Annotated in this window: 55 protein-coding genes and 1 tRNA gene (1 of these 56 running past the window's edge); 31 read left to right on the forward strand and 25 right to left on the reverse strand. The window is 67.3% G+C overall.

Annotated elements, in window-relative coordinates:
* A partial coding sequence (locus CEK29_RS20605; protein WP_141218371.1) for an isochorismatase family protein occupies positions 1-314 on the forward strand: 314 nt, incomplete at its 5' end.
* Positions 315-425: 111 nt separating this feature from the next.
* Positions 426-680: a hypothetical protein gene (locus tag CEK29_RS20610; RefSeq protein WP_094859201.1), complete on the forward strand. Its 255-nt coding sequence runs from the start codon at positions 426-428 to the stop codon at positions 678-680.
* Here the strand turns inward: CEK29_RS20610 and CEK29_RS20615 are convergent, their stop codons facing one another.
* On the reverse strand, positions 681-1,487 hold the full coding sequence (locus CEK29_RS20615) for a putative hydro-lyase (RefSeq protein ID WP_094804303.1): 807 nt from the start codon (positions 1,485-1,487) through the stop codon (positions 681-683).
* 391 nt (positions 1,488-1,878) lie between these two features.
* The gene (gene htpG / locus CEK29_RS20620; RefSeq protein WP_094859202.1) at positions 1,879-3,786 is read right to left on the reverse strand and encodes a molecular chaperone HtpG; all 1,908 of its coding nucleotides are present in this window, start codon (positions 3,784-3,786) and stop codon (positions 1,879-1,881) included.
* Between the two features lie 212 nt (positions 3,787-3,998).
* Here htpG and CEK29_RS20625 point away from each other — a divergent pair, with 212 nt between their 5' ends.
* Both CEK29_RS20625 and CEK29_RS20630 read left to right on the forward strand, forming a co-directional pair.
* The gene (locus tag CEK29_RS20625) at positions 3,999-5,387 is read left to right on the forward strand and encodes a uracil-xanthine permease family protein (protein ID WP_094859203.1); all 1,389 of its coding nucleotides are present in this window, start codon (positions 3,999-4,001) and stop codon (positions 5,385-5,387) included.
* 222 nt (positions 5,388-5,609) lie between these two features.
* Positions 5,610-5,694, forward strand: a tRNA-Leu gene (locus CEK29_RS20630).
* A 190-nt stretch (positions 5,695-5,884) separates the two neighbouring features.
* Here CEK29_RS20630 and CEK29_RS20635 read toward each other — a convergent pair.
* Entirely contained in the window at positions 5,885-6,673 is a 789-nt protein-coding gene (locus CEK29_RS20635) for a FadR/GntR family transcriptional regulator (RefSeq protein ID WP_094804308.1), read from the reverse strand.
* Positions 6,674-6,840: 167 nt separating this feature from the next.
* Between CEK29_RS20635 and CEK29_RS20640 the strand changes: the two genes are divergently transcribed.
* From CEK29_RS20640 to CEK29_RS20670, 7 genes are all read left to right on the forward strand, one after another.
* A complete protein-coding gene (locus CEK29_RS20640; protein ID WP_094859204.1) occupies positions 6,841-7,629 on the forward strand; it encodes an SDR family oxidoreductase in 789 nt (262 codons plus the stop codon).
* Positions 7,630-7,768: 139 nt separating this feature from the next.
* A complete protein-coding gene (locus CEK29_RS20645) occupies positions 7,769-8,731 on the forward strand; it encodes a Bug family tripartite tricarboxylate transporter substrate binding protein (RefSeq protein WP_094859205.1) in 963 nt (320 codons plus the stop codon).
* A gap of 119 nt (positions 8,732-8,850) precedes the next feature.
* A complete protein-coding gene (locus CEK29_RS20650; protein ID WP_176456949.1) occupies positions 8,851-9,477 on the forward strand; it encodes a glutathione S-transferase family protein in 627 nt (208 codons plus the stop codon).
* Between the two features lie 11 nt (positions 9,478-9,488).
* On the forward strand, positions 9,489-11,027 hold the full coding sequence (locus CEK29_RS20655; protein WP_094859236.1) for an acetolactate synthase large subunit: 1,539 nt from the start codon (positions 9,489-9,491) through the stop codon (positions 11,025-11,027).
* 33 nt (positions 11,028-11,060) lie between these two features.
* Positions 11,061-12,167 (forward strand): enolase C-terminal domain-like protein, encoded by a 1,107-nt coding sequence (locus CEK29_RS20660; RefSeq protein WP_094804316.1) that lies wholly within the window; start codon positions 11,061-11,063, stop codon positions 12,165-12,167.
* A gap of 206 nt (positions 12,168-12,373) precedes the next feature.
* Positions 12,374-12,547 carry a type II toxin-antitoxin system HicA family toxin gene (locus tag CEK29_RS20665; protein WP_094859237.1) on the forward strand — a complete coding sequence of 58 codons (174 nt, stop codon included), beginning with the start codon at positions 12,374-12,376 and terminating at the stop codon, positions 12,545-12,547.
* Between the two features lie 58 nt (positions 12,548-12,605).
* Entirely contained in the window at positions 12,606-13,022 is a 417-nt protein-coding gene (locus tag CEK29_RS20670; RefSeq protein ID WP_094859207.1) for a type II toxin-antitoxin system HicB family antitoxin, read from the forward strand.
* 299 nt (positions 13,023-13,321) lie between these two features.
* Here CEK29_RS20670 and CEK29_RS20675 read toward each other — a convergent pair whose 3' ends face one another.
* From CEK29_RS20675 to CEK29_RS20725, 11 genes are all read right to left on the reverse strand, one after another.
* Positions 13,322-14,314, reverse strand: coding sequence for a Bug family tripartite tricarboxylate transporter substrate binding protein (locus tag CEK29_RS20675; RefSeq protein WP_170948582.1), 993 nt, complete (start codon positions 14,312-14,314; stop codon positions 13,322-13,324).
* A gap of 84 nt (positions 14,315-14,398) precedes the next feature.
* Positions 14,399-15,196 (reverse strand): 4-hydroxy-2-oxoheptanedioate aldolase, encoded by a 798-nt coding sequence (hpaI, locus tag CEK29_RS20680; protein WP_094859238.1) that lies wholly within the window; start codon positions 15,194-15,196, stop codon positions 14,399-14,401.
* A gap of 5 nt (positions 15,197-15,201) precedes the next feature.
* Entirely contained in the window at positions 15,202-16,008 is an 807-nt protein-coding gene (hpaH, locus tag CEK29_RS20685) for a 2-oxo-hept-4-ene-1,7-dioate hydratase (protein ID WP_094859208.1), read from the reverse strand.
* Between the two features lie 26 nt (positions 16,009-16,034).
* Positions 16,035-16,463: a nuclear transport factor 2 family protein gene (locus tag CEK29_RS20690; protein ID WP_094859209.1), complete on the reverse strand. Its 429-nt coding sequence runs from the start codon at positions 16,461-16,463 to the stop codon at positions 16,035-16,037.
* The gene (locus CEK29_RS20695) at positions 16,460-17,710 is read right to left on the reverse strand and encodes an FAD-dependent oxidoreductase (RefSeq protein WP_094859210.1); all 1,251 of its coding nucleotides are present in this window, start codon (positions 17,708-17,710) and stop codon (positions 16,460-16,462) included. Before CEK29_RS20695 ends, CEK29_RS20690 begins: the two co-directional genes overlap by 4 nt.
* Complete coding sequence (locus CEK29_RS20700) at positions 17,707-18,033, reverse strand: non-heme iron oxygenase ferredoxin subunit (RefSeq protein WP_094804433.1); 327 nt, start codon at positions 18,031-18,033, stop codon at positions 17,707-17,709. Before CEK29_RS20700 ends, CEK29_RS20695 begins: the two co-directional genes overlap by 4 nt.
* A 5-nt stretch (positions 18,034-18,038) precedes the next feature.
* Positions 18,039-19,328, reverse strand: coding sequence for an aromatic ring-hydroxylating dioxygenase subunit alpha (locus CEK29_RS20705; protein WP_249279210.1), 1,290 nt, complete (start codon positions 19,326-19,328; stop codon positions 18,039-18,041).
* A gap of 13 nt (positions 19,329-19,341) precedes the next feature.
* Positions 19,342-19,833 carry an aromatic-ring-hydroxylating dioxygenase subunit beta gene (locus CEK29_RS20710; protein ID WP_094804326.1) on the reverse strand — a complete coding sequence of 164 codons (492 nt, stop codon included), beginning with the start codon at positions 19,831-19,833 and terminating at the stop codon, positions 19,342-19,344.
* Positions 19,834-19,858: 25 nt separating this feature from the next.
* On the reverse strand, positions 19,859-20,959 hold the full coding sequence (locus tag CEK29_RS20715) for a cupin domain-containing protein (RefSeq protein WP_094804328.1): 1,101 nt from the start codon (positions 20,957-20,959) through the stop codon (positions 19,859-19,861).
* Between the two features lie 53 nt (positions 20,960-21,012).
* Positions 21,013-22,014: an ornithine cyclodeaminase family protein gene (locus tag CEK29_RS20720; RefSeq protein ID WP_094859211.1), complete on the reverse strand. Its 1,002-nt coding sequence runs from the start codon at positions 22,012-22,014 to the stop codon at positions 21,013-21,015.
* Complete coding sequence (locus CEK29_RS20725; RefSeq protein WP_094859212.1) at positions 22,014-22,868, reverse strand: fumarylacetoacetate hydrolase family protein; 855 nt, start codon at positions 22,866-22,868, stop codon at positions 22,014-22,016. The genes CEK29_RS20720 and CEK29_RS20725 overlap by 1 nt, the downstream gene beginning before the upstream one ends.
* A gap of 215 nt (positions 22,869-23,083) precedes the next feature.
* Between CEK29_RS20725 and CEK29_RS20730 the strand changes: the two genes are divergently transcribed.
* Positions 23,084-23,842, forward strand: coding sequence for a GntR family transcriptional regulator (locus tag CEK29_RS20730; RefSeq protein WP_094859213.1), 759 nt, complete (start codon positions 23,084-23,086; stop codon positions 23,840-23,842).
* Between the two features lie 48 nt (positions 23,843-23,890).
* Here the strand turns inward: CEK29_RS20730 and CEK29_RS20735 are convergent, their stop codons facing one another.
* Positions 23,891-24,775, reverse strand: a complete 885-nt coding sequence (locus CEK29_RS20735; protein ID WP_094804336.1) for a LysR substrate-binding domain-containing protein — start codon at positions 24,773-24,775, stop codon at positions 23,891-23,893.
* A gap of 121 nt (positions 24,776-24,896) precedes the next feature.
* On the opposite strand from CEK29_RS20735, the gene CEK29_RS20740 reads away from it, so the two are divergent.
* Together CEK29_RS20740 and CEK29_RS20745 are read left to right on the forward strand one after the other, a co-directional pair.
* Entirely contained in the window at positions 24,897-25,901 is a 1,005-nt protein-coding gene (locus CEK29_RS20740; protein WP_094804338.1) for a tripartite tricarboxylate transporter substrate binding protein, read from the forward strand.
* A 20-nt stretch (positions 25,902-25,921) separates the two neighbouring features.
* Complete coding sequence (locus CEK29_RS20745) at positions 25,922-27,292, forward strand: amidase (protein WP_094859214.1); 1,371 nt, start codon at positions 25,922-25,924, stop codon at positions 27,290-27,292.
* 76 nt (positions 27,293-27,368) lie between these two features.
* On the opposite strand, the gene CEK29_RS20750 is transcribed toward CEK29_RS20745, so the two are convergent.
* Positions 27,369-28,391 (reverse strand): LacI family DNA-binding transcriptional regulator, encoded by a 1,023-nt coding sequence (locus CEK29_RS20750; RefSeq protein WP_094859215.1) that lies wholly within the window; start codon positions 28,389-28,391, stop codon positions 27,369-27,371.
* Between the two features lie 224 nt (positions 28,392-28,615).
* On the opposite strand from CEK29_RS20750, the gene CEK29_RS20755 reads away from it, so the two are divergent.
* The 10 genes from CEK29_RS20755 to CEK29_RS20800 all read left to right on the forward strand — a co-directional run bounded on the left by CEK29_RS20755 (position 28,616) and on the right by CEK29_RS20800 (position 39,621).
* On the forward strand, positions 28,616-29,707 hold the full coding sequence (locus CEK29_RS20755) for a Gfo/Idh/MocA family protein (RefSeq protein ID WP_094859216.1): 1,092 nt from the start codon (positions 28,616-28,618) through the stop codon (positions 29,705-29,707).
* A gap of 30 nt (positions 29,708-29,737) precedes the next feature.
* Positions 29,738-30,652, forward strand: coding sequence for a sugar phosphate isomerase/epimerase family protein (locus CEK29_RS20760; protein WP_094804346.1), 915 nt, complete (start codon positions 29,738-29,740; stop codon positions 30,650-30,652).
* A 122-nt stretch (positions 30,653-30,774) separates the two neighbouring features.
* On the forward strand, positions 30,775-31,953 hold the full coding sequence (locus tag CEK29_RS20765) for an aldose 1-epimerase family protein (RefSeq protein ID WP_094859217.1): 1,179 nt from the start codon (positions 30,775-30,777) through the stop codon (positions 31,951-31,953).
* A complete protein-coding gene (locus CEK29_RS20770; RefSeq protein WP_094804350.1) occupies positions 31,950-32,711 on the forward strand; it encodes an SDR family NAD(P)-dependent oxidoreductase in 762 nt (253 codons plus the stop codon). Before CEK29_RS20765 ends, CEK29_RS20770 begins: the two co-directional genes overlap by 4 nt.
* Before the next feature lie 30 nt (positions 32,712-32,741).
* A complete protein-coding gene (locus CEK29_RS20775; protein WP_094859218.1) occupies positions 32,742-33,938 on the forward strand; it encodes a CaiB/BaiF CoA transferase family protein in 1,197 nt (398 codons plus the stop codon).
* The gene (locus CEK29_RS20780) at positions 33,935-35,083 is read left to right on the forward strand and encodes an extracellular solute-binding protein (protein ID WP_217903897.1); all 1,149 of its coding nucleotides are present in this window, start codon (positions 33,935-33,937) and stop codon (positions 35,081-35,083) included. The genes CEK29_RS20775 and CEK29_RS20780 overlap by 4 nt, the downstream gene beginning before the upstream one ends.
* A 9-nt stretch (positions 35,084-35,092) precedes the next feature.
* On the forward strand, positions 35,093-35,863 hold the full coding sequence (locus tag CEK29_RS20785) for an enoyl-CoA hydratase/isomerase family protein (protein WP_094804354.1): 771 nt from the start codon (positions 35,093-35,095) through the stop codon (positions 35,861-35,863).
* A 206-nt stretch (positions 35,864-36,069) separates the two neighbouring features.
* Entirely contained in the window at positions 36,070-38,139 is a 2,070-nt protein-coding gene (locus tag CEK29_RS20790) for a PIG-L family deacetylase (RefSeq protein ID WP_094859240.1), read from the forward strand.
* A gap of 113 nt (positions 38,140-38,252) precedes the next feature.
* Positions 38,253-38,495, forward strand: a complete 243-nt coding sequence (locus tag CEK29_RS20795; protein ID WP_249279211.1) for a hypothetical protein — start codon at positions 38,253-38,255, stop codon at positions 38,493-38,495.
* Between the two features lie 109 nt (positions 38,496-38,604).
* On the forward strand, positions 38,605-39,621 hold the full coding sequence (locus CEK29_RS20800; RefSeq protein ID WP_094804358.1) for an amino acid ABC transporter substrate-binding protein: 1,017 nt from the start codon (positions 38,605-38,607) through the stop codon (positions 39,619-39,621).
* A gap of 108 nt (positions 39,622-39,729) precedes the next feature.
* Here CEK29_RS20800 and CEK29_RS20805 read toward each other — a convergent pair whose 3' ends face one another.
* The 4 genes from CEK29_RS20805 to CEK29_RS20820 all read right to left on the reverse strand — a co-directional run bounded on the left by CEK29_RS20805 (position 39,730) and on the right by CEK29_RS20820 (position 41,147).
* The gene (locus CEK29_RS20805; RefSeq protein ID WP_094804360.1) at positions 39,730-40,017 is read right to left on the reverse strand and encodes a helix-turn-helix domain-containing protein; all 288 of its coding nucleotides are present in this window, start codon (positions 40,015-40,017) and stop codon (positions 39,730-39,732) included.
* Positions 40,014-40,439 carry a type II toxin-antitoxin system RelE/ParE family toxin gene (locus CEK29_RS20810; protein WP_369597745.1) on the reverse strand — a complete coding sequence of 142 codons (426 nt, stop codon included), beginning with the start codon at positions 40,437-40,439 and terminating at the stop codon, positions 40,014-40,016. Before CEK29_RS20810 ends, CEK29_RS20805 begins: the two co-directional genes overlap by 4 nt.
* 190 nt (positions 40,440-40,629) lie before the next feature.
* Positions 40,630-40,866 (reverse strand): hypothetical protein, encoded by a 237-nt coding sequence (locus CEK29_RS20815; protein WP_094859219.1) that lies wholly within the window; start codon positions 40,864-40,866, stop codon positions 40,630-40,632.
* Positions 40,867-40,868: 2 nt separating this feature from the next.
* Positions 40,869-41,147 (reverse strand): hypothetical protein, encoded by a 279-nt coding sequence (locus tag CEK29_RS20820; RefSeq protein ID WP_094859220.1) that lies wholly within the window; start codon positions 41,145-41,147, stop codon positions 40,869-40,871.
* Between the two features lie 377 nt (positions 41,148-41,524).
* Here CEK29_RS20820 and CEK29_RS20825 point away from each other — a divergent pair, with 377 nt between their 5' ends.
* Complete coding sequence (locus CEK29_RS20825; RefSeq protein WP_094859221.1) at positions 41,525-41,755, forward strand: Arm DNA-binding domain-containing protein; 231 nt, start codon at positions 41,525-41,527, stop codon at positions 41,753-41,755.
* A 281-nt stretch (positions 41,756-42,036) separates the two neighbouring features.
* Here the strand turns inward: CEK29_RS20825 and CEK29_RS20830 are convergent, their stop codons facing one another.
* From CEK29_RS20830 to CEK29_RS20850, 5 genes are all read right to left on the reverse strand, one after another.
* Entirely contained in the window at positions 42,037-42,516 is a 480-nt protein-coding gene (locus tag CEK29_RS20830; RefSeq protein WP_094859222.1) for a YbjN domain-containing protein, read from the reverse strand.
* A 231-nt stretch (positions 42,517-42,747) separates the two neighbouring features.
* A complete protein-coding gene (gene kch / locus CEK29_RS20835; RefSeq protein WP_094859223.1) occupies positions 42,748-44,031 on the reverse strand; it encodes a voltage-gated potassium channel protein in 1,284 nt (427 codons plus the stop codon).
* A 63-nt stretch (positions 44,032-44,094) separates the two neighbouring features.
* Positions 44,095-44,862: a phytanoyl-CoA dioxygenase family protein gene (locus tag CEK29_RS20840; protein ID WP_094859224.1), complete on the reverse strand. Its 768-nt coding sequence runs from the start codon at positions 44,860-44,862 to the stop codon at positions 44,095-44,097.
* A 137-nt stretch (positions 44,863-44,999) separates the two neighbouring features.
* On the reverse strand, positions 45,000-46,124 hold the full coding sequence (locus CEK29_RS20845) for an AI-2E family transporter (protein ID WP_094859225.1): 1,125 nt from the start codon (positions 46,122-46,124) through the stop codon (positions 45,000-45,002).
* Between the two features lie 113 nt (positions 46,125-46,237).
* On the reverse strand, positions 46,238-47,266 hold the full coding sequence (locus tag CEK29_RS20850) for a LysR family transcriptional regulator (RefSeq protein WP_094804375.1): 1,029 nt from the start codon (positions 47,264-47,266) through the stop codon (positions 46,238-46,240).
* 236 nt (positions 47,267-47,502) lie between these two features.
* On the opposite strand from CEK29_RS20850, the gene CEK29_RS20855 reads away from it, so the two are divergent.
* From CEK29_RS20855 to CEK29_RS20880, 6 genes are all read left to right on the forward strand, one after another.
* A complete protein-coding gene (locus CEK29_RS20855; RefSeq protein ID WP_094804377.1) occupies positions 47,503-48,696 on the forward strand; it encodes an efflux RND transporter periplasmic adaptor subunit in 1,194 nt (397 codons plus the stop codon).
* A gap of 33 nt (positions 48,697-48,729) precedes the next feature.
* Positions 48,730-51,924 carry an efflux RND transporter permease subunit gene (locus CEK29_RS20860; RefSeq protein ID WP_094804379.1) on the forward strand — a complete coding sequence of 1,065 codons (3,195 nt, stop codon included), beginning with the start codon at positions 48,730-48,732 and terminating at the stop codon, positions 51,922-51,924.
* Positions 51,925-51,940: 16 nt separating this feature from the next.
* The gene (locus CEK29_RS20865) at positions 51,941-53,530 is read left to right on the forward strand and encodes an efflux transporter outer membrane subunit (RefSeq protein ID WP_094859226.1); all 1,590 of its coding nucleotides are present in this window, start codon (positions 51,941-51,943) and stop codon (positions 53,528-53,530) included.
* A gap of 120 nt (positions 53,531-53,650) precedes the next feature.
* A complete protein-coding gene (gene thpR / locus CEK29_RS20870; RefSeq protein WP_094859227.1) occupies positions 53,651-54,184 on the forward strand; it encodes an RNA 2',3'-cyclic phosphodiesterase in 534 nt (177 codons plus the stop codon).
* A gap of 64 nt (positions 54,185-54,248) precedes the next feature.
* Complete coding sequence (locus tag CEK29_RS20875) at positions 54,249-54,809, forward strand: 5'-3'-deoxyribonucleotidase (RefSeq protein ID WP_094804385.1); 561 nt, start codon at positions 54,249-54,251, stop codon at positions 54,807-54,809.
* An 85-nt stretch (positions 54,810-54,894) separates the two neighbouring features.
* Positions 54,895-55,526: the start of an NAD(P)H-dependent oxidoreductase gene (locus CEK29_RS20880; RefSeq protein ID WP_094804387.1), read on the forward strand. 706 nt of this gene lie beyond the right edge of the window; the window shows 632 of its 1,338 coding nt (coding positions 1-632); the start codon lies at positions 54,895-54,897; its stop codon lies beyond the right edge, outside the window.

Consider the following 55,526-nt stretch of genomic DNA (forward strand, 5'->3'; position numbering starts at 1 on the left):
AGCTGATCATCGCCGGCGTCGTGACCGAAGTGTGCGTGGCCTTCCCGGCGCTGTCGGCCCTGGCCGAAGACTTCGAAGTGTTCGTCGTGACCGATGCCTCGGGCACCTTCAACGAAATCAGCCGCGATGCCGCCTGGGACCGCATGAGCAGCGCCGGCGCCCAGCTGATGACCTGGTTCGGCGTGGCCTGCGAGCTGCACCGCGACTGGCGCAACGACATCGAGGGTCTGGGCACGCTGTTCGCCAACCACATCCCCGACTACCGCAACCTGATGGCCAGCTACTCCGCGATCCAGGCCGCCAGCAAGAAGTAAACGATGACGAGCATGGCCCGCGCGACGCGCCAGGCCATGACGATGCAGTTTTTAATCGGGCGGCGTTGTGCCTCGCGCCACCGCCGTCCGCCAGACACCCCGGACCCCGCCATGAGCACGCATTCGATCACCGCCGACGCCCTGGACCTGCCCAGCCATCCCTGGCTGGCGCGCGCGGTCCGTTACCTCGAAACGACGGGGCCGCTTCTGATCGCCGCGATGCTGTTGCTCGGGCTGATGTACACCCCGTTACCGACGCCGTCCAGCGACACGCCGCAGCCGGCCGTCGCCAAGCGCGCCCCGGCCATCGAGGCGGCGCTGGCGCCCGAACTCATGATGGTGGTTTCGTTGCGCGCGCAACCCTGACTACAGGATCGCCATGCGGCTGTTCTGCAGATCCGTGACCAGCATGTGGCCGGGCGCGTGCGTGATGCAGAACTCCGGCCGTACCGCGGCGACCACCGACTGCGGCGTGACGCCGCAGGCCCAGAACACCGGCATCTCGCCGGGCCGGATCTCGACGGCATCGCCGTAGTCGGGCTGGTTGATATCCGCGATGCCGATCAAGGACGGATCGCCCAGGTGCACCGGCGCGCCGTGCACCGACGGAAAGCGCGACGTCACCTGCACCGCGCGGATCGCGTCTGCCGCCTTGAGCGGCCGCATCGACACCACCAACGGACCGCCGAACACGCCGGCACGGGCCGTCTGAATATTGGTGCGATACATCGGCACGTTACTGCCCTGCTCGATATGCCGCACCGGCAAACCGTTGTCGAGCATGGCTTCTTCGAACGAAAACGAGCAGCCGATCAGAAACGACACCAGGTCGTCGCGCCAGTACTCGCTCACGTCGGTGGGCTCGGCCACCAGCTCACCATCCTTCCAGACCCGATAACGCGGAATGTCCTTGCGGATATCGATGTCGTGGCCCAGCGTGGGAAGCGCGGGATCGCCCGGCTCCGACATGGCCAGCAGCGGACACGGCTTCGGGTTGAGCTGGCAGAAGTGCAGAAAATCCGCGGCCAGCGCGCGCGGCAGGATGGCGAGGTTGGCCTGCACCTGGCCCGGCGCGAGATTGGCCGTGGGGCCGGTGAGCTTGCCCGACCGGGCATCGAGCCGTGCCTGGTACGCCAGGGCGGCTCCGTTTCGTGCATGCGCTTGCGTGGACATCGAATTCCCTTGTGAATGCCTGGCCGGCAGTCCGACCGCGATATCAGGCATTGCACCGCAGCCGCGCGCGCGGCGTCCAATCACAAGTTCCGATAGACCCCGATCAAAATTTCTTATTGCGGGTTTGCCCTAGGTCGCGGGGGCCGCCCGTCGCGGGGGCCGCCCATCGCGGCGACTCGCCTGCTCCGAAGCGCTCACCGGCAGGAGGTAGAAGGGTCGCGCGAAGCGTGAACTCGACACGGCGATGAACGGCTGCCCGAGAGGCCTCGCGCCGACCGCAATGGCGCGCCCCCAATGCAAAACGCCTGCCCCGCTCCGCCCGGCATCAGGGCCGGGCGGGCGGAACAGGCGTTTTCCGGACGCGCCCGCTCGCGCGGGCGCAGTCAGTGCATTACACCTTCAGCAGCAGCGCGTTCAGGCGCTTCACGAAGGCGGCCGGATCGGCGATCTGCGCGCCTTCGGCGAGCAGGGCCTGATCGAGCAGCAGCTGGGCCCAGGCGCCGAAGTCTTCGTCGCTGGTGTCGCGGATACGCGCGATCAGCGCATGCTCGGGATTGATCTCGAGCACGGGCTTCAGATCGGGCGCTTCCTGGCCGGCCGCCTTGAGCATGCGCAGGAGGTGCGGGCTGAGTTCGTTCTGGCCCACCACCACGCATGCGGGCGAGTCCACCAGACGCAGCGTGACGCGCACTTCCTTGACCTGACCTTCGAGCGTCTGCTGCAGACGTTCGACCAGCGGCTTGAACTGCTCGGTCACTTCGGCCTGGTGCTTCTTTTCTTCGTCGTCGGCCAGCGCTTCGAGGTCGAGGCCGCCCTTGGCCACCGACACCAGCGACTTGCCGTCGAACTCGCGCAGGTGCGAGAGCATCCACTCGTCGACACGATCCCACAGCAGCAGCACTTCGATGCCCTTCTTGCGGAAGATCTCGAGATGCGGGCTGTTGGCCGCGGCGGAGTGGCTGTCGGCGGTGACGTAGTAGATCTTGTCCTGGCCTTCTTTCATGCGGCCGAGGTAGTCGGCGAACGACACGGTCTGCGCCGCGCCCTCGCCCTGCGTGGACGCAAAACGCAGCAGCTTGGCGATGCGCTCGCGGTTGGCCGGGTCTTCGCCCGCACCTTCCTTGAGCACCTGACCGAACTCGGTCCAGAACGCGGCGTAGTCATCCTGGCGGTTTTCGGCCAGATCCTCGAGCAGCGACAGCACACGCTTGGCCGAGCCCTCGCGGATTGCGCGCACGTCGCGGCTTTCCTGGAGGATCTCGCGCGAGACGTTGAGCGGCAGGTCGGCCGAGTCGATCACCCCGCGCACGAAGCGCAGGTACGACGGCAGCAGCTGCTCGGCATCGTCCATGATGAAAACGCGGCGCACATATAGCTTGACGCCACGGCGCGCATCGCGATCCCACATATCGAAGGGCGCGTGCTTGGGCACATACAGCAGCTGCGTGTATTCGCTGCGGCCTTCGACGCGGTTGTGGGTCCAGGCGAGCGGATCGTCGTAATCGTGCGAGACGGTCTTGTAGAACTCGCGGTACTGCTCTTCGGTCACGTCGCTCTTGGCGCGCGTCCAGAGCGCATTGGCCTGATTGACGGTTTCGTATTCGTCGCGCGCGACCTGCTCGCCCTTCTCGGCATCCCATTCTTCCTTGACCATGCGGATCGGCAGCGAGATGTGGTCGGAGTAGCGGCGCAGGATCTCGCGCAGCTTCCAGCCATTGAGCAGCTCGTCTTCGTCGGCACGCAGATGCAGCGTGACCGAGGTGCCGCGGGTGGTCTTGCCGGAGGCGCCGATCGAGAACTCGCCCTGGCCGTCGGACTCCCAGCGGATGGCCGCATCGGCTGGCGCGCCCGCGCGCAGGCTCTCGACCGTGACCTTGTCGGCCACGATGAACGAGGAATAGAAGCCCACGCCGAACTGACCGATCAGCTGCGCGTCTTTTTGCTTGTCGCCGGTGAGCTGCGAGAAGAACTCTTTGGTGCCCGAGCGCGCGATCGTACCGAGGTTGGCGATCGCTTCGTCACGCGACAGGCCGATGCCGTTGTCGGTGATGGTGATCGTGCGGGCGGCCTTGTCGTAATCGACGCGGATGGCGAGCTCGCTGTCGCCGGCCAGCAGCGCCGGCTCGTCGATCGCCTCGAAGCGCAGCTTGTCGCAGGCGTCGGACGCGTTGGACACCAGCTCCCGCAAGAAGATCTCCTTGTTGCTGTAGAGCGAGTGGATCATCAGGTGCAGCAGCTGCTTCACCTCGGCCTGAAAGCCCAGGGTTTCGGATGCGGAAGGCGTGGCGGTTTGGCTCATGGTTCGAAGTGGCTAGGTAAATGAATGGGAGCCCCGAGGGCGACCCCGTCATCGGCCGGCGAGGCGTTCTGCCCCGCACAGCCGCCGGTAAACCCTAGGCATGTGGGGGTCTTGCCACGGTTTTCAAGGCCGGTGAGCGGCTTTATGACTGACTCCCGGCTGACACCGCTAAAATGCCGCACTTTTCCCGTACCCCTGCCGGCCCTCCGCCCATGCAACCCTCCTCCCTGACCCAACCCCTGCCCTCCGGCACGCCCGAGGCCGACGCCAGCCACGACCTGGTCTACGGCCACGACGATCGCCCGGCGCCCCCGGTGGCCTTCATTGCCGCCCTGCAACACCTGCTGGCCATCCTGGTGCCCATCGTCACCCCCGGCCTGCTGATCTGCCAGGCCCTCGGCGTGAGCAGCCGCGACACCACCCTGATCGTGTCCATGTCGCTGGTCATCTCTGGCATCGCCACCTACGTGCAGTGCAAGCGCTTCGGCCCGCTGGGCGCGGGGCTGCTGATCGTGCAGGGCACGAGCTTCAACTTCGTGGGTCCGCTGATCGCCGGCGGCTCGGTCATGGTGAAGCAGGGCACGCCGGTCGAGGCCGTCATGGCCGCGATCTTCGGCGTCGTCATCGCGGGCTCGTTCATCGAGATGGGCGTGAGCCGCATCCTGCCGTTCGTGAAGCGCCTGATTTCGCCGCTCGTGACCGGCATCGTCGTGCTGCTGATCGGCCTCACCCTGATCAAGGTCGGCCTCATCAGCATGGGCGGCGGCTACTCGGCCATGGGCAACGGCACCTTCGCCAGCGCGGAGAACCTGACCCTGTCCGGCCTGGTGCTCGGCACCATCATCCTGCTGAACCGCGTGCCGGTCGTGTGGGTGCGCAGCACCGCGCTCGTGCTGGCGCTGGCCGTGGGCTACATCGCCGCCGCCTTCATGGGCCGCCTGGACTTCACCGGCGCCCGCGAAGCCGCCCTGTTCCAGATCCCCACCCCGCTGCACTTCGGCCTGGGCTTCTCGTGGGCGCTGTTCGTGCCGATGCTGATCATCTATCTGGTCACCTCGCTCGAGGCCATCGGCGACGTCACCGCCACCAGCAAGGTCTCGAAGCAGCCCGTCGACGGGCCGCTGTGGATGCAGCGCATCAAGGGCGGCGTACTGGTCAACGGCGCGAACTCGCTGCTGGCCGGCATCTTCAACACCTTCCCGAGCTCGGTCTTCGCCCAGAACAATGGCGTGATCCAGCTCACCGGCATCGCCAGCCGCCACGTCGGCGTCTGGATCGCCGGCATGCTGATCCTGCTGGGCCTGTTCCCGGCCGTGGCCGGCCTGCTGCAGGCCGTGCCCGAGCCCGTGCTGGGCGGCGCAGCCATGGTGATGTTCGGCGCGGTCGCCGCATCCGGCATCAACATCCTGGCCGGCGTCCAGCTCGACCGCCGCGCGCTGCTCATCATCGCCGTGTCCCTGGCCCTGGGCCTGGGCGTCTCGCAAGTGCCGCAGATCCTGTCGCACCTGCCCGACGCGGTGAAGAACGTGTTCGAATCCGGCGTCGCCACCGGCGGCATCGCCGCTTTGGTGATGAACTGGTTCCTGCCCGAGAAGAAGTGAGGGCGGACGGCGCCAATCATCTCCGTGGACGGCGCGGCGCCTATGCCTGAGGAACAGTAGAAGTTGAGCGGCGCCGCAGCGGCGCGCCGCTCGACGCCTCGGGGCGCGGACCCTCCTCCGGCCTGCGCCCCGCACCTCGCCTGACAATCTTGTCCAGGCCGCATATAATCGCGGTCTTCTCTTCTACCGCGATACGTCATCCGGACGCATCCGCGACCCTCGGCCCGAGTGGTGAAATTGGTAGACGCAGGGGACTCAAAATCCCCCGCCGCAAGGCGTGCCGGTTCGATTCCGGCCTCGGGCACCACCCTCCGCTTTCCCTGATTCTGCTTCCCTGCGCCGTCTCGTCGGCACGGCTGGCTTCCTGCGCGCGCGTCTGTTGCGTACGCAAGAACGGTTCGGAGGACTGCGCGTGCGCCTCTCCCCCTCCCTGTCACCACGCGGCGGCCATTGGCTATCTCGACCTACGAAGCCTGGATCCGCGAATCAAACGCCCCTCACTTGCGCGGTGGCTTGCTGGCCGGCAGGAAGCTCTCGTCCAACGTGCGCATGCGCGAGTTGTAGATGTGGTCGCGCATCGCCTCGCGGGCCTCTTCGGGGTCCTGGTCTTTGATGGCCTGAAAAATGCGCGCGTGCTCTTGCTGCACGCGCTCGCCGCGGGTCACGGCGCTGGCCAGGGCCAGGCTGCGCATGACGCGCATGTAGTCGAAGATCTGCTGCGATAACGACTGCAGCATGGTGACGAACAGGTCGTTGCCACAGGCTGCCGCGATCGCCTGATGGAAGCGGAAGTCGGCTTCGTTGCCCACCTGGCGTGCCTCGAAGGCGGCCTGCATGTCGTGAAGGGCTGCGGCCATGCTTTGCAAATCTTCGTCGGTACGGCGCTGGGCCGCCATATAAGCCGCGTCGCCTTCCAGCGCACTGCGCAACTCCATGCATCGCACGAGCTCCGCCAGCCCGCCGATCGGCGCGAGGCGAACCAGTTCCGGGCTCGGACGCTTGCGGACATAGGAGCCCGCGCCCCGCTGCGACACGATGATGCCGTCGGCCTGCAGTCGAAACAGCGCTTCGCGCACCACGGGTCGCGATACACCGAAGGCCGCACAGAGGTCGTGCTCGGACGGCAACCGGCTTTCCTCCGGGTACTTGCCGTAGGTGATCTGCTGCAGCAGGCGGTCGTAGAGCTGGTCGGCAAGTCGCGGCGGACGCTGCGCGCGCAGGTCTTCCGTGTCGGAAGCCAGCGGCGCGGCGACGGGCGCGGTACGTTTCGCTTGGGTTCTGGGCATAGAAAATTCCGGAAACAGGTGCCAGTGTAAGTCCTCATACCGCCCCGGCCGCACGGCGGGGACGGCTGAGCGGGGTCCGTTAAAACACTAGTTGCCTTACAACTTAACAATCGTGTAATTTTAGCCAAACCACGCGCATACGCGCCGACGAAGATGAAGGAGACAGCATGGACTTGGGTATCGCTGGCAAATGGGCCCTGGTATGCGGGGGAAGCAAGGGCCTGGGCTGGGGATGCGCCCAGGCGCTCGCGAGCGAAGGCGTGAATGTCGTGCTCACGGCACGCGATGGCGTGCGGCTCGAGCAGGCGGCGAACGCGTTGCGCGCCGTCGCACCCCGCGCCGAGGTGCGGACAGCGGTCGGCGACATCACGACGCCGGAAGGCCGCCGAGCCGCCCTGGATGCCGCGCCGCGCGTGGACATTCTGATCAACAACGCGGGGGGACCGCCGGCCGGCGACATGCGCGACTGGGCGCGCGACGACTGGATCCGCGCGCTCGACGCGAACATGCTCGCGCCCATCGCACTCATCCGCGAGACGGTCGACGCCATGGCCGAGCGCAATTACGGACGGGTGATCAACATCACATCGTCGGCGGTCAAAGCCCCCATCGCCGCGCTCGGCCTGTCCAACGGCGCGCGCACCGGGCTCACCGGTTTCGTGGCGGGACTGGCACGCCAGCCCGCGCTGGCCGGCCGCAATGTCACGCTCAACAACCTCCTGCCGGGCACCTTCGACACCGATCGTCTGCGCGCCAATCTCGCCGTCATGGCGGAGCGCGCCCAGCAGCCGCTGGACGATTACACCGGCATGCGTCGTCGCGCCATCCCGACGCAGCGCTTCGGCACGCCCGACGAGTTCGGCGCCCTGTGCGCGTTTCTGTGCAGCGTCCACGCCGGCTACATCACGGGGCAGAACCTGCTGCTCGATGGCGGCGCCTACCCCGGCACGTTCTAGACCTGGACACGCAAGGCGTGCAGTCCGACGTCTTCCGGCATGCCGCGCGCGCACTCACATGCCATCGCGAATGTGAGTACGGCGACGGGATGCAGTTCATCGCTGTGAGTCGTACCTATAAAAACCATGGAGACAAACAATGTTGAAGATTCGGATACGGACGGCCTGCCTCGCGCTCGGCCTCTCCCTCGCCGTGCTCCCGAGCACGCACGCCTCGGCACCCGTGCGGATTGTCGTGCCCTACAACCCCGGCGGCGGTTCCGACCTGTTCGGCCGGCTCTTCGCCCCGGGCCTGGGCAAGGCGCTCAAGGAAACGGTCATCGTGGAAAACCGCTCGGGCGCGGGCGGCATCATCGGCACCGAGACCGTGGCGCGCTCCACGCCCGACCAGAAGATGCTGCTGGTGTCCGACTCGGCCGTCTACACGATCGTGCCGTCGCTCTACCAATCCCTTAACTACGGCGTCAAGGATCTGACGCCGGTCGCCAATCTCGCGACCTTCGGCAATGTGCTCGTGGTGCCCGCCAACTCGCGCTTCAAGACGTTTTCCGACGTGCTGGATGCCGCGAGGAAATCTCCCGGCTCGCTGACCATCGGGTCGTCGGGCACCGGCGGCATCACCCATCTTGCCGCCGAGAAACTCATGAAGGAAGCCGGCATAAAGCTGATGCACGTGCCCTACAAGGGTAGCGGGCCGGCCATCACCGATACGGGCGGGGGCCACCTCGACATGGTGTTCACCGGGCTGCCATCGGTGCTCGAGTTGCTGCGCAGCGGCAAGCTGCGCGCGCTGGCCATCGCCACGCCACAGCGCTCTCCCTACGCGCCGGACATCCCGACGATCAGCGAGTCCGGCGTGCCGGGCTTCACGGCAATGATCTCGCAGGGCTTGTTCGCACCGGCCAACGCAACGCCCCAAACCATCAAGCAGCTCAACCAGGCGGTGCAGGACTTCATGCGTCAGCCCACCACGCAGGAAACGCTGCGCAAGATGATGGTCGAGCCGGTCTACCAAAGCGCCGACGAATACAAGCAATGGCTCGACAAGGAGGCGGGCGACTGGTCCGCCCTCATCAAGCAGTCGAACGTGAAAGTGGAATGACCACGGCGCGGCGCGCCTGGCCAGCAGTGCCTGAGCCGGTCGCACCTAGCCGGCCGCACCTGGCCGGCCGCACCTGGCCGGCGGTGAACTTCCCAGTCTCAACACGAGAGGTAATTGCAGTGATAGATCTGTATGCATGGCGCACCACGAACGGGCTGCGCGCCACGATCGCCCTGGCTGAATCCGGCCTGCCCCACCGTGTGATTCCCATCGACGTGGGCGCGGGGGCCCACAAGACGGACGAGTACCGGCGCATCAACCCGGCAAGCCAGATCCCCGCGCTGGTCGACCCCGCCGGACCCGGTGGCAAGCCGCTGGTGCTGGCGCAATCAGGCGCCATCGTTCTCTATGCCTGCCAGAAAGCCGGCCGCTTCGTCCCTGGCGACGACGCCGGCCGTGCGCTCGCGATGCAGTGGGCGTGGCAAGCGGGCACCGACGTCGGCGGCACGAGCGCCGCCATGAACCAGGTGGAAGTCGTGTCGCCTGAAAAGGTCCCCGCGCACATCGACCTGTTCCGCAAGCGCTTTCTACGCTATTTCGGCGTGGTCGAGCAGCATCTGGCCGGACGCGATTACCTTGCCGGCGAGCTGAGCTACGCAGACTTCGTGCTCTACCCCAACTACGCGCTGCGCGCCGACGCGCTCGACCCCGTGGCGTTTCCGGCGTTGACGGCATGGGCTGGTCGGCTGGCGGCGCGCCCCGGCGTGATCGACGGGATGCGCCTGTACACGGAGAAGCGGGGATGAGCCAGGCTTCGATGAACGGCGCCCAGGCGCTGGTGCAGACGCTCGTGGACGCGGGCGTGACGACCTGCTTCGCCAATCCCGGCACCTCGGAGATGCACTTTGTCTCCGCGCTGGATCGCGTGCCCGGCATGCGGTGCGTGCTGGGCCTGGCCGAAACGGTGGTGACCGGTTGCGCCGACGGCTATGGCCGCATGATGGGCACGCCCGCTGCTACCCTGCTGCATTGCGGGCCAGGCCTGACGAATGGCCTGGCGAATCTGCACAACGCCAAGCGTGCCTACACGCCGGTGGTGAACATCGTGGGTGACCACGCGACCTACCATGCGCGCTACGACACGCCGCTCACCTCGGACGTGGCGACGCTGGCCGCGCCGATGTCCTGCTGGGTTCACGTGTCGCGCCATGCCCGCGAAGTGTCCGACGATGCCGTCGAGGCCGTGCGGCAATCGATGACGGCCCCCGGCGGCGTGGCGACGCTGGTCCTGCCCGCCGACACGGCCTGGACCCAATCGGATGGTCCCCGGCCGCCGTTGCCCGCGCCGACACCGGTGCGCGCCGACATGGCCCGCATCGACGACGCCGCCCGCGCGCTGCGCGGCGGCGCGCCGGCACTGATCCTGCTCGGGACGAGCGCGCTGAGCGAGGCCGGTTTGCACGCCGCCTGGCGAGTCGCCGGCGCAACCGGGGCCGCGCTCCGAACGACCACTTTCGTCGCGCGCATGCCCCGCGGGCGCGGCCGTCCGCCGATCGACCGCCTGCCTTATGCCGTCGACCAGGCGCTCACCACGCTCGCCCCATTTCCGGTGGTGATTCTGGCCGGCGCGACGCCTCCGGCCGCCTTCTTTGCCTACCCCGACAAGCCGAGCGACCTGTGCGCCCCAGGCACACGGATCATCTCGCTGGCCGGCGTCGGAGAGGACGCCGAGCGCGCGCTGCAAGATCTCGCCGATGCCCTGCAGGCACCGCAGCGCGAGACCCCTCCCTCATCGGTCGAAACGTCTCTGCCCACCGGCGCCTTCACGCCGCAGGGCTTCGGGCAGGTCCTCGCCCGCCTGATGCCCGAACACGCCATCGTCATGGAAGACGCCGTGACGTCGGGCCGCGGGCTGTTCGTGCCGACGTTCGATGCAGCGCCCCACGACTGGCTGCAGAACACTGGCGGCGCCATCGGCGGCGGCATGCCGACGGCGACCGGGGCAGCGATCGCGTGCCCCACACGCCGCGTGATCTGCCTGCAGGCCGATGGCGCGGGCATGTATTCGCTGCAGGCCCTCTGGACCCAGGCGCGCGAGCGACTCAACGTCGTGACCATCGTGTTCTCGAATCGCGCGTACCGGATCCTGCAAGGTGAACTGAAGGCGGTGGGGGCCACGCCAGGGCCCGCGTCGCAAGCGCTTTTCAGCCTGGACGATCCGCCGCTCGATTGGGTCCGCCTGGCCGAAGGCATGGGCGTGCCGGCCACGCGCACCGACACGATGGAAGGCCTGGCGCAGGCACTCGCACGCGGCGTGCGCGCGGATGGCCCGTTTCTCATCGAATTGCAATGTTGAACAGGCGGCCCGCCGCCTACACGTGGAGTGCTCATGAAGATCGATAACGTTACCGTCACCCTGTTTGCCTGGGACGACATTCCGCCCACCAGCTACGCGGCGCACACGGGAAAGTTCGCGGGCGCGAGCAAACTGGGCCTGCTTTCCATCCAGACCGATACCGGCGTAACGGGACACGCCTTCCTCGGCTCCGCCTACTATCCGGCGGACCTCGACGCCCCGAATCTAATCAAGTACCTGAAGCCCATTCTGATGGGGCAGGACCCACTGGATCGCGAGCGGCTGTTCCAGGCGATGTGGCGGCGCTCACGCACCACGACCGTCCGCACGATCGGCGCGTGCGACGTGGCGCTGTGGGACATCGCCGGCAAGGTCGCGGGCTTGCCCATTCATCGCCTGATCGGCAGCTACCGCGACAAGATCAAGGCCTACGCGAGCTCGATGATCCTCGACTCGCCGGAAGAGTATGCGGACGAGGCGCTGCATTATCAGTCTCGCAACTGGGCCGCCTACAAAATCCATCCGCCCCATCCCTGGCAGGAGGACATCCGCGTCTGCGAGGCCGTGCGCAAGGCGGTGGGCGACGACTACCTGCTGATGCTCGACGCAGCCTGGGCCTACCAGTACCCCGAGGCGGTCCGTGTGGGGCGCGCCATCCAGGACCTCGACTACTACTGGTACGAAGACCCGTTGCAGGACTCCGATCTCTACAACTACGTGAAGCTGAAGCAGCAACTGCATATTCCGATCATGGCGACGGAGGCCCCGGCCGCGGTCCTCGATGCGTACGTGCCCTGGATCCAGCAAAGCGCCACCGACTTCCTGCGCGGGGATGTGCCACTCAAGGGCGGCATCACGAACATGCTGAAGACCGCGCACCTGGCCGAGGCGTTCCGCATGAACTATGAGATCCACCACGGCGGCAACTCGCTGAACAACGTGGCACAACTGCATGTCGCCATGGCGCTCAAGAACACCGAATTCTTCGAGGTGCTGCTGCCCGGTGGCGCGCAGAAGTACGGTCTGATCGAAGACATCGAGCCCGACGCCGACGGCTACGTGCATGCACCCACCGAACCGGGCTTGGGCGCACGGATCGATTTCGAGCTGATCGAACGCAAGCGCGTGGCCGTGCTGTAGCAAGGCCGGCCACGCTGGTCCCTGTTGGGGGCAGCGTGGCCGGGGCAACAATGCCACACTCCGTGTCCAACGCCGCTGGCCAGACGCTAAGGTGGCGATCCGACCTGATCGATCGTCCTGGGGTGTCCACGGAATGTCATCATTTTTGTTGACTAACAGCGTTCCGCTTGGCTACGCTATTTCTGCTCGTCACTGCCAAGTTCGTGATGAAGCAGAGTGAGTTCGTGAGGTGGCTGCGCGCTCCAGGAGCGGAGTTCAGGCATGGCTCGCGCCACCTGAAGGTGTACCTCAATGGCAGACAGACCACCCTGCCGAGGCACCCCAGCCACGAAATCGGGGAATCCCTCCGACTGCGAATTCTTAAGCAAGTCGGTCTGTGAAGACTGACAGGCGTCTCTCTTTCGCCGACTGCGTCGACCCGAGCCAGGAGCCACCTTCATGCTGCAATTCCCCGCCCTGATCGAAACCGATGGCACCGGGTTCACAGTGTCGTTTCGTGATATTCCTGAAGCTCTCACCGGCGCCGCGACGCACGAAGAAGCGTTGGAGATGGCAGCGGACGCCTTGCTGACGGCGATGGATTTCTACTTCGAGGATGAGCGTGCGGTGCCAGCGCCGTCCAAGGCTCGGGGGGACGAAGTGCTGATCAGCTTGCCGGCGAGTGTGCAGGCGAAGATTCTTGTGCTCAATGAGTTGGTCGCGCAGGGGGTCACGCAGGCAGAGCTGGCGCGCCGGATGGGCCTGCCTCGGCAAGAGGTGAGCCGTCTCGTGGATCTGCATCACACGACCAAAATCGATACGCTGGATCGCGCGCTGGAAGTGTTGGGCAAGCAGATGGATATCACGCTCGCCTGAGTGCGCGTCTTCGTCCTGGGCGTCCAGGGCTTCGATCTTGTCGAGCAGGATTTGGCGCGGGTCCATCTTGTGTCCTTGCAGGGCGTGGTGCGGACGACGGTCAGGACGAGCGGCTGAGCGTCCGGCCGAGGCAGGATGCGCACCGTACGTTCCGGACGATGGCGTCCGACCTCGTTCGCATGGGCCGCCATGATAACTGTCGTGCCGCGCCCGCGACGTGCGCGTGGCGCGCCGCGGACTTCCTCGCAAAGCTAAAGCGGCACAGCCCCCCGCAGGCGCTGTGCCGCTCCTCACCCCACTCAATCGATCACCGCACCCGCCGTGCGCACGACCTTGCCCAGGCGCTCGTATTCCTGGTTGGAGAATGCGCGCAGTTCTTCCCGGGTGGTGGGCGCGGGCTGTGCGCCGCGGGCTTCGAGCTGGGCGCGCATCTCGGGCTCGGCCATCGCCTTGTGGACCGCGGCGTTCAGGCGGTCCAGCACTTTGGCGGGCGTGCCCTTGGGTGCGTAGAGCGCGTCCCAGGCGAAGAAGGCGTAGCCCGGCACGCCGGCTTCGGCCACGGTGGGCACGTCGGGCAGCGACGCCACGCGCTCGGCCGTCGTGACGGCGAGCGCGCGCAGGCGCTGCGCCTTGATCTGCGGCGCCACGTTGGGCATCACGTCGATCAGCAGCGACAGGCGTCCGCCCATCAAATCGGTCATGGCCGCCGCGCCGCCCTTGTAGGGTACGTGCACGATGTTCACGCCGGCCATCTGCTTGAGCTGCTCGCAGGCCAGATGCGAGGTCGTGCCGTTGCCGGCGGAACCACAGGTGAGCATGCCGGGCTTGTCGCGCGCGGCGTCCAGCAGATCCTTCAGCGAACGATAGGGATCGGCGGGGTTGACCACCACGGCCGCCGCGATCGTGGTCAGGCGCGAGATCGGCTCGAAGTCATCGCGGGAGAAGCCGGTGGTCTTGTAGAGCCAGTGGTTGATGGCTTGCGTGCCGTTGGTGGCGTAGGCCAGCGTGTAGCCATTGGGCTCGGCACGTGACGCGGTGGCGCTGCCGATGTTGCCGCCCGCGCCGGGGCGGTTCTCGACGATGATAGTCTGGCCCAGGTCGCGCATGAGCGGTTCGCTCACCAGCCGCGCCAGGGTGTCCGCGCCGCCGCCCGCCGGGAACGGCACGATCAGATTGATCGGGCGGCTGGGCCAGGTCTCGGTGCCCGCGGCGCTTACCGCGGGGCCGCTCATGCCGATACAGGCGGCGATACCCGCGACCCAGAGCGCCGCGGGTGAATTGACGATACGCATGATGTTGTCTCCTCGAGTGAACCATTGGCCTTGTCCCGGCCTTCCGGTAAGTAAAGCGCCGGCGGGCTCCCGCCGGCACGAATGTCAGTAGACGCCCGCCGCGCCACTGGTGGCCGCACGTCCATGACGTGCCGCCAGATCGGTTGCCGCGCGCGCCAGCAACGTCGCGTCCACGCCCACGGCCGTGAACACGCTGCCGCGTGCGATGTAGTGTTCTGCCAGGACCGGATCGCTCACCAGGATTCCGGCCGCCTTGCCGTGGCTGCGGATACGCGCCAGCGCCGCATCGATCACGGTCTGCATCGCGGGATCGGCCGGCCGGCCGCGATAGCCGTAATCCGCGGCCAGGTCGGCCGGGCCGATGAAGACGCCGTCCACGCCGTCGACGGCGCAGATCGCGTCGAGAGCCTCGATGCCGCGGCGCGTCTCGACCTGCACGAGGGTGCACATGGTGTCGTTGGCCTCGTCCAGATAGGCAGGCAGGCGATTCCAGCGCGAGGCTCGCGCCAGCGCGCTGCCCACGCCACGAATGCCTTCGGGCGGATAACGCATGGCGGCCACTGCCGCCGCGGCCTCCTCGGCACTCTGGATCATCGGCACGAGCAGCGTGCGCGCGCCGACGTCCAGCAAACGCTTGATCTCGACGGGATCGTTCCAGGCGGGCCGCACGACGGGCTCGACCGGGTAGGCCGCCAACACCTGCAACTGCGCGAGGATCGAATCGAGCGTGTTGGGTGCATGTTCGCCATCGATCAGCAGCCAGTCGAAGCCGGCGCCGGCCACGACCTCGGTGGCATACCCACTGGCCAGGCCCAGCCACAGGCCCACTTGAGAGTCGCCGCGCGCCAGCGCCGCCTTGAACGCATTCGGAGGGGTTTTCATGGTCATCACTCGAAGCGGCAGCTCACGGCGCCCAGGGTGCCGTAGTCGACGTGGAACACATCGCCGCGCTCCGCATACACGGGTCGCGTGAACGAGCCGCTCAGCACGATCTGATCGCGTTCGAGGGCAACGTCGTGCTCGGCCAGGCGATTCGCGAGCCACACCACACCGTTCGCGGGATGGTTCAGCACGCCCGCCGCCAGGCCGGTTTCTTCGATGACGGCATTGCGCGACAGGATCGCGCCGACCCAGCGCAGATCGAGTTCGTTGACGCGCACCGGGCGCCCGCCCATCACCACGCCGGCATTCGCGGCGTTGTCGGCGATCGTGTCGAACACCTTGCGCGGGCGACGCGAGTCGGGATCGATCTGGTGCGATCGGGCATCGATGATTTCCAGTGCCGGAATCACATAGCGCACCGCGTCCAGCACGTCGAAGAGCGTGACGCCGGGACCGCGCAGCGGCTTGTCGATAATGAACGCGAGCTCCACCTCGAGGCGCGGCACGATGAAACGATCACGCGCGATGGACGCGCCATCGGCGAACAGCATGTCGTCGAGCAGCGCGCCGAAGTCGGGCTCGTCGATCTGCGACGACAGCTGCATGGCGCGCGAGGTCAGGCCGATCTTGTGGCCGACCAGACGCCGGCCCTCCGCCAGCTTGAGGTCGACCCAGCGGCGCTGAACGGCATAGCCATCGGCGATGTCCATGTCGGGATGGTCGAGCGAAACCTGACGGATCTGGGTGCGCGTGCGCTCTGCCTCATGCAGGCGGCGTGCGATGTCTTCGATGATAGGAGCGGCTAGAGCCATGAAAGACCTCGAGAGTTTGGTAGGTGTCAGTGCGTGGCGGGTTCGGGCGGCAGATGGCGCCGGCTGGTCTTCTGCGCCAGCCGCCACCCCGCCAGCGTCTCGATCCACTCGTCGGTGCAGGACCGGATCGACACGAGACGCGGCGTGGCGTCCGCGCCGGGCGCCGTACGGCTTTCGTAGGCGAGCAGGTAGAACTGCACGCGCACCCGCCCCTCCTGCGCCGGCTCTGCTTGCAGGTTGGTCACGATGTGTGCGGTTTCGCGCGCCGGATCGCGTTCGGCCAATGCGGCGGCCACGGCCTGGGGGCCGACCAGTGCCTGCCCCTGCCGGTGCCAGACACCGTCGGCGGCCATCAGCGCGGCAACCTCGTCGTGGCGGCGCTGGTCCAGCGCGCTGAAGAACGCCAACACATGGCGGCAGGCGGCGTCGCGGTGCGAGAGAGAAGAATCGTTCATGCGGCAAGCTCCGGGTTGCGCGGCGCGAGTGGCGCCACCGCGTCAGGCGCGTCAATGCAGTCTTCATAATCCGCGGGGGCCGCGGCACCTTGCTCCACGAGCTTGCGCGCAACGCGGAAGTCACGGCCGGCATCGATGCCGACGGCGGCCACCACCGCGCCGGCCGCGTCCAGGCCGAGGTAGAGACGACCGGTGGCTCCCGCAGGACGCATGACGGTCCGGCGCGCCAGCGCAGGAAAGCCCGCGATCTGGATCATGTGCTCGTATTGCTCGGACCACACCAGCGGCACGGGTGCATAGCTGACCGGCTCGCCCAGCATGGCGCGTGCGGCGGCGGCGCCCTGGTCCTGGGCGTTCTGCCACGACTCGAGCCGCAGCCCTTCGGGCACACGGGGATGGGCCAGCACGGCGACGTCGCCCGCCGCATAGATATGCGGATCGGAGCTGCGACAGGTGGCGTCGACGAGCACCCCGCGCGCGCACGCGAGCCCGGCCTCGCGCGCCAGGTCATCGTTGGGTTGCATGCCCACGCCCAGCAACACGAGATCGGCGGGCACCTGCGTGCCGTCGGCCAGCCGGACCCGCCCGCCCTGTGCATCTTCTTCGAGCGCCGTGACGCCCTGGCCGATGCGCACGGTCACCCCGGCCGCCTCGTGGCGGTCGAGCAGAAACGCCGACACGGGGGCCATGACGCTGCGCGCGCAGAAGCGCGGCGCGGCCTCGATCACCGTCACGGTGCACCCCAGCGTGCGTGCGGTGGCGGCGAGCTCCAGCCCGATCCAGCCGCCACCGATGATGACGAGGCGGGGCTGGCTGGCCAGCGCCGCGCGCAGCGCCAGCGCATCGTCGAGCGTGCGCAGGGTCCGCACCCGCGCGCTGTCGAACCCCGGCAACGGCGGGCGGCATGGGCTGCCGCCGGTGGCCAGCAGCAGCTTGTCATAGCCGATCGCGGCGCCATCGGCGAACCGCAATTCGCGCGCCGCTGCGTCCAGCGCGACGGCGGCGCGCCCGGCCAGAAATTCGACGTCGAGGGCCTGCATGTCCGCCATGCTGAGCAGCGTGGTCCCGGCGGCCTCGGTCGCGCCCGTGATCAGGCCCTTGGACAGGGGCGGTCGTTCGTAAGGCGCATGCGCCTCGGCGCCGCACAACACGATGCGGCCGGCATGACCGCCATCGCGCAAGGTGCGCGCGGCCCAGGCGCCGGCCTGCCCCGCGCCCACGATCACGAAAGTACCGGCGGCTTTCATGCCTCGTCGGCCCGCAGATACACCGTGCCCTCTTCCACGCGGATTTCGTAGCAGCGCAGATCGGTGGTGACGGGAGGGCACTGCGGCTTGCCGGTGGCGATGTCGAACACCCCCTGATGCAGCGGGCACTCGATCGTGCCGTCTTCGACCCAACCTTCGGCGAGGCTGGCATTGCCGTGCGGACACTTGTCCTGCGTGGCACAGACCTGCCCATCGAGCTCATACAGGCACACGGCCTCGCCCTCGTGCATCACGCGCAGCGTGTGCGTGTCGGGCGAAATGTCCTTGACCAGTGCCACCGGTTTCCAGATAGCGGTATCCATCATGATCAGAACCCCATCGCCTCGCGGTAATACTGATAGAACGAACGGATCAGCACCTCGGTCACCATGTAGTCGGCCGGCTCGGTGTCGCGTCCGCCCATCTCGACGATGCCGCGCGCGCCGGGGTAGCCGGTCACGCCGATCTGGCACTGCGTGAGCATCTCGCTGTCGTCCATCGAGACAAAGCCCGCCGGGCCCAACAGGTTGGCGTGCTTCAGGCGCAGCCGCGTCATCTCTTCGTCATCGTCTTCGTAGCCGTAGTACGTGAAGACGAGCTCGTGCTCGGTGGGGCTGCGCGGAATCACGTGGCGGGTCTTGAGCGAGTTCGCCTGGATGCCGAACTGCGCGGCGGGAAAAACCCATGCGCCGCCGACGCGGCCGCGGTTGAACTCGGCCCGCGGCGTAACCGTTTCCAGGTCCAGCAGCTCGAGGTCGTTACGGAACCGGCTCATCTCCGAGGTGGCTTCGGTGACCTTCTTGCCTTCGTTGTGCGACACCATCACGCTGTGCGCGCCGCCGCCGGTCGGAATGCACTCCGACTTGGAGTCGGCACGCCACAGGCCAAAGGTGATGTAGAAGGTGTGCAGCAGCGTGGCGTGGTACGGATCCTTCAGGTTCTCGAGGTACATCTTCCAGTTGCTGGGAATCAGCTGACGGCTATAGCCCAGCAGCTTGAGCTTCTTGCCCGGCAACATGTGATCGATTTCCGCCAGCACCTCGGGGCCGCAGAAATCCTCGAAGCTCGGCGCCTCGTCGGAGAACGTGGCCCAGATCGAGCCGCCGCGATTCACGCTGCGCAGCTTGCGGATGCCGTTCTGCTTAGGGTCGAAATCGCGCGGCATGCCGCCCTTGCCCATCGCGCCGCGGCGAAACGGCACGCCTTGCAGATTGCCGTTGAGGTCATAGTTCCACTGGTGATAGGGGCAGGTGAAGTCCGCGACCTTGCCGGTGTTCTGCCAGCAGATCTGCGCGCCGCGGTGGGCACAGCGGTTTTCGAGCACGGCGATCTCGCCGCTCTCGGTGCGCACCATGATCACCGGACTGGTGCCGATCCAGTTGCGCTTGTAGCAGCCCACCTCGGGCACTTCGCATTCCAGACCCACGTAGTTCCAGGTCTTGCCATTGAAGAAGATATCCATCTCCTTCTGGAACACGGCGGGATCGGTATAGACCCAATTCGGAATCCGGGTATGGCCCTCCTGGGGCCAGCGCCGTTCGATGTGGATGGGCTGTTCCGCGCGCGCCTCGGCGTGATCGGTACAGGCGTGCTGGGCGTCGTTGTGTGTGCAGGTCATGGCGATTCCGGAATCAAACGGGCACGATGAGCGAAGTGCGCACCCGGTAGTTGTCATAGACGCAGTCGCGGTGCGCGAGGCGCCAGCCGGCGTCGGTTTCGCGCCAGGTGTCGAGATAGCGGCCGACCATGTTCAGGCTCGGCTCGCGATCGGACAGCGATTCCATGATGGCGAAGTTGGCCTGCGCCCGGACCTCGTTGCCCGCGCGTTCGCGCACCATCACGCCACTGATGAAGTGGCGCAGCGAGCGCGGCTCGAACATCGTGGTTTCGCGCAACGCGGTGACACGGTCCTTGAGCATGTTCTTGTTCATGCAATAGATGAGGCCGAGCGGCAGGCCGGCATCATGGTTTTCGCGCGATAAGACGCGGTAGTGGCAGTCTTCGGTAAAGAAGGCAGGCCAGGCTTCGAGGTCGCCCTCGTCCAGGCAGTGCCCGTAGTCTTCGTACAGATCGCGCAGTTCGGCGCGCAGCGCGCGGGCGCGGAGATCGTCGGCGTTCGGCATGTCGGTCGGAATCCTTGGTGTCAGGTCAGCGCGCCGCGGCGAGTTGGGCGCGGTTGCTCTCGAAGCCGCTCTGGCTGCCCAGCGCGAGGATCGGCTCTTGCATCCGCTCCTGCCAGATCAGCGACTCCATCGCGATCTGCAGCGGGTGATCCTGCACGGTCAGCGACGACGTCGTGCTGTTCTTGGTGTGGTGCGAGTGCATGGCCCAGCCCGGCGCCGACAGCAGCAGATCGCCCGCCTTCCAGTCGAGCCGCACGCCATTGACCTTGCTGTAGCCCTCGCCGCGCAGGTAGTAATTGATGGCCGAAGAACTGTGCCGGTGCGGGACGTGGTGGTTGTCCGGCGGCGAGCTCGAGATCGTGGCAAAGAAGCTGTGCGTGGTGCCGATGCGGCGCTCTGTCGCCGGGTTGTAGAGCACGAACAGGCGGCGTCCGTTGTAGCCCTTGGCGATGTCTTCCACCGACGGCAGATGCTCGGCCACGCTGGCATAGGGCCAGTGCAGCGCGCGCGAGGCCAGCACGTCGATGTCGATCAGCCACTCGTAGCCCAGCAGGCGCGCGCCATCGGCGCCCACCGGCACGTCGAGCGCCAGGTCGCGCGCGCGGGCCGCGCCCGGCGCCGGCCCTTCGCGCCGCGTGGTGTTCGCGTCGGAGGGCGGCACGGCGCCTTCGAACTCTTCCACGAAGTGGACCTCGAGCTTCTCGAGCAGCGGGGCGTTGGAATACGACAGGCGCACCCACGGCGTCTTGCCCTCGTTGCGGTACTGATGGATCTGCATCGAGGGCGTGTTCCACACGTCCCATTTGCCAATCGAGAAAGACCGGCCATCGACCGTGGCCACGCCCTCCCCGCTGATACAGATCTCCAGCATGTTGGAGTTCTTGCGCAGGTTGAGCGTGCTCTCGCCGGGATTGAGCACATTGATGGTCACGTCGGTGCCCGGGGCGAGGCCCAGGCCGGGCGCGGTGGCCTCGGGGTGCACGATCAGGCTCGCGCGCCGGCCGTTGTCGGGCCGCGGCGCGTCGATCAGGCGCTCGATCTCGCTATCGATCTCTTCCTTGGTGATCACCACCGAAGGCCACATATTCTGTTGGCGAGGCGCGGCCCCGCTCACGTTCACGAACATCTCGTTCTCCTCGTCTTCGGCGGCGCACCGCCGGCTATTTCCACGCCGCCGCCTCAATGCGCCAGCAACAGGTTTTCCCGGGTTTGCGGGGCGAGCTTCACGCCCAGGTCGCGCTCGCGGGCGGCCTCGTAGACCACGCGCGCCAGCGCGAGGTCGGACAGTCCCATGCCCATGCCCTTGAAGAGCGTCATGCGAGCCCCCTCGGGGCGGTGATGGACGCCGCCTTGCGCAAGCAGGTCCGACAGCACGGTGACGCCGGTCCAGGGCTCGGGGCCGGTGCCGAAGCGCTCGCGCAATTCGCGCGAGCCGCGCCGGGCGTTCTCGATGTCGTCGACCGCCACGAGATCCGCGCGCTCGAACACATCTGGCATGAACTCCGCGCGTGCCGGCAGGATGGCGCCGACGGCGTTGAGGTGCAGGCAGTCGCGCAGTTGCGACGCGCCCACGAAAGGAGACTCCGCACGGGTGATCAGGGTCACGATGTCGGCCCCCTCCAGCGCGGCGTCCAGGCTGCCGGCGGCGTCGACCTCGAAGTCGTATCGCTCACGCGCCTGGCGCACGAATGCCTCGCGCTTCTCGGGCGTGGGGCTGAACACACGCACCGTCTGGGGCGAGCGAACGGCGGCGAGTGCGGCCAGTTGCGTGACCGCCTGCGGCCCCGTGCCGATGAGCGCCGCATGACGCGAAGTCGCGGGTGCCAGCAGGCGCGTGGCCAGACCGGTGATGGCAGCCGTGCGCAACATGCCCAGTGCGCGCGCTTCGATCACGGCGAGCAGCGTGCCGCGGGTCGCATCGAACAGAGTGAACACAGACCCGCCGCCCTGCTTGGTATGTACCCAGGTCTTGAAGCCGCAGAGCCCGCCCTCGCCCGTCATCACGGAGCCGAGCGCATGCATCGAACTGCCTTCGCCCCACGTGGCGAGCGCCTTGGGCACGTTGTGGGCCTGCCCCAGGCCTTGCTGCGTCAGGGTGTCGGCCAGGGCGTCGATCGCGCGCGGCATGTCCAGCACGCCCACCACGTCGGCCTCGGAGAGATATCGCATCGCCGGGTTCATCATTGCTCCTCCCGCCGCGGCGGTTCATCCATGACGGCGTGGCTGAGTCGGCCCACGCCGGTGATATCGACCTCGAACACATCGCCGTCGCGCAGGAACCGCGGCGGCTGGCGCGTGGCGCCCACGCCTTCGGGCGTGCCCGTGGCGATCACGTCGCCGGGTGCCAGGGCGGTAAAGCTGCTGATGTAGGCGATCAGCGCCGGGATCGAGAAGATCAGGTCGGAGACGCTACCGTCCTGCATCGGCTCGCCATTGAGGAACGAGCGCACGCGCAGGCGGGTGGGGTCGGCGATCTCGTCGGCCGTGACGAGCCACGGGCCGAGCGCGCCGGAGCGTTCGAAGTTCTTGCCCGGCGTGACCTGCGCGCTGTGTTTTTGAAAGTCGCGCACGGAGTTTTCGGCCATACAGGTGTAGGCGCCAACATGCGACATCGCATCGCGCTCGGCGATGTGCCGGCCGCCCCGTCCGATCACGACGGCGAGTTCGGCCTCGAAATCGAGTCGCTCCGAGACGTGCGGCCGCCAGGCCGCCGCGCCATGTCCGACGAAGCTGTCCGCATAGCGCGGGAAGATCGACGGGTGAGCAGGCAGCTCACGCCCGGCTTCGCGCACATGCTTGCCGTAGTTCAGGCCCACGCACAGGATCTTGCTACAGGACTCGACCGGCGGCAGCCATGCCAGGTCGGCGATTGCCAATGTCGGCGCGGGAGCGCGGGCGGCTTCGGCCAGGGCCTCGTGCCCCGCCCCGAGTGCGCTCGCCAGATCGGGCCAACGGTCCGTCATCAAGCGGATCTCGTCGCCTTCGCGTATGCCCCAGGCAGGCTTGCCTTCGAGCAAGAAGCGCTGAAGCTTCATGGGTTGTCTCCTCGAACCATCGAATTCGCGGCACGCAAAAAAACAATCATTTCGCTTTATTGCATGCAATGCCGTCGCTGTTTTGTGCTTTCCGGCTATTTTTCCGCAGTATTGCATGCAATGGAAGCGTCGCGCAAGCAAATTTGGCGGCCAAAGCGGTCTCATTGCATGCAATGGCGGGCTACACTAACGAGGCAAAAAGAACCGGACCCACCATGGCTGCCCAAATCGACAAAGTGATCTCAGAGCTACGCGACATGATTCTGTCGGGCGAGCTCGCGCCCGGCGAACGTGTCGTGGAACTGCAGTTTTCGGCCCGCCTGGGCGTGTCGCGCACGCCGCTGCGTATCGCACTGACCGAGCTGGAAAAAGAAGGCTTGGTCGAGCGCCTGCCGTCCCGCGGATTCCGGGTGCGTGCCTTTACGGTGGACGAAATCGGCGACGCCGTTGAAGTGCGCGGCGTGCTCGAGGGCCTGGCGGCGCGCCTGCTGGCCGAGCGCGGCGCCTCACCCGAGGTGCTGACGCAATTGACCGAGACCGTGGCCGAGGGCCGCAGCCTGCTTGCACCGGCCGAACGCGATCCGAATGTGCTGGTGGATGCGAGAGCCTGGGGCAGGATCAACCAGCGCTTTCACGAGATCCTGTGCCAGGCGGCGGGCAATCGGGCGCTCTTGTCGGTGCTCGAACACAACAACAAAACGCCGTTGGCCGGCCCTGCCGCGCTGACCTTGCCCTCGACGCCCTCGGTGCTCGAGACGCCCTATGTGCTGCGGGCCCAGGCCGACCATGAAGACCTGTTGCGCGCCATCATGCGGCGCGAGTCCAGCCGTGCGGAGAGCCTGATGCGCGAGCACGCCTATCGCAGCCGCGAAAACAAGCGCGTGATGCTCGAGTCGATCAAGACGGGCCGGCACGGCCTGGCGCTGGCAGCGGTGCCCGCACCGACACCCACCGAAGAAGCCGCGGCGAGCTGAGCCGCGCGCCGCTCAGGCCGATTGCCACGCGCCGCAGCCGGCGCCCCTTCAGATCCCGAACGATGCCACCCAGCCGCGGAACGTGTCGAGCTCTTTCGAACGGTGCTGGTAATCGGTGTCGGGCAGCACGAAGTAGTAGCTCACGTCGCCCAGGTCCACACACAGATCGAACGGCGCCACGAGCTTGCCTTCGGCGAGTTCCTTTTCCACCAAAGGTTTTTGCGCGATGGCGACGCCGTAGCCGGCCAGCGCGGCCTCGTAGGCGAGTGCCGACGATTCGTATTGCAGGCCATGCGACACGTCCACGCGTGTCGCGCCGGCGGCGCGCAGCCAGATCTCCCAGTAATCGGGCCGGGCCAGCGTGTGCAGCAGCACCTCGTTCATCAGGTCGCGCGGCTTACGCAGGCGCGCCGCCTTCTCGGGCGTGCAGACAGGCGTGAGCTCGTTGACCATCACCTTGTAGCTCTTCCAGCCTTTCCAGCGGCCATCGCCCAGGCAGATCGCCGCATCCACGGCCTCGGACTTGAAGTCGGGCGGCGCCACCGACGTGTGCAGCTTGACGTCGACACCCGGAAAACGACGATGGAAGCTCGACAGGCGCGGCAGCAGCCAGCGCATGGCGATGCTGTGCGGCGCCTTGATCACGAAGGGGCGACGGCGCTTGAGCGATGCGGTCAACGCCGTGCTGGCGCGATGCAGGCCGGCGAAGTGCTGCGCGACCTCGTCGTGATAGGCGCGGCCGGCATCGGTGAGCACGATGCGGCGGTGCTGGCGCTCGAACAGCCGGGTGCCGAAATGCTGCTCGAGCTGCCGGATCTGACGGCTCACGGCAGCCGGCGTCACGCACAGCTCGGCGGCGGCCTCGGTGACGCTGCCCAGTCTGCCCACCACGTCGAAGCAGCGCAGGGCATTGAGTGGAGGTAAGGAATCCATGGCGCAACTCGCTTAACAAAAACTCAACTGAATGACGATGGAAATTGCTTGAGCCGGCGCTTGCGGCGTCCCACTATCCCCGTACCGCCGTGCCAGGCGGAAGACAAAAAGGGGAAGTGCCATGTTCACGATCATTACCCGGCAGCTCAGGGTCGCTTCGGTATTGCTGGCGACCAGTCTGAGTCTATTCCAAACCACGCCCGCGGCAGCCGCTGGCGCCGTTGGGGGCTTCCCGGATAAGCCGGTCAGCATCATCGTGCCCACGACGCCGGGCGGCACGGCCGACATCCTCGCCCGCCTCATCGGCCCCAAGCTGGCCGAGAAGTGGAAGCAGCCCGTGGTGGTCGAGAACAAACCCGGAGCCGGCACCCTGATTGGGTCCGAATTTGTGGCGCGCGCCAAGCCCGATGGCTACACGCTGATGCTGAGTTTCAACGAGCTGGCCACGCTGCCCGCGCTCAACAAGGACGTGAAGCTCAACGTCGACTCGCTCACGCGCGTGGGCCAGATCGGCAGCCTGCCGGTGCTGGTGCTCACCAACCCCAAGATCACGTCGAACAATCTGCAGGAATTGATCGCGCTCTTCAAGGCCAATCCCGGCAAGTACACATACTCGTCGAACGGCGCGGGCTCGTCGCTGCAGCTCTTCACCGAGCTGTTCAAGCGCGAGGCGGGCGTGGACGTGCTGCACATCCCGTATCGCGGCGCGCTCGAGGCCTCGATGGCGGCGATCGCCGGCGAGGTCGATCTGCTGGTGCAGTTCGCCTCGGGCAACGTGCTCAATCACGTGAAGGCCGGCAAGCTGAAGGCCTATGCGGTGGCATCCGACAAGCGCCTGGAGGGGCTGCCGGACGTGCCGACCGCCGCCGAGGCCGGCCTGCCGGGCCTGCGCCTGCAAGCCTGGTACGGGCTGTTCGCGCCGGCCGGCACGCCCGACGCGCTGGTGCAGAAGATCAATAAAGACCTCAACGATGCCCTGGCCCTGCCCGACATTCAGGAACGCCTGAAGGGCATCAACCTGCAGCCCACACCCAGCACGCCCGCCGACTTCGATCGCTTCTTCCGCGCGGAGTCCGAGCGCTGGGCCGCGCTGATCAAGGCCGCGGGCATCCAGAGCAACCAATGACACCCGACCGGAGCGACACCTTGGCCTACGATCCCGCCTCCCACCCGACCCTGACGTTTCATGAGGCCACGCCGGCCTTCGCGAGCGGCAAGGATACGCCGCGGGACTATCTCGAACGCTGCCTTGCCACGATCGAGGCCCGCGAGCCGCAGCTCAAAGGCTGGGTGGTGCTCAATCCCGAAGGCGCGCGCGCCGCGGCCGATGCGTCGGCGCGGCGCTACCGCGAGGGGCGCCCGCTGTCGCCGATCGATGGCATGCCCATCGGCGTCAAGGACCTGATCGAAACGAAGGACATGCCCACGCAAATGGGCTGCCGCGCGTTCGACGGCAACTTCCCGAAGAACGACAGCGCCTCGATTCGCGCGCTGCGCGAGGCGGGCGCCATCATCCTGGGCAAGACCGTGACCACCGCGCTCGGCTTCCTCGACCCTGGCCCGACCACCAACGCCTTCGACCCCGCGCGCACGCCGGGTGGGTCATCCAGCGGCTCGGCCGCGGTGGTCGGCGCGAACATGGTGCCCGTGGCGCTGGGCTCGCAGCTGGTGGGATCGATCCTGCGGCCCGCGAGCTTCAACGGCAACTGGGCAATCAAACCGACCGTGGGCGCGATCAACCGCGGCGAGCGTCTGGGCCTGAGCCAGGCGCATTTGGGCGTGCATGCGAACTCGGCGATCGATATGTGGCACACCGCCATCGAGATCGCACGGCGCGTGGGCGGCGACCCCGGCCAGCCCGGCCTGCAAGGCCCGGACGACACGCCCACCGCACGGCAACCGCGTTGCCTCGCCGTGCTCGAAACCGAGGGCTGGGCGCGCGCCGAGCCGGCCGCCCGCGCCGCCTTCGACGCCTTTGCCGAACAGGTCGAACGCGCCGGCGTGCGGCTGCTGCGTCGCAAGGACAATCCCCTGGTCGAGCTGCTCGATCAGGCCGTGGCCGACGCGGCCGGTCTGTCGTTGCGGCTCATTTCCTGGGAACAACGCTGGTCGCTGGAAAACCTGGTCGAAAAGCACCCCGACACGCTCGGGCCCAGCCTGGTGCGGCAGCTGGAGAGCGGCCGCGCAATGACGCTGGAGGCTTACCGCGAATGCCTGCAGCTGCGCGAGCATGCGCGCTTGCGGCTGGCGGCGCTGGCCGCGCAATGCGACGGCTTGATCTCGCTGAATGCATGCGGCGCTGCGCCGCTGATCGAGGCGATCAAGGACTCCCGCTATCCCACCGGCGATGTCTCGTTTGCCTGCGCCTCGTCGCTGCTCGGCGCGCCGGCGATCAACGTGCCGGCCCTGTCGCTCGACGGCCTGCCGCTCGGCGTGCAGGTGCTGGGTTTCGCGCAGCGCGATGCCGATGTGGTGAGCATCGGGCGTTGGGTGCGCGATCTGGTGGTCAGAGGCTGAGGCCAGCGCGGCTGCGCGGCCGCATCAGGGAGGCCGCGCCCCGCGCCGATGATCCAGCCTTCGGCACGGCCGTGCATCACGGCTCCGGAATGTTTTCCCGGAAGATCACCTGCAGGCGCGGCAGGTAGCTCGGCTCGGGCGCACCCTTCACCGCGGCCACCAGCAGCTTGACGATCTCGCGCGCCTCGACGCGCGGGTTCTGGTCGATCACGGCGTCCATGGTGCGATCGAGCAGCAGGCGGCGCGTGGCCTCGGTGAGGTCGTGGCCCACGAACACGATGCGAGGTGCCGGACGCGCCTCGCCCGGGCGCGCTTCTTTCAGCGCCCGTGCGATGCCCTGGTTGCCCGCGCCGATGTTGTAGATGGCGTGCGGCGGCTCCTTGCGCAGCAGGTCTTGCGTGACGGCAAACGCGCGGTCGCGGTCGTCGCCGATCTCGAGAATGTGCGCGATGCGCAGGTGCGGAAACTCTTCGCTCAGCAACGAGCGAAAGCCCATCTCACGCTCTTCGTGGCCGCGATACGCCAGCGACCCGACGAACACCGCAACCTTCTGCTCGGTATGCTGCGGCAGGAACCGCCCGAGCAGCAGCGCGGCCAGCCGGCCTGCCGCGCGGTTGTCGATGCCCACGTAACCCAGCCGCGCCGAGATCGGGATATCCGACACCAGCGTACTCACATGCACGCCGCTGTCGCGCAGCGCCATGATGGCGTCGCGCACCTGCGGATGGTCCAGCCCCACCAGGCCCACGGCCTGCGTCTGCTCGCGCAGCTCGTAGAGCTTCTGCGCAAGCTTGTTGGCGTCGAACCCTTCGATCAGATGCAGGCGGGCCCGCACATCCGGCCGCGTCGCCGCTTCTTCGAGCAGGTGCTGGCCCAGCGCGGTCATGAAGCTGTTGGTGCCGGCGGGTAAAACGAAATCGACCCGCACGTCCTGGCTGGCCGCGTCGGCCCCCTGGATGAAATAACCCAGGCGATTGGCAATGGCCAGCACGCGATCGCGCGTCTTGCCGCGCACGCCGTCGCGGTCGTTCAGCACCCGGTCGACCGTGGCCGTGGACACGCCCGCTTCGCGGGCAATGAGGGAAATGGTGGGACGCATGCGGGACCGGGCTCTCAGGACACCATCAAGGCGATGGCAGCGAAGCCATCATAAACCATCATTTGCCATCATTCGGGATCAAAAAGGTAACGCCCGGCCACTATGAGCGCGAGGCGCCTTTACCCCTGATTGTTTTGATGTGATTATCGCGGCTCAATAACATCAAACACCGCACGGCAGGATGCCAGGCAGTCGAGGGCATACCGGACCGGCAGGAGGAGCATATGTCGCACCCTACCCTGGTGCCGGACCCGCCGGTTCGGGAACGGCGCTTTCGCATCGGCTGCATCGGCGCGGGCATGATCATGGCCGAGTGCCATCTGGCCGCCTACCAGCAGGCCGGCTTCACGGTGGCGGCGATCGCGTCGCGCACGCGCAGCAAGGCCGCCGAGGTCGCCCAGCGCTATAGCATCCCGCGCGTGCACGAAGATCCGCTGGCCCTGATCGCCGATCCGCAGATCGAGATCGTGGACATCGCGTATCCGCCGGACCTCCAGCCGGCCTTGATCCGCGCCGCCCTGCGCGCCCCGCACGTGCGCGGCGTGCTGGCGCAGAAGCCGCTCGCCCTGTCGCTCGACGAGGCTCGGGCCCTGCGCGACGAGGCGCGTGCCGCCGGCAAGATCCTGTCGGTGAACCAGAACATGCGCTACGACCAGTCGATGCGCACGCTCAAGCAACTGCTCGATCAGGGCGTGCTGGGCACGCCCGTGTTCGCGCAGATCGACATGCACGCGATCCCGCACTGGCAGGATTTTCTGCGCGACTACGACCGGCTGACGCTCTCGAACATGAGCGTGCATCACCTGGATGCGCTGCGATACCTGTTCGGTGAACCCACCGAGGTCACCAGCATCACGCGCCCCGATCCGCGCACCGAGTTCGCGCATCAGGATGGCCTGGTGTGCACCACCCTGCGCTTTGGCAGTGGCCTGCTCGCGCTCTCGCTCGAAGACGTGTGGTCGGGCCCGCGCGCCGAGGGCTATCCCGATGATCAGCACATCCGCTGGCGCGTGGAAGGCACCGAGGGCGTGGCGCGCGGCACGATCGGCTGGCCCACCGGCGAGCCGTCGACCCTGAGCTACGCCTCGCGCGCGGCCAACGGCCACACCGATGGACGATGGGTGACCCCGACGTGGGACACGATGTGGTTTCCGCATGCCTTCATCGGCGTGATGGAGCAGTTGCAGTACGCGCTGGCCAGCGGCACCGAGCCTGCGTTGAGCGTGACCGACAACGTACGCACGATGGCGCTGGTCGAGGCCGCGTATACGTCCATCGCCGAAGGCCGCACAGTACGGCTGCCGGCTGTTGAATAACCAGACAAAAAACAGACGGAGACAACCATCATGATCCAGACCGGAATCTTCTCGGGCTACTTTCCCTATGAGCTGGAGCGCACCGCCAAGGTGATCCGCTCGCACGGTTTCAACACCGTGCAGCTCGACCTGCATTTCAAGGACATGGAGCTCGGCCCGGGCCAGCTGACCGCGCAGAAGTGCACCCAGATCCGCGACACCTTCCGCAATTACAACCTGCCGGTGTCCTGCATCTCGGCCTACACCAACATCGTTCACCCCGACCCCGCCGAGCGTCAGCGCCGTAACGGCTACCTCAAGGAAATCCTGACGCACGCCCGTCAGCTAGGCTCGCCCTATGTGATCTCGGAAACCGGCACCTTCGCCACCGACAGCGACTGGGTGCATCACCCGAAGAACAAGACGGAAGAAGGCTGGGACCAGTGCCGCGCGGTGATCGCCGAGCTGTCGCAGCACGCCTACGACCATGGCGCGGTGTTCCTGCTCGAGACCTACGTGAACAACGTGGTGGGCTCGGTCGAGGAGACGCTGCGCATGTTTGCCGAAGTGGATCACCCGGGCCTGGGCCTGCTGATGGATCCGACGAACTACTTCGAGGCGCACAACATCGATCAGATGGACCGCACGCTGAATCAGGTGTTCGACGCGCTCTCCGACAAGATCTGCATCGCGCATGCCAAGGACGTGAAGCGCTCGGGCGACGACAAGTCGGAGAAGCACAGCGACATCGGTGACGAAGGCGCGGCCGAGAGCCACACCTTCCGCGGCGTTGGCGAGATCGAACTGCCGGCGCCGGGCCTGGGCGCGCTCAATTACGACCTGTACCTGCAGCGCCTGGCGAAGAAGCATCCCAACATCCCCATCATCATCGAACACCTGACCGAAGACGACGTGCCGCGCGCCAAGAACTTTCTGGACGAACGGCTGCGCGCCAACGGCCTGTAGGCCGCCGGCACGCTCGAAGGCGCGCGGCGCGGCAACGATCGAGGCCCGCGGCGCGCCTGCCCACACGATTCTGAACACCGACACCGGCAGACGCGCGAGCGCGCATCGGCCAGGGAGAACTCATGCCTGACATTTACGGGACCTGGATGACGCGCCGCGACGTAGAGGCGCGCGCCGGACAGCTTGCGCAGTTTGCCGGCGTACGCCTGATGACGCTGGACGACGGGCTGGAACGTGGCATCCGCATGCTGGAGTTCCGCAGCGGCACGGGCCTGCGTTTTACGGTGCTGGTGGATCGCGCGATGGACATCGCGGACTGCGAGTACCGCGGTTTCGCCATGGGCTGGCAATCGCCTGCGGGCTTTCGCCATCCCGGTCTGCACGACTACGAAGGCGAAGGCGGGCTGGGCTGGATGCGGTCGTTCTCGGGCCTCATGATCACCTGCGGCCTGGACCATATTCTGTTCATGTACGACGCCCCGACCGACAACTACGTGTATGGGCCGCGCAAGACGGCGAAGCAATCCATCCATGGCCGCGTCGGCACCATCCCCGCGCGCCTGACCGGCTACGGCGAGCGCTGGGACGGTGACCGCTGTGTCTTGTGGGCCGAGGGCGTGGTGAGCCAGGGCACCGTGTTCGGCGAGCATCTCGAGCTGCATCGCCGCATCGAAATCGAGGTGGGCAGCAACGACATCAGGCTGTCGGATCGCGTGGTGAACCGCGGCTTTTACCGCACGCCGCACATGCTCTGCTATCACATCAATCTGGGCTACCCGGTGCTCGACGAGGGCTCGCGCTATCTCGCGCCGATCCGCGACGTGGTGTGGGCCGCGCACGAGCAGGACTATCGCAAGCAGGGCGTGGGCTATCGCCGCATGCCGGCGCCGCAGCTGGGGTTTCATGAGCAGGTGTGGCAGCACGAGATGGCCGCCGCCGACGATGGCAGCGTACCGGTGGCGCTGGTGAACGACGCGCTCGGTCTGGGCATGCAGGTAAGCACCTACAAGCACCAGTTCCCGTGTCAGTACCAGTGGCAGAACCTGCAATCGGGCCAGTACGCGATGGGCATCGAACCCTCGACCAATCATGTGCTGGGCCAGGGCGCGGCGCGCGAGCGCAACGAGCTGATCTGGCTCGAACACGGTGACGAGCGCCGCTACGACACCACGTTCAGCGTGCTGGGCTCGGCCGCCGAGATCGCGGCCTGCGAGGCGCGCATCCGTGCCATCGCGGACCAGCCCGAGACCGACTATCCGCCGTTGTCGGGCCGCTTCGCGCCCATCGCGGGGCGGACATGAGCACGCGCTTCTCGCTGCAAGACCGCCGCGTGCTGTACACCGGCGCGGCCGGCGGCTTCGGCGTGGACACCACGCTGACCCTGCTCGAAGCGGGCGCCCGCGTGATCGCGCTCGACAACCACGCCGGCCATATCGATCGCCTGCAGAGCGCCGTGCCGGCGCGGCTCGCCGACCGGCTGCAGATCCTGCAGGCCGATTTGGCCGACGCGGCCGCGCTGGCCTCGCACCTGGAACGGCTGACGGCCGAGGGCGTGATCGACGTGGTCATCAACAACGCGGCGATCTATCCCTCGCGCCCGTTCGAGGAGTACAGCGACGCCGAGCTGGCACGCGTGCACCGCGTCAACGTGGAGGCCGCCGTGCAGATCGTGCGCGCGGCGCTGCCGGGCATGCGCGCCCAGCACTGGGGCCGCGTCATCAACATCTCGTCGATCACGCTGTCGGGCGGCTGGGAAAACCTGCTGCCCTACGTGCAGTCGAAGGGCGCGATGGTGGGCGCCACGCGGGCCTTCGCCCGCGAGTTCGGCAAATGGGGGATCACGGTCAACGCGATCTCGCCGGGCGCCTTTCCCACCGACGCCGAGAAGATCCATCCCGACCCCGAGGGCTACAACCGCATGGTGCTCGAGCGCCAGTCGGTGAAGCGACGTGGCCACGCGGGCGATATCGCCGCGGCCATCGTGTTCCTCGCCTCGGAGGAGGCAGGTTTTATTTCCGGACAGACGCTGGCCGTGGACGGCGGCTGGGTCATGCATTGAGGCGCATCGGCGCACGCAAAGGGTAGAAGCATGAGTATTCTTTCTGGCTACAAGGTTCTCGACTGCTCGATCGCCATGGCGGGGCCGTTTGCGGCGCAGCGCCTCGGAGACCTGGGCGCCGACGTGATCAAGATCGAGCCGCCCACCGGCGAATGGCAGCGTCACGCGCCCGCGGGCGGCATCACGGGCAACAAGATCAACGTGTCGTTTCTCTCGTTGAATCGCAACAAGCGCTCGCTGGCGATCGACCTGAAGAGCGCGGGCGGCAAGGAGATCATCCAGAAGCTCGCGGCACAGGCGGATGTGTTCATTCAGAACTACCGGCCGGGCGTGGCGGGCCGCCTGGGCGTCGACTACGAAACCCTGTCGGCGCTGAACCCTCGCCTCATCTATGTGTCGATGTCGGGCTTCGGCGAAGATGGACCGTACGCCACCCGACCCGGGCAAGACCTGCTGCTGCAGGCGATGTCGGGCGCGATGCTGTCGTCGGGACGCGCCGGCGAGGCGCCGCGCGCGGCGGGCCAATATGTGGTCGACGCCGTCACCGCCTACTGCGCCTTCGAGGGCGTGCTGGCCGCGCTGCTGCACCGCGAACGCACCGGCGAAGGCCAGAAGGTCGAGGTCAACATGCTGGACGCGATCACCACGATCCAGATGCAGGAGCTGTCGGTGTTCACCGTGGGGCACAAGCCGCAGGTGCGCAGCGCCGAGCCGCACGCCCACGTCTACATCCGTGCGCCCTACGGCACCTTCGCCACGAGCGACGGCTACCTGGCGCTCGCCATGCCCGACATGAACGTGCTGGCCCGCGTGACCGAGGAGCCGCGTCTGGCGGCGTACACCGGCGAACGCGACGGCTGGGAAAAGCGCGACGAGATCTATGCCCTGGTGCGCGACACGCTGGCAAAGGCCTCGACGGCCGACTGGTTCGCCAAGCTCGACGCGGCCGGCATCTGGTGCAGCCCGGTCTACGGCTATGCCGATCTCGTGGAGGATCCGCAGATCGCGCACAACGGCACCTTCGTCGAGTACGAGCACCCGACCGAAGGCCGCATCAAGACGCCGGGCTTTCCGATCCGTTTTTCCCGGACACCGAGCCAGGTGGTGCGCGGCGCGCCGCTCACCGGCCAACACACCGACGAGGTCCTGCGCGACTTCGGCTTCAGCGCCGACGAGATCGACGCGCATGCGGCCTCGGGCGCAGTGCTGCGGGGAGCCGCCGAATGAGCGAGCGCGCCCTGCCCTATCGCGGCCTGACGTGGGATCATCCGCGCGGTTTCAACGCCCTGCATGCGGCCACCACGCACACGCCGCTGGTGCAGTGGGACAAGCAATCGCTCGAAGGCTTCGAGTCGGCGCCCATCGCGGAGCTCTGCGCCCGCTATGACCTGGTCGTGCTCGACCACCCGCATCTCGGCGAGGCCCTGGCGCACGATTGCCTGCAGCCGCTCGACACCGTGTTCGCACCCGAGGATCTGGCGCGCATCGCGCGCGACAGCATCGGGCTGTCGTACGACAGCTATCGCATGGCCGATCGTCAGTGGGCCCTGCCGCTGGACGCCGCCACGCAGGTGATGGCCACGCGCGCCGACCGGCTCGACGGCCCCGTGCCGCGCACCTGGCGCGAGGTGCTGGCGCTGTCTCGGCGCAGTGGCTCGGTCGCGCTGAGCTGGGGCGGACCGCATCCGTTCCTGTCGCTGCTCTCGATCGCGGCCGCCATCGCGCCCGATACCGACCTGCGCCCGCACGGCGCCTGGCACGACGAGGCCACGCTGGTCGAGGCCTGCGAGCTGCTCACGGAGCTGGCCCGGCTCACGCCGGCGCAGGCCCTGGCCTACAACCCGATTGCCCTGCTCGGCCACATGAGCGCGCGCGACGACATCACGCTCTGCCCGCTGGTCTACGGCTACGTGAACTACGCGACGTCCGCGGTGGCGAAGCCGCTGACCTTCCGCGACGCGCCCGAGGCCGATGCGGGCCGGCCCGGCTCGATCCTAGGCGGCACCGGCATCGCGATATCGCGCCGCTGCATCGTGGGGCCCAAGCTGCGCGCGCATCTATTGTGGTTGCTGGCTGCCGACACGCAGAGCCGCTTCATCCCGCAGCACGAAGGCCAGCCCAGCCATCGCGGCAGCTGGGCCGATGCGAGCGTGAACGCGGCCAGCGGCAACTTCTACGCCAACACCGCGCGCACGCTCGAAGCCGCGTCGATCCGGCCACGGCACGATGGCTATATCGCCTTCCAGAGCGAGGCCTCGCAATTCCTGCGCGACGGCGTGGCCGCGCGCACCCCGTCACAGACGCTGGCGCGCGGTCTGACCGAGCGTTTTCAGGCCAGCCTGGCCGCCGCCCCCCAGCCCACCGCAGCATAAGGATTCAGCGTGAGCGCACTCGTCAATCTCAGTATCGATGGCCATGTCGCCATCATCGAACTCAATCGCCCCGAGAAGCTGAACGCGATGACGCCCGAAATGGCGGACCTGCTGATCGCGGCCGTGGAGCAGTGCAACACCGATTCGCAGGTGCGGGCGGTGATCCTGACCGGCGCGGGCCCCAAGGCCTTCTGCGCCGGCTCGGACATCACCGAGCTCGACCGCTACGCCACGCCGTGGGACTTTCGCAACCGGCTCGACTACTGCGACTGCGTGCGCATGCTGAAAAAGCCGACCATCGCGGCGATCAACGGCTACACCTTCGGCGGCGGCCTCGAGATGGCGTTGGCTTGCGATATCCGCATCGCCTCCGACAATGCGCGCCTGGGCGCGCCCGAGATCAAGCTGGGCTGGATCGGCGGCGGCGGCATGACGGCGCAGCTCGTGCATGCGATCGGCCCGAGCAACGCCGCGCTGATGGTGCTCACGGGCGACCCGATACGCGCCGAGCAGGCGCTGGCCTGGGGCTTGGTGAGCGAGGTCGTGCCGCAGGAGCAACTGCGCGAACGCGCGCAGGCGCTCGCCGCCACCATCGCGTCCCGCGCCCCCATCGCGGCCGAGACCGCGCGCGTGAATCTGCGCGCCGCGCTGTCGATGCCGCTCGAAAAGGCCGTGGAGTACGAACGCGATCTGCAGGCCATCTGCTTCGCGACGGCCGACGCCAAAGAAGGCCGCAAGGCGTTCGAAGAAAAGCGCGCGCCGAAGTTCGAGCGCCGCTGAGTCGGGTGGAACGTGAGGGGCGGCCGTAGCTGGCCGCCCGCTGTTGGCCGCCCGATGTTGGCCGCGCGCTGTTAGCTGCGCGCCGTTGGCCGCCCCCATCAGCTGAACCCCTCCTGAACGCACGGAAGCGTCATGGCGCGCCGGTATACTTTCCGGGCCTGTGACTCCCTGGCGCGCCGCCCGAGGCCGCGCGCCGCATGCATGCCATGCCCGCCATCTCCGTTCTGCTTCGCCCCCTGCTTGTGGTCTTCGCCTGCCTGACGGCGGGCCTCGTTCACGCCGCTCCGCCGTCATTGGCACAATGCCACGGCATCAAGGATCTGGCGTTCGTCGCCCACCTCGACGACGACCTGCTCTTCATGAACCCGGACATCGCGGCCAACATCGAGGCGGGCGGCTGCGTGCGCCTCGTGTACCTGACCGCGAGCGACGCGGGAGAAGGCGAAGGCTACATGCTGGGCCGCGAGCGCGGTGTGCGCGCGGCCTATGCCTATATGGCGAAGAAGCCCGATCAATGGCGCGAAGGCGCGGGCATCGTGGGTGGCCGCACGATCGCGCGCTTCACGCTGCAGGACAATCCGCGCGTGCAGCTCTGGCACATGCGGCTCAAGGATCCCTGGCTCGGCAAAGGCTGGGGCAGCCTCACCCCGCTCAGTCGCACCGAGTCCGAACCGGGCCAGACCGTGGACACGCTCGGGCCCTACCCCGAGACCTACACGCGCGATGAGCTGGTGCAGACGCTCGCCGCGATCATTCGCGATTACGGCCCCACCACCGTACGCCATCTCGACGACAACATGGTCGTGCCGTACACGCAGCTCTGCTGGCGTTGCGCGGGACACGGCCATCCGGACCACATCGCCAGCGCGCGGCTGGTGCGCGAGGCCATGGTGCACGCGCCCGGCAACTACGCCGAGACCGGCTACATCGATTACCCCAGCCAGGAGCGCGCCAGCAATCTCACCGAGGCCGAGATCGCGAGCAAGTCGGTGATCTTCCAGCACTACGCCTGGAACGACTACCACTACTGCGCCGGCCCCACGGGCTGCCAGGAACCCGCCGGCCCGGCGGCCGCGTGGGTGCAGCGCGCCTACTACGTCTCGCGCCAGGACATGACGCCGCAGCTCTATCCCGACGGCCGCGGCGGCATGGTCGTGTTCGCGGCGGGCGAGACCAACGCCGCCATCAACGAGTGGTTGCCGGGTCAGCAACGCTGGCAGAGCCTGGGCGGACGCACCACCGGACCGCTCGTGTCGTTCGCCCATGCCGACGGCACCGCCGGCCTGATCGCGCGCGATCCGCTGGGCGGTCTGTGGGCCAACAAGCAGCGCCATGACGGCACGTGGCAAGGCTGGCAGGCGCTCGGCACGCTGCGCGCCACGCAGATCCCCGCCGTCGCACTGCGCGGCGACGCGGCCGCCGTGGCGCTGGGCTACGACGGTCAGTCGCATTGGTCGGCGCCGACCGGCATCGATGGCAGCTGGGGCCCCTGGCAGGCCCTGCCTCCGCTCGAAAACGCCACCGGCAGCCCGGCGATCGCGCGCAGCGCCGATGGCCGCTACGTGGTGTTCGCGCTCGACAGCACCGGCGACCTCCACTACACGCGCCAGCTTCATCCGCGCACCGACCGCGAGACCGGCTGGCAAGCCTGGCTGCCGGTGGCCGCGCCTACCGCGGCGGGCGGCCTGGTCGCCATCCGCAACGGTTCCGACCGGATCGAGCTCTACATGCGCGAGCGCGGCAGCAACCACCTGCTGCGCCTGAAGCAGACCTCCGGCCCGCGCGACCTCGCGCTCGCCTGGGGCCCGGCTGCCGATCTCGGCGTAACGTTCATCGGCCGTCCCGCCGTGGCCGCCGATGAAAAAGGCAACGTGACCCTCGCCGTGCTCGAGCGCGCCGGCGGTCCGCTCTGGCTGGTCGAACACGGCAAGCCGGTGGCGCTCGGCGCCACGGCCGCCTCGCCCCCCGCGCTCAGCGTGGTCAACGGCACGCTGTATGTCGTCGCACGCAGCGCGGGCGGCCCGCAACGCTATCAGGTGCTGTCGCGCCGCAATGGCGCCTGGGGCCAGACACTCACGCTCGGCGAGATGCCCGCCACGGGCGGCGGCCCGTTCGCCGCGCTCGCCGCCCGCCCGGCCGACGTGCCCAACCTCGGCGCCAACAGCGTCAACCGCGCGCTCGTCGTGCGGCCCACACCCGGCGCCACCGACGCCCTCACCGTAGAACGCATGCCGACCCAGGCCTCGCGGCCGGCGACGGCGAACGTGGCGAAGTAGCCGGACGGAAATCGGCGCCTGCGCAGCGCGTGCAAGGGTCGAGACGCGTGGCCTGATGGCCACGCGCTTGGCTCCCCCGCCTGCCGCGCCTGCGCCGCTCGGGCGCGACACGCTTGCGCGACGCGCAAAACAGCACGTTGGCGCTGGAAAGCCGATTCGACCTCGCCTACAACGCAGCGCATGCGCTGAGCCTGGCCGCGCTGCGTTGGCGAGGCTTTCGCGCCAGCCAGCGCTATATCGTTTTCCAGCTGCTGCCGGACACGCTCGATCTGGGGCCGGCCGTGTGGCGTGTTCTCGACCAGAAGCAAAGGTTTACGGCCCGATTGAGGCGCGTTGATTCCGCCGTACGAATTTAAAGGGAATTCCCCCATTCTCGCGGTGTCGGACGCTGGTACCATGCCGCGCACGGATCCGCCCGTCGGCGGACCCATTCCCACACTTGGCGTTGAGCCACGCGGAGACTCGATGAAAGCCCTGAACCTGGTAGCGGCCGGCGCCGCTCTGCTCGTATCGTCCTGGACGGCGCATGCCGGTCCGACCTTCGACAACGTCAAGAACAAAGGCTTTGTCCAATGCGGCGTGTCCACGGGCGTGGCCGGCTTCTCGGTGAACGACAGCAAGGGTGGCTGGATCGGCCTCGACGTCGACCTGTGCCGCGCCATCGCGATCACCATGTTCGGTGATGCGTCCAAGTCCAAGATCATGGCCGTGAGCGCGCTGCAGCGCTTTACCGCCCTGCAGTCGGGCGAAGTCGACGTGCTGCCGCGCAACACGACGCTCTCGCTCACGCGCGACACCACGCTCGGCTTGATCGGCGTGGGCGTGAACTACTACGACAGCCAGGGCATCATGGTGAACAAGTCGCTCAACGTGAAGAGCGCCAAGGAGCTCAACGGCGCCACCGTATGCGTGCAGCCGGGCACCACCACCGAACTCAACCTGGCCGACTGGTTCCGCGCCGAGAACATTGCCTTCAAGCCGGTGGTCGTTGAACGCCTGGACGAAGTGATCCGCGCCTTTGCGATGGGCCGTTGCGACGCCTTTACCGGCGACAAGTCGCAGCTCGCCGCCGCCCGCACCACGCTCGAGAATCCCGAGCAGTACGTGATCATGCCCGAGAACTTCTCCAAGGAGCCGCTCGGCCCGATGGTGCGTCAGGGCGACGAGAAGTGGTTCAACGTGGTGCGCTGGACGCTGAACGCCATGCTCGAAGCCGAGGAATATGGCATCACCTCGAAGAACGTCGACGAGATGCTCAAGAGCAACAACCCCAACGTGCAGCGTCTGCTGGGCGTGACGCCGGGCATGGGCAAGAATCTCGGCGTGGACGACAAGTGGGCCTACAACATCATCAAGAACATCGGCAATTACGGCGAGAGCTTCGAGAAGAACCTCGGCATGACCAGCCCGATGAAACTCGCCCGCGGCCTGAACGCTTCGTACAAGGATGGCGGCCTGATGTACGGCTGGCCGGTGCGCTGATCGAGGCACAAGCCGCGACAGCGGGTTAACGGCAAACGGGCGCCCGATGCGCCCGTTTTCTTTGCGCGGCCCGCCGATCGGGGAGCGCAGGGAACACAACAGTCGGTGTCAGCGTGATCTGGAGGTCACGCGAGGATCCAGCCCCGCGCGAATCGCCAGCGACACCAACATGTCGAGGCTGAAGCGATCCCACTTGTTGCGGATCAGGTCGGAGATGCGCGGCTGGCTGACACCGAGCGCCGCGGCGGCCTGGGCCTGAGTCCAGCGCCGCGCCTCGATACATTCGCGCAGGTTACCCATGAGCTCCGCCCGAAGCGCCAGCAAGGCGGCCTCCTCGGCGGAAAAGCCCAGGTCGGCAAAAACATTGCCACTGGATTCAATGATCGTTGTACTCATCGCGTTTCCTGTAGAGACCGGTAGCGGCGGATGGCCAGCTCCAGATCGGACAACGAGAGTGCGCGGGATTTCTTTTGAAAGGCATGCAGCACGTAAATCGCCTCCATCCGGCGAGCGATAAAAATAATCCGCCACTCGCCTGCCACATGAATCCGGATCTCGTACACGCCCGGTCCGACGGTGATCAGAGGCTTGAAGTCGCTGGGCATGAAGCCTCGCTGGATCGCGTCCAACTCGAAGCCAGCTTGTCTTCGTGCGTCGGCAGGAAAGGCGCGCAGCTCGGCCAGGGCCGAGCCGACAAAGCATAGCGGCTTCATATAAATAATTATATAAAAACAATGGATACCGATGGTTCGCCTAGCCAGTATCAGGACAGAATCTTGCACTGGCCCATGCCCGAAATCGGCCTGCGCCGGGCGCATGCGAGGGGATCCGGAAGTATGCAGATCCCGACAGGTGGCGGGGATCAAGTGAGATCGCGGTGCCCCTTGCGGATGACCGCAGCCCAGTGAGGGGCTTGATGCCCGGTAACGAGCGAACGCTGACCTCGTGCGCCGGACGCCGTCGCGAAGGCATCGCGCCGCGTGCGACAGCCAGCGCGCATCGAGCGCCTTAAGCGCGGCGGCCGAAAGCCGTGAGTTGGTAGTGGGCGTCGATCAGGTCTTCGACATCGGCCTCGTCAGCATCGGCGCTGACGGGAGCGGCGACGGCTGCTTGCGCTGCGCAGGCGTAGCGCGCATGGGTGCCGCCGGCCTGGAAGCCGCTCAGCTCATTGGCCTGCACCACAGCGCCGACGCTGCAGGCGATCAGGCCCAGGCAGATCATGATGGCTGCAACAGGATGGGCCATGATTACTCTCCGGCGGCGACCAGCACACCCTGGGCCATCAACAGCGTGTCGCGCAGGCCGTAGTACGGCTTGGCGGCCTGCTCGCACAGCTCCGCTTTCAGGGAGGACACCGGCGTGCCGGTGGCGGCCGCCGATTGCGAGGCGGCCGGCGCGACGGCGACGGGCTCATCGGCATGCGCATCGGGCAAGGCGATCAGGGCCAGCAGGGCGGCGCCGAGCGCGAGCGCGAGTCCCTCGGGGATCTTGATGGCGCGGGCGCGGACAAAAGCGCGGGATTTCATAGACTTCTCCTTAGTTCGTTTTTTGTACGATAGCTTCTGGCTAATCAATAGGGCCATTGAATTGATTCAATGAATTTAATAGCTTTTTTCTTTGAGGCTATGGACCGCCCTGCGTTGATCGCTGCCCGGTGTTTGAGGCTGTTATCGGTCACCGGGGGGTGAACCTTCCCAAGTTCACGACGTTCGTTGCAGGGTCCGGCGCTGTTGCTATGGCAAGCCGCGTTCCCGGCACGGCCCGACAAGGCGCCGGCCAAGTCGTGGAACTAGCGTAGCCAGCCGGCGTGACACCGGGGCATCAAGTTGTAAGGGAAGGCAAAGACCGAGGGGTCGGCGGCGGGATATAGTGAGAGCCCGCAGGGACATCGAGACGAAACGCAATGAGTACTGGCTTCGAGGGCGTGCGGCCCGCATCCGAATCATCGATCGAGATCGGCTTCGTCTACCGTGGCGAACACTGCATCGAACGGCTGCGGATCAGGCCCACCGCGGCAAATCTGAAGCGGGCGGCGCAGCAGCGTGCCGATATTCTCGAGGCGATCGCGCGCGGCGACTTCGACTACGCGGCGTATTTTCCGAACTCGCGCCGCAAGGCCTCGCCGCCGGGCTGAGGCCGATCGCCGAGGCCCGATCGAGGCGAAAATCGCGCCCGCGGGCCCGGCAAGCAAATGCTACAAGGTACGACTCGAGACCGCGAAATTGCGCACTTTTTGCTCAGCCGGTCGGATTCCCGGCGGTAAATCGGGGATCGGAGCGGCTTGGGAACAGGCGCAAACAGGATTGACGCCGTGTAAATCTGACCCGGGGCAGGGCCCCGGATCGCCGCGGCCATGCCGCGCGTGGCGAACGAACGCGGCCGCATCGGGCCGCGCTCGCCGCCAAACCTTACCGATCAGGCGTTCACCGCCTCGCCATTCGCCAGCGGGGCGGCCGTCGCGCCCGCGCCTTCGGCTTGCTGCATGAACTGGCGCAGGAACAACACCAGCTCCTGCAGCAGGCGGTCCCACAGCTCGGTATTGGCGCGCAGATGATTTTCGCTGACGCCACCCGCCAGGATCACATCCATCTCGAGCACGAGGAAATTGCCCTGCACGCTCAGGCGGGCGAAGCGCTTGCCCGCATTCCAGCTATCCGCGAGACCCGCCGGCAGATCGCCCTGCACGCGCAGCGCGCAGCTGAAGGTGTAGTCGACGAATTCACCCTGGGTCTGGGCGGGATTGCCGAAGCGCAGCGAGAAACCGATGCCCTGCGAGGCACTCAGCAGTTGGGACAGACCGTTCTGTTCGGACACGGTGACGCGATAGCCCTGCTCTTGCAGAAGGGCCTGCACGCGGGGCAAGGTGACGGCTTGGATGATGGTGGCTTCGGTCATGTATTTCCCGTGGAAGAGTGGATCGGCGCTCAGGCGTTGGACGGGTATGACGGCCTGGCGGCAGGTGCCGAACCGTTTCCCGCCGCATAGCTTATCGCCCATTCGCCGCGCCCGCTCGGCCTATATACGGCCGATCTCTGCCCTATAGCGTCCTGCTGCGCCCCGTCCGCGGCTCGACCTGCCTCTGTCGGAAGCACCCCCGCGCGCGCAGCCGGACGGAATCCGCGCCGTTCAGGTCTGCGGCGCCGGATCCTGCGACGCCGTCTGCGCGAAGAACAGGTCCGTCACGAGCCGATGGTCGATGGGCTCGCCGGTGAGCGTGCGCGCCAGCAGCTCGCTGCCGAGCAACTGCAGCGAGAACACCATGTCGGGTTGCACGCGGCGCATCTTCTGCAGATGCTTACTGGCGCTGACCATTGCCACCGTCTTGGTGTCCGGGCCGGCCACTTCCTTGGCGGCCAGCACGATGAAGGCGTTGTCGGCATCGTCGTCGCGCAGCGCGAGAATGAAGCGCGCACGCGCGGCGCCGGCAGTGGCCAGGACCGTCGCGCTGGAAGGATCGTCGATGATGAGGTCGGCATCCGCCGGAAATTCATGCGGCACGCCGGGCGGCACGATCACCGTCACCGGGAAATCGCGGCCGCGCATGCCTTGATACACGCTTTGTGCCAGCGGCGTGGCGCCGGCGATGATCACATGGTTCTTGCGCATGGCGTGTGAAATCCGGCCTCGGACCAATCGTTTGAGACTGCCCCCGATGATGGGGCCGATCACCGCGCTGACCGCGGTGGCGAACACCGTGATGCCCAGGATGATGATGGACACCGTGAAAAAGCGCGCCGCGGTCGAGTGCGGCACGATGTCGCCATAGCCGACCGTGGCCATGGTCACCACCGCAAAATAGAGGGCTTGCGGCAGATCGGTCAAGGCGGGCACGAACTCCGCGCCGAGATACAACGCCCCGAACACCGCGTAGAGCAGTAGCGACCCCACGCTGACCAGCGCGAAGAGACTGCCCGCCGCCAGGCTGGCGCGGTCGAACTGGCGCCAGGACGCGCACAGCAGCACGACCACCAGCAGCGTGTAGCTCAACAGCGCGGCGCGATGCAGGCCGGCGGCGCCCAGATACACGAACAGCGCCACGGTGAGCAGCAGCGCGAGCGAGAATGCCCACGCGACCCGCGCCCGTAGCAGCAACCCGACCGCCATCAGCAGCACGCCCGCGCCCAACACCAGGCGGGGCAACTCGAGGACCCCGATGGCGTCGATGGTGTCGCGCCAGGTGTCCAGCGCCGCCCAGACGCTGGCCTCGCCGGAGCCGGCGCGGCGCAGCAGCGGCGCCACGAACAGTGCGCCGTTGATCGCGACCAGCAGCGCCACGACAGCATGGGCGCCCGCCGCGAGACGGGCGCGCCAGCCGGCAGGCGCCGCTGGCGCGGACGATGAAGCCCCGGTGACGGGCGGTGCGGCGGACGGTGCGGCGGGCTGCACCGCGGGAGGTACGGCGGGGTTCATGCGACGCTCCTCTCGAAACCGCGGCGCGTCCGGACACGCCGGACCATGACCTGGCGCAACCGCTCAGCGCAGCGGCACACCCGGCGCGCTGTCCGAACGGGTGCCCGGCAAGGGATGGATATGCTCGGGATGATACGTGTGGACCAGCGACATCTTGACGCTGCCGGTGGCGTTCTGCTGCGCCGCGTGCAGCGTGCGGCAATGAAAGAACACCACGTCGCCCGGCGCCAGCTCGGGGCAGACCGCGCGCGCGATCCACTCCTGGTTGGCAGGCAGATCGGCGCGGAAGAACTTGTGTTCGTCGAAGCACTCGGGGCCGAACGCCGCGCGATGCGAACCCGGGATGAAGTACAGCGCGCCGTTGTCGGCGAACTCGCGGCCCAGCGCCAGCCAACAGGACACGAGATCGGTGTCGGAAAACGACCAGTAGCGGATGTCCTGGTGCCAGCCGGTCAGGCTGCCGAAGGCGGGGTGCTTGGTCATCACGCAGTTGTGATGCACCGTCGAGAGCACCGGCGTGTCGCCTTCGTAGTAGTTGCGCAGCAAGGCCGCGATGCGGGGATCCGTGGCCCAGGCCTGGAACATCGGGCCGCGGCCGTAGGCGTTGAGCAGCCGGCGTACCGTGAGGCCGCCTTCGGATTCGCGCGAGGTCGGCGCGCCCGGGTATTGCAGGTCGGCTTCGTATTCGATGGGGGCCACCGCGTGTTCGAGGTCGTGCTGCGCGGCGGCGAGCAGATCGAGGCGTTGCGGGGGAGACGCAAAGTTGCGCACGATCACGAAACCCTGCTCACGCAAGGTGGCGACCAGCTCGGCAACCGAAGGCGCAGACATCTTATTCCTCTCTACGGGCAAAGGTGGCGGCGCGCAACGCCGCGCGGCCACGGCGTCATCGGCCGGCGGATCGCAGTGCGGTACCCCCGGCGCGAGGACGCACTAGCATACTCCTTTGACGGGAAGATGCGCCGCGCTCAGCGGTGCGTGTCGGCCTCGGCGGCAGCGAGCTCGCGCGTGCGTTCGTCGGGCAGACGATCGTGGTCGCGCTGGGTCTCGACGTTATGTACCCACTCGCGCCAGATCGCCACCAGCAGCGCCATCAGCACCGGACCCACGAAGAGCCCCACGATGCCCATGGTCTTGACGCCGCCGACCAGGCCGAAGAAGGTCGGCAGGAACGGCAGCTTGACCGGCCCGCCCACCAGGCGCGGACGCAGGGTCTTGTCGACGATGAAGAGTTCGATCGTGCCCCACAGAAACAGGCCGATGCCCTCGACCACCTGATTGGAGCCCACGAGATACAGCGACACCAGCGTGAACGAGAGCGGCGCGCCGCCCGGGATCAGCGCCATGAAGCCGGTGATCGCGCCCAGCAGCACCGGCGACGGCACGCCCACCACCCAATAGGCCAGACCCAGCACGACGCCTTCGCCCAACGCGATCAGGGTCATGCCCGTCACGGTGGAGCTGACCGTGGCCGGCACCACGCGCGAGAAACGCTGCCAGCGCGCGGGCAGGATGCGTTCGCCCAGGATGTCGAGCTGGCCCACCATGCGGTTGCCGTCTTTGTAGACGAAGAACAGCGTGATCAGCATGAAGAGCACGGTCAGCAGGAGCTGGAACACATTGCCCGTGGCCGACAGCACCATGCGGTAGATGTTGCCCAGATGCTGGCCGGAGACCATCTCGACCAGGGCGCCCAGCGCGTGGGGCTCGCCCAGATATGTCTGCCAATAGATGGAGAGGCGCTCGCCCACCACGGGCAGCGAGCTGATCCAGAGCGGTACCGCTACGCCATGCTTGTTGGCGGCCAGCGCCCAGCCGACGAAATTGCTCGCTTCCTGGATGGCGTACGACAGCGCGAACGACAGCGGCACGATCAGCACGAGGATCACCGCCAGCAGCGCCAGCGTGGCCGCCATGATGTTGCGGCCGCCACAGAAATTCAGGAGTCGCCGATAGAGCGGCCAGGTGGCCAGCCCGATGATGAGCGCCGCGAGCGCCGGCACCAGAAAGCCCGACAGGAAATAAATACCTGCCAACAGCACCAGGAGCAACAGCCAGCGGGCAATCAGGAATGCGGGTAGTACAGGCTGCATGGGCGGGGCGGCTCACTCGAAAGTCGGTGGGAACTCCCGCAATATACCCACTTTTGCAGACAGGTTTTCCGCCCCTCGCCTGAATGGGGCGGCGTGGCGCCGCCCCTTGCCGCTTACATCACGAACTCGGGTGCTTCCAGGGGCACCCGGTGACGCGTGGCCTGGGCCGCCTCGGGCGAGAGCTCGGGCTGCTGCACGGCCATGCCGCAGGCGCCGTAATCGGCGTCGTTTTCGTCGCGGCCGCTCAAGAGCGGGCAGCGCGCGAACAGCTCGGCCACCCAGTCGGAAAACACGCGCACCTTGGGCGACAGCTGGCGGCTCTGCAGATACAGCAGCGAAATCGGCACCGGCGAGGGCTTCCATTGCGGCAGCACCTCGACCAGCTCGCCTGATTGCAGATGCGGCAGCGCGATGTAGCGCGCGGTCTGGATCAGGCCGAAGCCCTGCACGCCGCACGCGACGTGCGCGCTCAGGTCGTTGACCGACACGATGCCCGGCACGTCGACCGTCTGCTCCTTGCCGTCGACCACGAAGTCCCAGCTGCAGTTGCGGCCGCCCGTCCCGAAGTAATGCACGGCGTAATGGCGCTCGAGGTCGGCCAGCGTGTGCGGCACGCCTTCACGCTCGAGATAGGAAGGCGCGGCGCAGGTCAGGGTCTGGAAGGTGCCGATGCGGCGCGCGACCAGGCTGGAATCCTCCAGCGGCCCCGAACGGATCACGCAGTCGACCGCCTCCTGCACCAGATCGACGCGGCGTTCGCCCATGCCGATCACCAGCTCCACGTCGGGGTAGCGCTGGTGGAACTCGCAGAGCGCGGGAATCAGCACCAGGCGCCCGATACAAGCCGGCACGTCGATGCGCAGACGCCCCTGCGGGCGCAACGCGGCGTCCTGGAAGCAGGCTTCGGTCTCCTCGACCTCGGCCAGGATGCGGGTGGAATGTTTGTAGTAGGCCGCGCCATCGGGCGTGAGGCTGATACGGCGGGTGGTGCGGTTGAGCAGACGCACGCCCAGGTGCCGTTCCAGGTTCTGGATGATGGTGGTCACCGTGGTGCGCGGCAGCGCCAGGATGTCGGCGGCCCGGGTGAAGCTATTGGCTTCGACCACCCGCACAAACACCTGCATGGCTTGAAATCGGTCCATGGTCCTGTGTCCTGAATGACAGACGTGTGCGCAGCATAACCCGGAATCGGTCCGAATTGTACGGCTGGAACGAACAGTATTGCCGAAATAGGATTGTTTATTCTAACCGTCAAAAGGCACAGAATTCGGCCATCTGTATCGGCCAGACCGGATTTTCACCCCCCGCCTTGCGCACCCTCCCCGCGCAGACAGCCGGCCTCTCCCCGATCCCCCCTATCTGCATCCAAGGAAGAACCATGACGGTTTCGCGCCATCGTATCGCCGTATTGTCGCTCGCCGCCGCCCTCGTCGCCGGCGCCGGCTTTTATCTGTGGAACCCGGGCCCGCACGGCGGCGCCACCGCCCAGGCCCAGGGCGCGCCCAGCGCGCCGCCGGTCGACGTGGCCCCCGCCTTCACGCGCTCCATCGTCGACTGGCAGCGCTATTCCGGCCGCCTCGAGGCGATCGACCGGGTCGATATCCGCCCTCTCGTGTCCGGCACGCTCACGCAGGTCCATTTCAAGGACGGCCAGCTGGTCAAAAAGGGTGACGTATTGTTCACGATCGACCCGCGTCCGTACGCCGCCGAGGTCGACCGCGCCCAGGCCGCGCTGGCCGCCGCCCGCGCCCGCGTCTCGTACACCGCCTCCGACCTGGCCCGCGGTCAGCGTCTGATCACCGAAAACGCCATCGCCAAGCGCGACCTCGAAGAAAAACAGAATGCCGCGCGCGAAGCCGCCGCCAATCTGCAGGGCGCGCAGGCCGCGCTCGAGTCGGCCAAGCTCAATCTGGGCTACACGCGCATCGAGGCACCGGTCGACGGCCGCGTCTCGCGCGCCGAGGTCACGGTGGGCAACGTGGTCAACGCGGGCGCCCAGTCGGTGGCGCTGACCACCCTGGTGTCGGTGGCCGAGATGTACGCATCGTTCGACGTGGACGAACAAACCTTCCTCAAGTACGTGAACCCGGCTCGCGCCGCGGGCACCGACGTGCCGGTGCAACTCGGCCTGGCCAACGAAGACGCGTACTCCCGTGAGGGCCGCGTGCAATCGATCGACAACCGCCTGGATACCACCTCGGGCACGATCCGCGTGCGTGCGGTGTTCGCCAACACCGATGGCAGCCTGCTGCCCGGCCTCTATGCCCGCGTGCGGCTGGGCGGGGGTGCACCGCGCGACGCCGTCCTGGTCGACGAGCGTGCGGTCGGCACGGACCAGAACAAGCGTTACGTGCTGGTCGTGGACGACAAGAACCAGGCGGCCTACCGCGAAGTGACGCTGGGCGCGAATGTCGGCCCGCTGCGCGTCGTCGAAAAGGGCCTCGAGGCGGGCGAACGCATCGTGGTCAATGGTCTGCAGCGCGTGCGCCCTGGCGAGCAGGTCTCGCCCAACCTGGTGTCGATGGATACCGCGCCCGCGGCCGTCAAGACCGCGCAGGCCACGCTGCAATAAGAAAAAGCGGACGTACTTCCGTACGGAACAACAATGAACATCTCCAAATTCTTCATCGACCGCCCCATTTTCGCGGGCGTGTTATCGGTGCTGGTCTTGCTGGGCGGGCTCCTGGCCATGTTCCAGCTTCCCATCTCCGAATACCCCGAGGTGGTGCCGCCATCGGTGGTGGTGCGGGCTCAGTATCCCGGCGCCAACCCCAAGGTGATCGCCGAAACCGTGGCCTCGCCGCTCGAAGAGGCGATCAACGGCGTCGAGGACATGCTGTACATGCAGTCGCAGGCCAATAGCGACGGCAACCTCACGCTCACGATCAACTTCAAGCTCGGCATCGACCCCGACAAGGCGCAGCAGCTGGTGCAGAACCGCGTGTCGCAGGCGTTACCGCGCCTGCCGCCCGACGTGCAGCGCCTGGGCGTGACGACCGCCAAGAGCTCGCCCACGCTGACCCTCGTGGTGCATCTGATCTCGCCCAACGATCGCTACGACATCACCTATCTGCGCAACTATTCCATCATCAACGTGAAGGATCGCCTCGCACGCATCAACGGCGTGGGCGAGGTCACGGTGTGGGGCGCCGGTAACTACTCGATGCGCGTATGGCTCGATCCGCAGAAGATCGCGCAGCGCGGCATGACCGCGACCGAAGTGGTCAATGCGATCCGCGAACAGAACGTGCAGGTCGCGGCCGGCGTGATCGGCGCTTCGCCCACGGTGGGCGACGTGCCGCTGCAGCTCAACGTGAATGCGCGCGGCCGCCTGCAGACCGAAGAAGAGTTTCGCGACATCATCCTGAAGACCTCGCCCGACGGCGGCGTGACGCATCTGTCGGACGTGGCCCGCGTGGAGCTCGACGCCCAGGAGTACGGGCTGCGCTCGCTGCTCGACAACAAGCCGGCGGTGGGCATGGGCATCATGCAGTCGCCCGGCTCGAACGCGCTCGACGTGGCGACGCAGGTGCGCGCCGCGATGCAGGAGCTGTCGCAGGACTTCCCGCCCGGCGTGGAATACCGCATCGAATACGACCCGACCCAGTTCGTGAAGTCCAGTATCGAGGCCGTGGTGCACACGCTGCTGGAAGCCATCGCGCTCGTCGTGCTGGTCGTGATTCTGTTCCTGCAGACCTGGCGCGCGTCGATCATTCCGCTGCTCGCGGTGCCGGTGTCCATCATCGGGACCTTCGCGTTCCTGCTGATGTTCGGCTATTCCATCAACGCGCTGTCGCTGTTCGGCATGGTGCTGGCCATCGGCATCGTGGTGGACGATGCGATCGTGGTGGTGGAAAACGTCGAACGCAATATCGCGGCCGGCCTCAGTCCCCGCGACGCCACCTATCGCGCCATGCGCGAGGTGAGCGGCCCCATCATCGCGATTGCGCTCACGCTGTGCGCGGTGTTCGTGCCGCTGGCCTTCATGACCGGCCTGTCGGGCCAGTTCTACAAGCAGTTCGCCATGACCATCGCCATTTCGACGGTGATCTCGGCCTTCAACTCGCTCACGCTCTCGCCCGCGCTGTCGGCGCTGCTGCTCAAGGGCCACGGCGAGAAGCCCGACTGGCTGACGCGTGGCATGAACAAAGTGTTCGGCCGCTTCTTTGCCTGGTTCAACCGGATGTTTTCGCGCGGTTCCGACCGCTACGCCACCGGCGTGACGGGCGTGATCCGCCGCAAGAGCTCGGCCATGCTGGTCTACGCCGTGCTGCTGGGCGCGACCGTGGGCATCTCGTATCTGGTGCCCGGCGGCTTCGTGCCCGCGCAGGACAAGCAATACCTGATCGGCTTTGCGCAACTGCCCAACGGCGCCTCGCTCGACCGTACCGAGTCGGTGATCCGCCGCATGTCGGAAATCGCGCTGAACGAGCCCGGCGTGCAGAGCGCCATCGCCTTCCCCGGCCTGTCGATCAACGGCTTCACCAATAGCTCGAGCGCCGGCATCGTGTTCGTCACGCTCAAGCCCTTCGGCGAACGCAAGGATGCGGCCCTGTCGGGCGACGCCATCGCGGCGAGCCTGAATCAGAAGTTCGGCAGCATCAAGGACTCGTTCGTGGCCGTGTTCCCGCCCCCGCCGGTGCTGGGGCTGGGCACGCTCGGCGGCTTCAAGCTGCAGATCGAGGATCGGGCCGCGCTCGGTTACGAAGCGCTGGACCAGGCCACCCAGGCCTTCCTCGCCAAGGCCGCGCAGACGCCCGAACTCGGCCCGGGGTTCTCGAACTTCCAGATCAACGTGCCGCAGCTCGACGTGGATCTCGACCGCGTCAAGGCCAAGCAGCTCGGCGTGCCGGTGACCGAAGTCTTCGACACCATGCAGATTTATCTGGGCTCGATGTATGTGAACGACTTCAATCGCTTCGGCCGCGTGTTCCAGGTGCGTGCCCAGGCCGATGCGCAGTTCCGTTCGCATCCCGAAGACATCCTGCAACTCAAGACGCGCAACGCAGCCGGCGAGATGGTGCCGCTGTCGTCGCTGGTCAAGGTCAACCAGACCTTCGGGCCCGAGCAGGTGGTGCGCTACAACGGCTATACGGCCGCCGACATCAACGGCGGACCCGCGCCCGGCTATTCCACCAACCAGGCTCAGGCAGCCGCCGAACGCGTGGCCGCCGAAACGCTGCCGCGTGGCATGAAGTTCGAGTGGACCGACCTGACCTACCAGCAGATCCTGGCCGGTAACGCCGGCGTGTGGGTGTTCCCGATCAGCGTGCTGCTCGTGTTCCTGGTGCTGGCCGCGCTGTACGAAAGCCTGACGCTGCCGCTGGCCGTGATCCTGATCGTGCCCATGAGCGTGCTCGCCGCGCTGGCCGGGGTGTACCTGACCGGCAACGACAACAACATCTTCACGCAGATCGGCCTGATGGTGCTGGTGGGGCTATCCGCGAAGAACGCGATCCTGATCGTGGAGTTCGCCCGCGAGCTCGAAATGCAGGGCGCCACGCCGCGCGAGGCCGCCATCGAGGCCAGCCGCCTGCGCCTGCGCCCCATCCTGATGACGTCCATCGCGTTCATCATGGGTGTGGTGCCGCTGGTGCTCGCCACCGGCGCCGGCGCCGAGATGCGCTACGCCATGGGTGTGGCCGTGTTCTTCGGCATGCTGGGCGTGACGCTGTTCGGCCTGTTCCTGACGCCGGTGTTCTACGTGGTGCTGCGCAACCTAAGCAAGCGCAAGCTGCATTCGGCCTCGCAACACGAGGGTCCGCTGCACGTGTCCCACGAACCCGGCCACAGCCATTGATTCCCGGAGTCTGACCATGAAACAACGCTATGTGCGTGGCTCCGCCCTCTTGTTCTCCCTGCTGGTTCTGGCGGGGTGCGCGGTAGGACCGGACTACGAAAAACCCGCGGTGGCCACGCCCGCCGCGTACAAAGAAGCGGGCGTCACCACGCCCGCCAACCTGCCCGCCCACGAAGCCGGCACCTGGAAGGCGGCCACGCCGTCCGAGGATGCGCTGCGCGGCGAATGGTGGAAGATCTTCGGCGACCCCGCGCTCGATGCGCTGGAAGCCGAGGCGCTGCAGGCCAACCAGAATCTGCAGGCCGCCGTCGCGCGTCTGCAGCAGGCTCGCGCGCTGCAACGCGATGCGCGATCCGACTATTTCCCGCGCGTGGATGCGGGCTTCGGCCCCACTCGCCAACGGCCCTCCCCGGCCTCGCAGGGCCTGGCCGATGACGCGCCGTCGTCGGCCAACACCCTCTGGCGCGGACAGGCCTCGGTGGCCTACGAGGCGGATCTGTTCGGGCGCGTGTCGCGCAATGTCGAGGCCGCTAGCGCCGACGCCCAGGCGAGCGAAGCGCTGTATCGCTCGGTGCTGCTCGCGCTGCAGGCAGACGTGGCCCAGGCCTACTTTCAGGTGCGCGAGTTCGACGCGGAATCCCGGCTGTTCCGCCAGACCGTGAGCCTTCGTGAAGAGAGCCTGCAACTGATTCAGCGCCGCTACGACGCGGGCGACATCAGCGAGCTCGACCTGGCGCGCGCCAAGTCCGAGCTCGCGTCCGCGCAATCGCAGTCGCTGGGCGTGGATCGCCAGCGCGCGGTGGCCGAGCACGCGCTGGCCGTACTGCTGGGCAAGACGCCCGCCGAGTTCACGATGCCGGCGCTGCCGCTCGCCCCGGTGCTGGTGCAGATCCCCGCGGGCCTGCCGTCCACCCTGCTCGAGCGCCGTCCCGACATCGCCGCGGCAGAACGCGCCATGGCCGCCGCCAACGCCCGCATCGGCGTGGCCAAGTCGGCGTTCTTCCCGCGGCTGGATATCACCGGCGCGTTTGGCTACGAGTCGTCGTCGCTGGGCAATCTGTTCGAGTGGTCGTCGCGCACCTTCCTGCTGGGCCCGCTGGTGGGCGCGGCGCTGTCGGTGCCGATCTTCGATGGCGGCCGACGTCAGGCCGGCGTAGACCGCGCCCGCGCGGTCTACGAGGAAGATGTGGCGCAGTATCGCCAGACCGTGCTCAACGCCTTCCGCGAAGTCGAAGACAACCTCGCCAACCTGCGCATCCTCGCGGACCAGACGCGTGTGCAGGACAGCGCGGTGGATTCGGCCGCGCGCGCCGCACGCATCTCGCGCACGCAATATCGCGAGGGCTCGATCAGCTATCTCGACGTGATCGAGGCCGACCGCACGGTGCTCACGCAGCAACGCGTGTCGGTGCAGTTGAGCGGCGAACGCGCCCGTTCCGCGGTGGCGCTGGTACGCGCCCTGGGTGGCGGCTGGGACACGCCGCTGCCCGGCGCCGCGCCGCAGGCCCGCACCGGCGACACGCCGGCCGACACGCCGGCCGAGACCCCGGCCGCCCGGCAACCACAGGCGCAAGTCGCCGGCGACACCCGCCTCGCGCGACGCTGAACGGGCCGGCGAGGTGCGGCTGGCTAGGCGCGGCCGGCTAGGCGGGGCCGCCGAGGCGCGGCCGGCGAGGCGCGGCTGGCTAGGCGGGGCCGCCGAGGTGGGCAGGTTCATAATGCTTGCATGAACCCGCCCGCCGCCCGTCTCTTCTTTGCCCTGTGGCCCGCCCCCGAGGTGGCGCAGGCGCTGGATACCGGCTGGACCGCAGCGGCCCACGCCCACTGCGGCGGGCGCCGGATGCGGCCCGACACCCTGCATCTCACCCTTGCCTTCCTGGGCGCCGTCGAGCCGGCGCGCATCGCGCCGCTGGCTGCCCTCACCGGCGCCTTGCACGTGCCGCCGGGAGAGATTCAGCTGAGTCAGTACGGCCGCTTCGAACGCGCCTCCGTGGTGTGGGCCGGCCCCGACGCCGCCGATGGCGCGCTCAACAGCCTGCACGACAAGCTCTGGCAGGCGCTCGGCGACCTGGGCTGGCCGGTGCCGGCTCAGCCGTTTCGTCCGCACGTCACGCTGTTGCGAGACACGCGCGTGGCGCCCCCTTCGCCGCCCGCCCCGCTCGTGTGGCGCTACGACCGCTGTGTGCTCGTGCGTTCCGAGCCGGGGGGTGGCGCGCGGTATCACGTGATCGCCCAGAGCGGGTCTGGCATCCCGGACTGAACCGCCGGCCGCGCGCCGCGCCCCGTGGCACAATCCTGGCACCTCCTCTTTCGCAGCGGCCGCCATGCTGATTCTGCTCGATCAAGACGGCGTCCTCGCCGACTTCGAACACGCGTTCATCGCCGCCTGGCGTGAACGCCACCCCGACATCCCGCCGATCGCGTTCGAAGACCGCAAGTCGTTCCATATCCTCGAAGACTACCCGCCCGAGCTGCGCGCCAAGGCCGAGGCGATCTACACCGCGCCCGGCTTCATCCGCAACCTGCCGCCCGTGCCCGGCGCCATCGAGGCCTGGCGCGATCTGAATGCGCTCGGGCTGCAGGTGGGCATCTGCTCGTCGCCGCTGCGCCAGTTCGAAAACTGCGTGGCCGAAAAGTATCTCTGGATCGAACGCCACCTGGGCCGCGCCGCCACCGAGCGGCTCATCCTCACGCGCGACAAGACGCTCGTGAACGCCGACCTGCTGATCGACGACCGGCCCGCCATCTCGGGGCTGGTGCGCCCCGCCTGGCGCCATATTCTGTACGACGCACCCTACAACCGCCACGTGACCGACCGCCCGCGCCTGAACTGGCAGAACTGGCGCAACGTGCTGGCGGGCGAACTCTACCGGGCCGACGCCTGACCCCTCTGCCGGCGGTCATGATTTAGGGCTATCCTGAACGACACGGCGGCGCCTCACGCGCCCGCCAGATGGCCAGGAGCTTTTCATGAATCTGCATCGCCTGCTCAAGCAACGCGAGGCCGACGGCAAACCCTTGCGGGTGGCGCTGATCGGCACCGGCAAGTTCGCTTCCATGTTTCTGTCCCAGGCGCAGCGCACGGCGGGCCTGCGGCTGGTGGCGGTGGTCGACGACGATCCCGTCCATGCCCGCGGCGCGCTCACCCGGGCGGGCTGGCCGGCGCAGGCGCTCAGCGCCGACAGCATCCACCAGGCCTACAAGAGCGGCAAAGTCTATTGCTGCGACGACGCTGCCGCCACCATCGCCGACCCCGACGTCGAGATCGTGATCGACGCCAGCGCCGGTGCCGCCGCCGGCATCGCCCACGCACAGGCCTGCGTCGAGCACGGCAAGCACATCATCATGGCCAATATGTCGGCCGACGCGCTCGTCGGGCCGTTGATGGCGCGACGCGCGCGCGAGGCCGGCCTGGTGTACTCCCTCGCCTACGGCGACCAGCCCGCGCTGATCTGCGAGATGGTCGACTGGGCCCGCGCCAGCGGCTTCGAGGTGATCGCGGCAGGCAAGGGCACCAAGTACCTGCCCGAATTCCATACCTCCACGCCCGATACGGTCTGGCCGTACTACGGCTTCACCGACGAGATGGTCGCGGCGGGCGA

The organism is Bordetella genomosp. 5 (assembly GCF_002261475.1).
Lineage (GTDB): Bacteria > Pseudomonadota > Gammaproteobacteria > Burkholderiales > Burkholderiaceae_B > Bordetella.

Coding starts and splice junctions, on each gene's coding strand:
- CEK29_RS20760 (WP_094804346.1), top strand. CDS start 29,738: ATGATCCAGACCGGAATCTTCTCGGGCTACTTTCCCTATGAGCTGGAG.
- CEK29_RS20755 (WP_094859216.1), top strand. CDS start 28,616: ATGTCGCACCCTACCCTGGTGCCGGACCCGCCGGTTCGGGAACGGCGC.
- CEK29_RS20720 (WP_094859211.1), bottom strand. CDS start 22,014: ATGAACCCGGCGATGCGATATCTCTCCGAGGCCGACGTGGTGGGCGTG.
- CEK29_RS20735 (WP_094804336.1), bottom strand. CDS start 24,775: ATGGATTCCTTACCTCCACTCAATGCCCTGCGCTGCTTCGACGTGGTG.
- CEK29_RS20800 (WP_094804358.1), top strand. CDS start 38,605: ATGAAAGCCCTGAACCTGGTAGCGGCCGGCGCCGCTCTGCTCGTATCG.
- CEK29_RS20830 (WP_094859222.1), bottom strand. CDS start 42,516: ATGACCGAAGCCACCATCATCCAAGCCGTCACCTTGCCCCGCGTGCAG.
- CEK29_RS20640 (WP_094859204.1), top strand. CDS start 6,841: ATGGACTTGGGTATCGCTGGCAAATGGGCCCTGGTATGCGGGGGAAGC.
- CEK29_RS20725 (WP_094859212.1), bottom strand. CDS start 22,868: ATGAAGCTTCAGCGCTTCTTGCTCGAAGGCAAGCCTGCCTGGGGCATA.
- CEK29_RS20860 (WP_094804379.1), top strand. CDS start 48,730: ATGAACATCTCCAAATTCTTCATCGACCGCCCCATTTTCGCGGGCGTG.
- CEK29_RS20855 (WP_094804377.1), top strand. CDS start 47,503: ATGACGGTTTCGCGCCATCGTATCGCCGTATTGTCGCTCGCCGCCGCC.
- CEK29_RS20715 (WP_094804328.1), bottom strand. CDS start 20,959: ATGTTCGTGAACGTGAGCGGGGCCGCGCCTCGCCAACAGAATATGTGG.
- CEK29_RS20675 (WP_170948582.1), bottom strand. CDS start 14,314: ATGCGTATCGTCAATTCACCCGCGGCGCTCTGGGTCGCGGGTATCGCC.
- CEK29_RS20815 (WP_094859219.1), bottom strand. CDS start 40,866: ATGGCCCATCCTGTTGCAGCCATCATGATCTGCCTGGGCCTGATCGCC.
- CEK29_RS20635 (WP_094804308.1), bottom strand. CDS start 6,673: ATGCCCAGAACCCAAGCGAAACGTACCGCGCCCGTCGCCGCGCCGCTG.
- CEK29_RS20865 (WP_094859226.1), top strand. CDS start 51,941: ATGAAACAACGCTATGTGCGTGGCTCCGCCCTCTTGTTCTCCCTGCTG.
- CEK29_RS20730 (WP_094859213.1), top strand. CDS start 23,084: ATGGCTGCCCAAATCGACAAAGTGATCTCAGAGCTACGCGACATGATT.
- CEK29_RS20790 (WP_094859240.1), top strand. CDS start 36,070: ATGCCCGCCATCTCCGTTCTGCTTCGCCCCCTGCTTGTGGTCTTCGCC.
- kch (WP_094859223.1), bottom strand. CDS start 44,031: ATGAACCCCGCCGTACCTCCCGCGGTGCAGCCCGCCGCACCGTCCGCC.
- CEK29_RS20700 (WP_094804433.1), bottom strand. CDS start 18,033: ATGGATACCGCTATCTGGAAACCGGTGGCACTGGTCAAGGACATTTCG.
- CEK29_RS20625 (WP_094859203.1), top strand. CDS start 3,999: ATGCAACCCTCCTCCCTGACCCAACCCCTGCCCTCCGGCACGCCCGAG.
- CEK29_RS20845 (WP_094859225.1), bottom strand. CDS start 46,124: ATGCAGCCTGTACTACCCGCATTCCTGATTGCCCGCTGGCTGTTGCTC.
- CEK29_RS20825 (WP_094859221.1), top strand. CDS start 41,525: ATGAGTACTGGCTTCGAGGGCGTGCGGCCCGCATCCGAATCATCGATC.
- CEK29_RS20670 (WP_094859207.1), top strand. CDS start 12,606: ATGCTGCAATTCCCCGCCCTGATCGAAACCGATGGCACCGGGTTCACA.
- CEK29_RS20665 (WP_094859237.1), top strand. CDS start 12,374: ATGAAGCAGAGTGAGTTCGTGAGGTGGCTGCGCGCTCCAGGAGCGGAG.
- CEK29_RS20740 (WP_094804338.1), top strand. CDS start 24,897: ATGTTCACGATCATTACCCGGCAGCTCAGGGTCGCTTCGGTATTGCTG.
- CEK29_RS20645 (WP_094859205.1), top strand. CDS start 7,769: ATGTTGAAGATTCGGATACGGACGGCCTGCCTCGCGCTCGGCCTCTCC.
- CEK29_RS20705 (WP_249279210.1), bottom strand. CDS start 19,328: ATGACCTGCACACACAACGACGCCCAGCACGCCTGTACCGATCACGCC.
- hpaI (WP_094859238.1), bottom strand. CDS start 15,196: ATGAAAACCCCTCCGAATGCGTTCAAGGCGGCGCTGGCGCGCGGCGAC.
- CEK29_RS20615 (WP_094804303.1), bottom strand. CDS start 1,487: ATGTCCACGCAAGCGCATGCACGAAACGGAGCCGCCCTGGCGTACCAG.
- CEK29_RS20850 (WP_094804375.1), bottom strand. CDS start 47,266: ATGGACCGATTTCAAGCCATGCAGGTGTTTGTGCGGGTGGTCGAAGCC.
- CEK29_RS20780 (WP_217903897.1), top strand. CDS start 33,935: ATGAGCGAGCGCGCCCTGCCCTATCGCGGCCTGACGTGGGATCATCCG.
- CEK29_RS20695 (WP_094859210.1), bottom strand. CDS start 17,710: ATGAAAGCCGCCGGTACTTTCGTGATCGTGGGCGCGGGGCAGGCCGGC.
- CEK29_RS20810 (WP_369597745.1), bottom strand. CDS start 40,439: ATGCGCCCGGCGCAGGCCGATTTCGGGCATGGGCCAGTGCAAGATTCT.
- CEK29_RS20805 (WP_094804360.1), bottom strand. CDS start 40,017: ATGAGTACAACGATCATTGAATCCAGTGGCAATGTTTTTGCCGACCTG.
- CEK29_RS20775 (WP_094859218.1), top strand. CDS start 32,742: ATGAGTATTCTTTCTGGCTACAAGGTTCTCGACTGCTCGATCGCCATG.
- CEK29_RS20710 (WP_094804326.1), bottom strand. CDS start 19,833: ATGCCGAACGCCGACGATCTCCGCGCCCGCGCGCTGCGCGCCGAACTG.
- CEK29_RS20765 (WP_094859217.1), top strand. CDS start 30,775: ATGCCTGACATTTACGGGACCTGGATGACGCGCCGCGACGTAGAGGCG.
- thpR (WP_094859227.1), top strand. CDS start 53,651: ATGAACCCGCCCGCCGCCCGTCTCTTCTTTGCCCTGTGGCCCGCCCCC.
- CEK29_RS20655 (WP_094859236.1), top strand. CDS start 9,489: ATGAACGGCGCCCAGGCGCTGGTGCAGACGCTCGTGGACGCGGGCGTG.
- CEK29_RS20750 (WP_094859215.1), bottom strand. CDS start 28,391: ATGCGTCCCACCATTTCCCTCATTGCCCGCGAAGCGGGCGTGTCCACG.
- CEK29_RS20840 (WP_094859224.1), bottom strand. CDS start 44,862: ATGTCTGCGCCTTCGGTTGCCGAGCTGGTCGCCACCTTGCGTGAGCAG.
- hpaH (WP_094859208.1), bottom strand. CDS start 16,008: ATGGCTCTAGCCGCTCCTATCATCGAAGACATCGCACGCCGCCTGCAT.
- CEK29_RS20660 (WP_094804316.1), top strand. CDS start 11,061: ATGAAGATCGATAACGTTACCGTCACCCTGTTTGCCTGGGACGACATT.
- CEK29_RS20690 (WP_094859209.1), bottom strand. CDS start 16,463: ATGAACGATTCTTCTCTCTCGCACCGCGACGCCGCCTGCCGCCATGTG.
- CEK29_RS20875 (WP_094804385.1), top strand. CDS start 54,249: ATGCTGATTCTGCTCGATCAAGACGGCGTCCTCGCCGACTTCGAACAC.
- CEK29_RS20770 (WP_094804350.1), top strand. CDS start 31,950: ATGAGCACGCGCTTCTCGCTGCAAGACCGCCGCGTGCTGTACACCGGC.
- CEK29_RS20610 (WP_094859201.1), top strand. CDS start 426: ATGAGCACGCATTCGATCACCGCCGACGCCCTGGACCTGCCCAGCCAT.
- htpG (WP_094859202.1), bottom strand. CDS start 3,786: ATGAGCCAAACCGCCACGCCTTCCGCATCCGAAACCCTGGGCTTTCAG.
- CEK29_RS20820 (WP_094859220.1), bottom strand. CDS start 41,147: ATGAAATCCCGCGCTTTTGTCCGCGCCCGCGCCATCAAGATCCCCGAG.